Below are 55,891 nucleotides of genomic sequence, written 5' to 3'. Positions count from 1 at the left end.
CCGAGCTGGTCCTTCTTCGTCGGGATGATCGCGGTGTGCGGGATGGGCAGCCCCATCGGGCGCCGGAACAGGGCGGTCACGGCGAACCAGTCCGCCAGCGCGCCGACCATCCCGGCCTCGGCGGCGGCCGCCACATAGCCCGCCCAGCCGCCGGCACCGGCGTTGTCCGCCCACGTGGCCGCGGCGAACACCACGGCGACGGCCACGAGCAGTCCGGTCGCGAAGGTCTTCATCCGGCGCACCCCGCGCCGCCGTTCCTCGTCCACGGGGCTGTCGGCCGCGAGCCCGCCGCCCGGGAAGCCGGCACCGGCGGACGCGTCGCCGCCCCTCCGCGGCCACGGCCGCTCAGGGGCCCCGTCCGTATTCGTCGGTTCCATCCGCTCCACCCGGTCGCGCCGTCCCCTCCTGCATTGTCCCCGCCTGCCCTACTCCGGAGCGGTTCCGTAAGTTCCCGCGTCGTATCGGCCGTGTCACAGACCGGACGGCACACCGGCCCGTGCGACGTCCCGCCACCCGTGCATGGGATCATGGAGGGCCGATCGGACGGCACCGGCGCCGCCGAACGTGTGTGAGGTCCGAACCGCACGTCCCGCCCCGTCCCTCGCGGAGCTCTCAGCCCCGCCTGCCCCAGGAGTCACCCGCACATGAGCGTGCCCCCGATGCCCAGACGCACGGCGTTCGCCGTGCTCGCTGCGCTGACGGCCGTGGTGGTCCTCGTCTCGACAGCGATATACCTCTTCGTGGACCGCGGAGACGACGACGTCGACACCCCCGCGCGCCCCGGCCGCGGCTCGGTGGCCCCCGCCGCCGCGGGCACCTGGGTGGGCACCTGGAGTACCTCCGCGGCCGCGGCCGAACCGCGCACCTACGACGGTCTCGCGGACTGGTCGATACGGAACGTCGTGCGCACCAGCATCGGCGGCACAAGCGTCCGGATCCACCTGTCGAACCTCTACAGCGCCCGCCCGCTGACGGTCACCCACGCCTCGGTGGCCCTCGCCGCCGCGCCCAGCAACCCGAGCGCGGCGTTCGGCACCATGCGCCGCCTCACCTTCGGCGACCGCACCTCGGTGACCATCCCGGCCGGCCAGTCGGTGGTCAGCGACCCGGCGCGGCTGACCGTGCCCCCCGCCGCCGACCTGCTGGTCACCACGTACTCCCCCACCCCCTCCGGCTTGGTCACCTACCACCCGCACGCCCGTCAGACCTCGTACCTGGCGCACGGTGACCACACCGAGGACAGCAACGGAGTGGCCTACACCCAGCAGAGCCCGTACTGGCGGTACGTCACCGCCGTGGACGTGTGGAGCAAGGAGGCCCAGGGCGCGGTCGCCGTCCTCGGCGACTCCATCACCGACGGCATCACCTCCACCGCGGGCGCCAACCGGCGCTGGACGGACTTCCTCGCCAACCGGCTCCGCGACGAGCCCGGCGCCCCCCGCTACGGCGTGCTCAACCAGGGCATCAGCGGGAACCGGGTGCTCACCGATGGCACCCGGTTCCCGCCCAACAACCCCAGCGGGCTGTCCCGGTTCGAGCGCGACGTCCTGCGGCGTACGGGAGTGAAGGCCGTCGTCATCGAGCTGGGCGTCAACGACATCCTGCGCAACCCGCACGAGACCGACGCGGAGCAGATCGTGGCCGGGCTGCGGCGGCTGACCCAGCAGGCCCACCAGAGCGGACTGCGCGTCATCGGCGCCACCTTGACCCCGTTCCACGGCCACCGCGGCTTCACGCCCGCGCTGAACGCCGTACGGGAGCGGGTGAACCAGCAGATAAGGGCCGGGAAGGTCTTCGACGCCGTGGTGGACTTCGACGGGGCGCTGCGCGACCCGGCCGCCCCGCAGCGGCTGCGTCCGAAGTACGACTCGGGCGACCATCTGCACCCGAGTGACGCCGGCTACCGGGCGATGGCGCAGGCCCTGGACCTGGACCAGCTCAAGGGCACCGCCGCGGCCGCGCTCTAGGCCTCTGGGCGAAGGCCTCCGGGCCGCTGCGCGCGGAACCGGGGGCCGGGCCTCCGGGCCGGACTCCTGGGGCCGGGGGTTTCCGTGCCGGGCTCCTGGGGGCCGAGGGTCTCCGGGCCGGGCCCCGGGCCGGACTCCTGGGGGCCGAGGGTCTCCGGGCCGGGCCCCGGGCCGGACTCCTGGGGGCCGAGGGTCTCCGGGCCGGGCCCCGGGCCGGTCCCCGGGCCGGAGCCCCAGGGGGCCGGGCCTCCGGTGCCGGAGGCTCCTGACCGGCCCGCCGGTCACAGCTCCTTGCGCTGCGCCTTCTCCTCCTTGCGCCGCGCCTTGAGCGCCTTGCGTTCCCCCTTGCGCAGCTTCCGCTGGATGCCCACGCTGCCGCACAGCGCGAGGCCGGTGACCGTCACGCGGGGCGCGCCGGGCTGCCCGGGGCCGACCGCCCGGTGGTCGAATCCGCCCGCCACTCCGACGCCGGTGACGTGCACCTCGACCTCCGGCGGCACTGTCACCCGGACCCCGCCCATGACGGCGACGCAGCGGATGACCACGTCGCGGTCCTCGAACCGGGCCTCCCTCAGGTCGATCTCACCGCCGCCCAGGAACGTGAAGGAGGTGAAGCGGCGCGGCACCACCCAGTTGCCCTTGCGCTCGAAGCCGCCCAGCACGGCCACACCGGCCTTGGAGGTGGGGCGGTGGCCGATCCGGACGACCCAGAACGGGTCGGTCCGGGGCTCGGGGACCGCGACCCGGCCGGACGCGGGGAGGTCCCGCACCAGCGGCGCCAACTCGCCGTGCGTACGGGCCCGGTACGCGGCGTCCAGCCGCTCCTCGAACTCCTCCATGGTCAGCCGGCCCTCGGCGACGGCGTCCCGCAGGGCGTCGGCGACCCGCTCACGCTCGGCGTCGGAGGCCCGCAGGTCGGGGAGGTCGTCGGTCATGGCCGTCAGCCTAGCGAGCTTCCGCGTACATCCTCGCGATCACATCCTCGATGTCCGGCTCGCGTAGCGAGAGGTCGACCAGCGGGTAGCCGTCGGCCACCGCGGCGACGACGGGCGCCGCGCTGGCCGTGGCCGGGAACGCCAGCCACTGCCGGGGCCCTTCCACCCGCACCGTCCGCGCGCCGGGCACCTCGATGGGCGCCAGCTCGCGCTCCAGGTCCACGACGAGGGTCCGTTCGCTCCCGCCCACCGCGTGCAGCCCGTCGAGCCCGCCGTCGTAGACCAGCCGCCCGTGGTCGATGACCATCACCCGCCGGCACAACTGCTCGATGTCGGTCAGGTCGTGGGTGGTGAGCAGGACGGTCGTGCCCAGCTCGGCGTTCACCTCGCGCAGGAACGCCCGCACCCTCGCCTTGCTGACGACGTCCAGCCCGATGGTCGGCTCGTCCAGGTACAGCACCTCGGGGTCGTGCAGCAGGGCGGCGGCGATGTCGCCGCGCATCCGCTGCCCGAGCGAGAGCTGACGCACCGGCACCGGGAGCAGCTCGCCCAGGTCCAGCAGCTCCACGCACCGGTCGAGGTTCTCCCGGAACCGCGCTTCCGGGACCCGGTACATCCGCCGCACCAGCGCGTAGGAGTCGCGCAGCGGCAGGTCCCACCACAGGGTCGTGCGCTGGCCGAAGACCACGCCGATACGGTGCGCGAGCCGGGCGCGGTCGCGTGCGGGGTCGACCCCGGCCACCCGCAGCCGTCCGCCGCTGGGCACCAGAATGCCGGTCAGCATCTTGATGGTGGTGGACTTCCCGGCGCCGTTCGGGCCGATGTAGCCGACCATCTCGCCGCGCGGCACCCGGAAGCTGATGCCGTCCACGGCCCGCACCTCGCGCCGCTCACGGCGCAGCAGGCCCGCCCGGCGCCGTACCGCGAAGACCTTCTCGACCCGGTCGAGTTCGATGAATCCGGCCTCGTCCACCTTCATCTCCTCCCTCTTCATCTCCTCCCTGTCCCTCCCGCTCAGCTTCCCGTGCTCCGGTACGTGCGCAGCCCCGCCCGCCACGCCAGCCCGGCCGGCACGCAGCACGCGGCCGCGACCAGCGGCGCGGCGAGGCCGATCCAGCCCGGGAGCCCGATCGGGTTGGGGCGGTCCAGGATGTACAGCGCGGGCAGCCAGTTGACGAAGGCCAGCGGGACGAGGAAGGTGACGGCCCGCAGCAGTTCGCGAGTGAAGACGGTGGGCGGGTACTGGAGCAGGGTGGTCCCGCCGTACGTGAACGAGTTCTGCACCTCGCAGGCGTCGTTGGCCCAGAACTGGAAGGCCGCGCCCGCCACGAACACCGCCCCGAAGATCACGGCGCCGCTGAGCACCATCACGGGCAGGAGCAGCAGCCGGTCCCAGGTCCAGTCGGCGTCGAGCCGGGGCAGCGACCAGCCGAGCAGCACCAGCCCCTGGATGATCCGCCCCACTCTGCGCAGCGCGAAGCGGTCGGCGGCGACCTGCGCCAGAATCGGCACGGGCCGTACCAGCAGGATGTCCATCGTGCCGTCCCGCACCCGGCGGCCGACCCGGTCCATACTGCCGAGCATCAGGTCGGTGAGGCCGAACGCGGTGCTGCTGGTGCCGTAGAGGAAGGCCACCTCGGCCAGTCCGAACCCGCCCAGGGCGTCCACGTGAGAGAACATCAGGGCGATCACCACGAAGTCGAGAGCGGTGACGGCGAGGTTCCCCAGCGTCGTGATCACGAAGGAGGTGCGGTACGTCATCGTGGAGCGCACCCACATCCCCACGATCAGGACGTACCCGCGGACGCCGTCGTACAGCCGCGATTCAGCCACCCTGGACCACCACCTTCCGGGTCGCGCCGTACTGCAGCGCGCGCCCGGCGGCCAGCAGCACCAGCGCCCAGCAGGCCTGGAAGGCGAAGGCCCCCACCAGGGCGGGGCCGTGGCGTTCGCCCAGCAGCACATCGACGGGGACCTGCAGGATCGCGGCCCAGGGAAGCACGTCGGCCAGTTCACCGAGCAGTCCGGGGAAGACGTTGAGCGGCAGCACCATGCCCGAGAAGAACATCGCCAGGATGTGGCTGACCGTGTTGATCCCGGCCCCGTCGAGCAGCCAGAAGGCGGTCAGCGCGACCAGATAGCGCACCGCGAAGCTGACCAGCAGGCCGAGGGCGACCGCCACCGCGAAGTACAGCCACGTCAGCGGGGCGGTGGGCAGGGCGAGTTCGAAGGCCAACGCGCCGCACGCCACCGGCAGCAGGCCCCGGCCCAGCAGCTGGAACAGCGCGCGGCCCATGTCTCCGGCCAGCCACCACAGTTGGAGGTCGACGGGCCGGTAGAGGTCGACGGCGATGTCGCCGGAGCGGATGCGCTCCTGCAACTCGACCTCGAAGCCGCCGCCCATCACGGCGGTGGCGGCCAGCAGCCCCTGGCCGAGCCAGACGAAGGTCAGCGCCTGGGACAGGTCGTAGCCCCCGAGATGAGGCCTCTGGTCCCACAAGGCGATATACGTGTAGGCGACGATGAAGCCGAAGACGGTGTTGGTGAACACCCCTGCCGCCGTGGCCACCCGGTAGGTCGCGTAGCGTCTGAAGCCGCTCACCGCGACGGCCGCGTACAGCCGCATCCGACGGCCCCTCCCTGCGTCCGGACACTAAAGCTCGGGAGCTTATTCGGCGGGCGGAACAGGAGCCAGGGAATTTTCACTCGATGGTGTGACGAAAATCATCCGTCCAGCCGGTCACAGAGCTGTCACGGGTGCGCGCCACGGCCTCGGCCCGGAACGGATGATGCGACAGTGTTTTATGGGGCGTACCACGCGAATCGCCCGCCACGCCACCATTCCGCCGCGGTGCAACCTTTGACGGCGGCCGAGGAGTCTCAGGAGACATGAGCGACGAGCCCCAAAAGCAGGAACCCCCACAGCCGAAGGACGGAAGCGAGACCGCTTCCGGTTCCACATCCGGCTCTGTTTCCGGTTCCGGTTCCGGTTCCCCTTCCGGCAAGGGTTCCCGCTCCGGTCCCACCTGGGCCCCCCGGGACGATGACGCGGACGGCGCGGCCACGGACGGCGCAGCCACGGGCGGCAAGAAGGACGAGCCCGCCAAGGACGCCAAGCCGGCGAAGAAGGACGGGCCCGCCAAGAAGGACGAGCCCGTGAAGGGCGGCAAGCTCGCCAAGGAGGGCAAGCAGGCCAAGGCCGGCAAGGCCCCCGACGCCACGGCCGCCTCGCCTGCCGCCGCCACCAGCAGCGGCACGGGCACCGGCCCGGCCGTCGTGGTCCCGGTCGACGCGGCGGGCCCGGACGCCAAGGTCCCGGACGCCAAGGTCCCGGATGCGCCGGAGCCGGTGTCCTCGGCGGCAGACGCCAAGGACGCGGGCAAGGCCAAGAAGACCAAGAAGAAGCGGCCGAAGCGCAAGGGCTGGCGCCGGCTGTTCCCGACCTGGCGCATGGTGCTGGGCGGCTTCCTGCTGATCGTGCTGCTCATCATGGGCGCCCTGGTCACCGGGTACATGCTCGTCGACATTCCCCCGGCGAACGCGGCGGCCACCGCGCAGAGCAACGTCTACCTGTACTCCGACGGCACCGTGCTGGCCCGCGACGGCAAGGTCAACCGGGAGAAGGTCCAGCTCAGCCAGGTGCCCAAGAACGCCCAGCGCGCGGTGCTGGCCGCCGAGGACCGGGACTTCTACTCCGAGTCGGCGATCAACCCGACGGCGATGATCCGGGCCGGCTGGAACACCGCCACCGGCAAGGGCAAGCAGTCCGGCTCCACCATCACCCAGCAGTACGTGAAGAACTACTACCTGGACCAGGAGCAGACGCTCACCCGCAAGGCCAAGGAGTTCTTCATCGCGATCAAGCTGGATCGCGAGGTGAGCAAGGACGACATCCTCGAGGGCTATCTGAACACCAGCTACTTCGGCCGCAACGCCTACGGCATCCAGGCCGCGGCCCAGGCGTACTACAGCAAGGACGTCGACGAGATCAGCACCGCCCAGGCGGCGTATCTGGCGACCCTGCTCAACGCCCCCAGCGCGTACGACGTCGTCGCCTACCCGCAGAACAAGGCCAAGGCCGTCGCCCGCTGGAACTACGTACTCGACGGCATGGTGCAGGAAGGCTGGCTGGAGAAGGCCGAGCGGGCGAAGATGACCTTCCCCACCCCCGGCAACATCAAGCCGCAGTCGGCCATGTCGGGGCAGCGCGGCTATCTCGTCGAGGCCGTGAAGAACTACCTCACCAGCAACGACATCATCGACGAGCAGACGCTGCGGCGCGGCGGCTACCGGATCACCACCACCATCGACCGGAAGAAGCAGGGCGCCTTCGTCGACGCGGTCCAGGGCCAGCTGATGAGCAAGCTCAGCAAGGACCGCAAGGTCGACAAGTACGTGCGGGCCGGCGGCGCCTCCATCGACCCGAAGACGGGCCAGGTCGTCGCGCTCTACGGCGGCATCGACTACACCAAGCAGTACGTGAACAACGCCACCCGGCGCGACTACCAGGTCGGCTCCACGTTCAAGCCGCTGGTGTTCACCTCGGCGGTGGAGAACGGCTCCACCACCCAGAGCGGCCAGAAGATCACCCCGAACACGGTCTTCGACGGCACCAACAAGCGGTCGGTCACCGGCTGGAGCGGCGGCCCGTACGCCCCGGAGAACGAGGACGGCCACAGCTACGGCCCGATCACGGTCACGCAGGCCACCGACAAGTCCGTCAACTCCGTCTACGCCCAGATGGCCGTGGACGTCGGGCCGGACAAGGTCAAGGACACCGCCGTCGCCCTCGGCATCCCCAAGGACACCCCGGACCTCAACCCCTACCCGTCCATCGCGCTCGGTCCCGCGACCGCGAGCGTGCTGGACATGACCGAGGCGTACGCGACGCTGGCCAACCACGGCAAGCACGGCAAGTACACCCTGGTCACGAAGATCACCAAGGACGGCCAGAACATCGACCTGCCGGGCCAGGGCGAGGTGAAGCAGGCGGTGCCCCGCACCGCCGCCGACACCACGACCTCGATCCTGCAGAGCGTGGTCGAGTCCCCCGGCGGCACCGGGTTCGCCGCCCGGGCGGCCGGGCGACCGGCAGCGGGCAAGACGGGCACCGCGGAGGAGGACAAGGCCGCCTGGTTCGCGGGCTACACCCCGGATCTGGCCACCGTGGTCGCGGTGATGGGCCAGGACTCCAACACGGGTGTGCAGCAGCCCCTGTACGGCGCCACGGGGCTGCCCCGGATCAACGGCGGCGGCTACCCGGCCGAGATCTGGGCCGCGTACACCGCCGACGCGCTGAAGGGGAAGCCGGCGACGGAGTTCGATCTGGAGACGGAGGACGGCGCGCAGCCCCCGCAGCTGCCGCCGGCCGGAACCCAGCCGCCCGCCACCACGCCCCCGCCCGCCACCAATGTGCCGCCGACGACGATCCCGCCGACGACGCCCCCGACCATCCCGCCGACGGTTGTCCCGCCGACCATCCCGCCGACCGAGCCGACCTTCACCCCGCCGCCGGACTTCCCGGCGGGCGGCGGGACGGGCGGCGACCCCGGCGGCGGAGACGAGGGCGGCGTGAACGGTGACCCCGGTGGCCCGGGCGGCTTCGACGGCGGCACGATGGGGTAGCGCGCTGCGCATCGGTCCTGGGGGCGCCACAGGCGCTGCCAGGACCGGTGCGCGCCGGCCCCAAGGCCGGTGCGCGCCAGTCCCAGGACCGGTGCACGCCAGGGCCAGGACCGGTGCGTGCCAGGCCCCAGGGCGCTAGTGGGCGGAGGTCATCTTCAGGCCCACCACGGCCACCAGCAGCAGGACCACGAAGAACACGCGCGCGGCGGTGAACGGCTCCCCGAGCACCAGCATGCCGAGCACCGCCGCACCGGCCGCGCCGATGCCGACCCACACTCCGTAGGCGGTGCCGATCGGCAGGGTCTTGGCGGCGTACGACAGCAGCAGCATGCTCGCGGCGATGCCCGCGCCGGTGAGGACGCTGGGCCACAGCCGGGTGAAACCATCGGTGAACTTCATCCCGATCGACCAGCCGACCTCCAGCAGACCGGCGACGATGAGCAGGACCCAGGCCATGGCGGCACCTCCGTGTACAGGGATCTACAGGGGTGCGTCGTCTTGGCATGACCCGGTACGGCGCGTCTCGTCGGGATGTCCTCGACCGTAGCAAAGACGACGAAAGAGGGTGGTGACCCGAGTCACCACCCTCTTTTCGCGGATTTTGGCTGGTCGCCGAGCCCAGGGCGCTACAGATACAGCCCGGTGGAGTCCTCCGACCCCTCCAGCCGCTCGGCCGCGACCGCGTGCAGGTCCCGCTCGCGCATCAGCACGTACGCCACTCCGCGGACCTCGACCTCGGCACGGTCCTCGGGGTCGTACAGCACCCGGTCGCCCACCTCCACGGTCCGGACGTTCTGCCCGACCGCCACCACCTCGGCCCAGGCCAGCCGCCTGCCGACCGCCGCGGTGGCCGGGATCACGATGCCGCCGGTCGAGCGGCGCTCTCCCTCGGGGATGTCGGTACGGACCAGCACCCGGTCGTGCAGCATCCGGATGGGCAGCTTGTCATGGGAGGTGTTCGCGCTCACGCAACGACCGTACCTGGCCGGGCGGCACGCCCGCGCCACAGGGCCCGCACTGCGGCGGCGGTCACCCGTGCGCGACGTACCGCGATCACCCCCTGCGACGAACGTACGGCGGTCACCCCTTGCGGCGACGTACGGCGGTCACCCCTTGCGGCGGCGTACGGAGACCCGGAACAGGCCGACGACCCCGACCACCACGAGCGCGACCGGGACGATGCGCTCCAGACGCGGCGAACCGTCCTCCGCGACCATCTGGCCACGCGCGGTGGCCGCCATGCGACGGCAGGCCTCGCAGGCCCGCCCGGCGGTCCGATCCACGGCCGACGCCGCCTTCGCCCTGGCATCGCCGATGATCGTCTTCGGGTGGATCCGCACCCCGATCTCGTCGAGCGTCACGGCGAGCTGCTGCCGCCTGCCGGCGATGTCCGCCTCGATCTGCGCAGGGGTCCTGGCATCCGACACCGCGCTGCCTCCGTCACAAGTCTGTCGATCCCGATCGGTCCGTGGTGGACAGTCTGTCAGTTCCGTCCTCGACGTGCCCCACAGCACCCCCGTTTGCCCCTCCTGGTTAATGTCGGTACGTAGCCACCGCGATGACGCGATCACCGCATCCTCGGAAAGAGAGCCCATGAGCGAGCGACTCCAGCCCGGCGACACCGCCCCGGCGTTCACCCTGCCCGACGCGGACGGCAAGCAGATCTCACTGGCCGACCACGCCGGCCGCAAGGTGATCGTCTACTTCTACCCGGCCGCCCTCACCCCGGGCTGCACCAAGCAGGCCTGCGACTTCACCGACAACCTCGACTTCCTCGCCGGACACGGCTACGACGTCATCGGCATCTCGCCGGACAAGCCGGAGAAGCTGGCGAAGTTCCGCGAGCAGGAGGAGCTGAAGGTGACGCTGCTCGGCGACCCCGACAAGGCGGTGCTGGCGGCGTACGGCGCGTTCGGGGAGAAGAAGCTGTACGGCAAGACCGTGACGGGCGTGATCCGCTCCACGGTCATCGTGGACGAGGAGGGCAAGGTCGAGCGGGCCCTGTACAACGTCAAGGCGACCGGCCACGTGGCGAAGGTCATCAAGGACCTCGGCCTCTGATCGGCCTTCGGCCCCACACCCCCGCGAGGTCCCGCGCCCGGTGGCGCGGGACCTCGCCGCGTTCCGGGCGTGACCGTCTGACCGCAGGTTCGTTACTCAGTGCGAGGCTGCGACACGCGGCCGAGCAGGGAGGGGGACCGATGCCTGACCCTTACGAGCGGGACGAGCTGGCTACGGCCGTCGCCGGGGCGGAAGGCTGGGCGGACCTGATGCGGCGCCTCGGCGTCAAGGAAAGCGGCGGCCGACGACGCGCCCTCCAGCGCGCGGTAGCCGAGCACGGTCTCGACACCGGCCACTTCAAGCGGCGGAGTCCGTGGCGCATATACCCCGGACGCGGAGATCGCCGCGGCCGCCGCCTCCTCCACGAGCCTCTGCGAGGTCGCGATCAAGCTCGGCGCCCGACCCGCCACGGGCACGCTTTCGCATATCCGGCGCCGGATAGCCGCAGCAGGAATCGACACCCGCCACTTCCCCGGTATTGACCGCCCGCGACTCGACCTGCCGTTCACCGCGGAGGAGCTCGCGGCCGCCGCGGCCAAGGCGAGCAGCATGCGCGGGGTAGCGCGCGAACTCGGCGTCCCCGACGACGGAAGGTCCCGCGCGGCGCTTGGCCGCATGCTGCGTGAACAGCACGTCGACACGTGCCACTTCACCCACTCACGCATCGTTCTCGCAGACGGCGACCTCCGAGCGGCGATCCGCCAGGGCACGAGCTACGCCGACGTCATGCGAGGGTTGGGGCTCGCCGTGAACGACGCCAATCATCGCCGCGTCCAGAGACGTGCGAGCCAACTCGGCCTTGACACCTCGCACTTCAAACGGAAGAGCAGGCGGGCAGCCGAGTGCCCTCCCGAACGCCTCGCCAGGGCGGTGCTGCGGATACACCCCGAGGGCTCCCCCCGCGTCAACCGCGAAAGGCTCCACCGGGCTCTCCGCGGCATCGGGGTCCCATATCGGTGCGAATCATGCGGAAACGTCGGCGAGTGGCGCGGCAAGTCGATCACTCTGCAGATTGACCACATCAACGGCGACTGGCTCGACAACCGCCAGGAGAATCTGCGCTACCTCTGCCCGAACTGCCACGCGACGACGGATACGTGGTGCCGAAAACGCAGACGAGGTCGCCGGACCGGCGCGTAGCGCCCGGCTGCCTGCCGCCCCAGCGGCCAACCGATACGATGGTGCGTGGCTGACGCCTCGCGGCCGTGGTGGAACTGGCAGTCACGCTGGGTTTAGGTCCCAGTGGGGTAACACCCGTGAGGGTTCGAGTCCCTCCGGCCGCACCGCTCAGAGGCGCGACACCCCACTGGTGTCGCGCCTCTGATGTCTCCGGCCGCCTCTCAAGAGCACCGGAATCGCTGTGGTCCCGCCCCTCCGCGCAGTAGGTTCGATGGGCTGCCGGTCAACAGCGTGACTCCAGTCCTGGGAGAGGGGGAGAGCCACGGGTGCGCCGGGGAGAGAAAGTCGGCAAGTACCGGCTCACAGAGGGTCCCGTCAACGGAGGCAGAGGTGAGGTCTGGTTCGCCGTCGACGAGGAGCTGGGCCGGCCCGTCGTCCTCAAACGGGCGTTATACGGGGACGACGGCCAGGCGGCCTTCGACGAGTTGATGGCCGAGGCCCACGCGCTGGCGAGGTTCAGCCATCCGAACGTGGTCACCCTGTACGGCCCCGAGCACCACGCCGAGGGCGGCGACGTCACGCTCTGGCTGGTGATGGAGCACGTGTCCGGCGGGAGTCTGGACGGGCGGTCGAAGCTGGCTCCGAGGCTCGCGGCCCACATAGGGGCGCAGATCGCGCACGCGCTGGCCGCCCTGCACGCCGGTCCAGCACCACCAGCGACATCGAGGTGGAACTCCGGTTCAACCGGCCCGGATTCGCGGACACGGACGACAGCCGCGGCACCAGGCTCCACGGGCGCCGGGCCGTCGTCCTGCCGGACTACGACGGCGAGGGGACGTGCACCGTCCAGGTGGCAGGTCCTTCGTACACCGGCGAGGGCGGGCGGAAGGCGTTCGAGTCGGTGCAGCTCAGCGTCCGCGGGGCGCGCTCGAAGGACCGGCCGTGCGCCATGGCGACCGGCCTCACCCGCTCGGCCGCCGAGGCGCTGCCGTCCACCTGACCGCAACGGTGGCCCACCGCCTGACCGCACCGGTGGCTCTACCGCGCGAACGTGGCGGTGGGCGCCGTGCGGTACCTCAGCGGGTGACCATTTCGCGGATCACCGGGACCAGCGCGCGGAACGCCTTGCCCCGGTGGCTGATCGCGTTCTTCTCCTCCGGCGTCAGTTCGGCGCAGGTCCGCGACTCGCCCAGCGGCTGGAGGATCGGGTCGTAGCCGAAGCCGCCGGACCCCGCGGGCGTGTGCCGCAGCGTGCCCTCCAGCCGGCCTTCGACGACGCGCTCCCGGCCGTCCGGCAGCGCGAGCGCCGCGGCGCACGCGAAGTGCGCGGCCCTGTGTTCGTCGGCGATGTCCTGGAGTTGGGCCAGCAGCAGGTCCAGGTTGGCCTTGTCGTCGCCGTGCCGGCCGGCCCAGCGGGCGGAGAGGATGCCGGGCGCACCGCCCAGCACGGCCACGCACAGACCGGAGTCGTCGGCGACCGCCGGGAGTCCGGTGGCACGGGCGAGGGTGCGGGCCTTCAGCGCCGCGTTCTCGGCGAAGGTGACGCCGGTCTCCCGCACATCCGGGATCTCGGGGTAGGCGTCGGCGCCGACGAGTTCGAGGTCGAGTCCGGCGTCGGCGAGGATCGCGCGCAGCTCGGCGACCTTGTTGGCGTTGCGGGTGGCGAGGATGAGACGGGTCATGAGGCCCGATTATCCGGGACGCGCGGCCGCGTCCCGGATCCGGAGGTGGGGCAGTCGCCGCCGAAGCCCACGGGGAGCGATCAGCCCGGGGTGCAGACGTCGGTCAGCTCGCCGACCGCGTCCTTGACCGGCGAGAGGTCGGGCTTGTCGCCCTTGTCGATGGACGCCTGCGCGTTGTCCACGGCCTTCTGCAGATCGTCGACGGCCTTGCTGACGTCGGCGTTGTCGGTCCTGTCCTTGAGCTTGTCGATGTCCTTCTCGAAGTTGTCGAGGATCTTGTCGGCTTCTCCGGGGTCGACCGCGGCATCGACCAGCGAGTCCTGGAGGTTCTCGAAGTCGTTGGAGATCTCGATGGCGAGCCGGCCGCAGTCGACGGCCTTGCGTACGCTGTCGCAGCCGGTGCTGAGCGTCGCCCCCAGGACAAGCGCCGCGGCGGCGAGTGCGGTGGCGGTGGTGCGGCGGTGCCGAAGATGGCGCACGGTCATCAACTGGTTCCTCCCCATCGGATGCGGAAGACCGGGCGCGCGGTCAAGATCGCGCGCCGGCTTCCCTGCCTGCCTATAGGAACGCACGGAGCCCGTCCCAGGTTGATCGCCCCCCGCGGCGGCTAGCGCGTCGTGGCGAGCGCCTCACGCTGAAGTGCGGCGAGCCGGTCGCAGCCCGCCACGGCCAGGTCCAGCAGTCCGTCGAGCTCCTGGCGGGCGAACGGCTCGCCCTCGGCGGTGCCCTGGACCTCGACGAAGCGGCCGTCGCCGGTGCAGACGACGTTCATGTCGGTCTCGGCGCGCACGTCCTCCTCGTAGCACAGGTCCAGCAGCGGTACGCCGTCGACGATGCCCACGCTGACCGCGGCGACGGTGCCGGTGATGGGCTGCCGGCCGGCCTTGACGAGCTTCTTGCCCTGGGCCCAGGCGATGGCGTCGGCGAGGGCGACGTAGGCGCCGGTGATGGCCGCGGTGCGGGTGCCGCCGTCGGCCTGCAGGACGTCGCAGTCGAGGACGATGGTGTTCTCGCCGAGGGCCTTGAAGTCGATCACGGCGCGCAGCGAGCGGCCGATGAGCCGGGAGATCTCGTGGGTGCGGCCGCCGATCTTGCCGCGGACGGACTCGCGGTCGCCGCGGGTGTTGGTGGCGCGCGGCAGCATGGCGTACTCGGCGGTGACCCAGCCCTCGCCGCTGCCCTTGCGCCATCGCGGCACGCCTTCGGTGACGCTGGCGGTGCACAGCACGCGGGTGCCCCCGAAGGAGATGAGGACGGAGCCCTCGGCGTGCATGCTCCAGCCGCGCTCGATGGTCACCGGGCGGAGCTGTTCGGGAGTACGGCCGTCGATACGAGACATGGGATGAGCCTATCGGCTGCGCGAGGGGCGCGAAGGGCCCCGCTCCAGACCGGAGCGGGGCCCTTCGGGTGCGTCAGCGCCGTGGTGGGCGCGGTACGCGGTGGCTCACGTCATATCTTTTGTGCGTCGCTCACATCATGTCTTCGATCTCGGCGGCGATCGGGTCGGCGTCGGTGCCGATGACGACCTGGACGGCGGTGCCCATCTTCACCACGCCGTGCGCTCCGGCGGCCTTCAGCGCGGCCTCGTTGACCAGATCGGCGTCGTGGACCTCGGTGCGGAGGCGGGTGATGCAGCCCTCGATCTCGTCGATGTTGTCGATACCGCCGAGCCCCTCGACGATCTTCTCAGCCTTGCTGGCCATGGCCCACTCCTGTTGTCTCGACCCTGCGGAGATACCGACGAACGGTTTTCACACGTTAACCACGATCATCCGGGGCCGCTCTCCGAGCAGGGCCTTCCCCCGGACCGACGGCCATGTGGTCCAGGCCACATGAAACCATGGAACCGCGGATTCCTTCGACGGATACCTCCGTGCTACAACAGGTCTACACCACTAGGTGGTGTAGACCAAAAGCGGGCTGTTCCCCACCAGCGAGTGCCCGCCTCACCAGGAGGAATCCGATGAGTACGGACACCGCGACGGCGGCCCCGGAGAAGAAGGGCCGCGGCTCCAGCGTGATGGCCGTCGCCCAGCGCATCGGCCGCAGCCTGATGCTGCCCATCGCCACCCTGCCCGCCGCGGCTCTCATGGTCCGCCTCGGCCAGGATGACATGCTCGGCAAGGAGTCGCTCCCGGCGTTCCTGAACAAGATCGCCGAGTTCATGGCGGCCGGCGGCGGTGCGCTGCTGGACAACATGCCGCTGCTGTTCGCCGTCGGTATCGCCATCGGGTTCGCCAAGAAGGCGGACGGCTCGACCGCGCTCGCCGCCGTCGTCGGCTACCTCGTCTTCAGCAAGGTACTGGGCACCTTCACCGACGACAATCTGCCGAAGATCCAGCAGGTCGAGGACGGCAAGATCGTCGAGGTCTCCGCGCCGGTCAACGCCGGCGTCCTCGGTGGCGTCGTGATCGGCCTCGTCGTCGCCCTGCTCTACCAGCGGTACCACCGCAAGAAGCTCCCGGACTGGCTGGGCTTCTTCGGCGGCCGCCGCCTGGTCCCGATCCTCGCGGCCTTCGCGGGGCTGTTCATCGGCGTCATCTTCGGCTACATCTGGCCGGTCCTGGGCTCGGGTCTGCACAACTTCGGTGAATGGCTGGTCGGCTCGGGTGCCGTCGGCGCGGGCATCTTCGGTGTCGCCAACCGGGCGCTGATCCCCGTCGGCATGCACCACCTGCTCAACTCGTTCCCGTGGCTCCAGGCCGGTGAGTTCGAGGGCAAGCACGGCGACATCGCCCGCTTCCTCCAGGGCGACCCGGACGCCGGCCAGTTCATGACCGGCTTCTTCCCGATCATGATGTTCGCGCTGCCGGCCGCCTGCCTGGCCATCGTCCACTGCGCCCGCCCCGAGCGGCGCAAGGTCGTCGGCGGCATGATGTTCTCCATCGCGCTCACCGCCTTCGTCACCGGTGTGACCGAGCCGATCGAGTTCACCTTCATGTTCATCGCCCCGGTGCTCTACGCGATCCACGCCGTCCTGACGGGTGTCTCGCTGGCGCTGACCTGGGCCCTGGGCATGAAGGACGGCTTCGGTTTCTCGGCCGGCGCCATCGACTTCGTGCTCAACCTCGGTATCGCGACCAAGCCGTGGCTGCTGGTGGTCGTCGGCCTGTGTTTCGCGGCGCTGTACTACGCGATCTTCCGGTTCGCGATCGTCAAGTTCAACATTCCGACGCCGGGCCGCGAGTCCGACGAGGAGATCGCTGAGCAGGACAAGGCCCAGTACAAGGCCTGACGGCGCACAGCACATGGGAAGGGGCCCCGAACCCGTCGGTTCGGGGCCCCTTCCCGTGCGTACGGGCAACCGCCGCTACACCTCGTAGACCGCGCCCGCCTTCGCCAGCTCCACCGGGCCGTCGAAGACCTCCTGCGCGTCCCGCTGATTGACCTGCGGATCGGTCCACGGCGGGATGTGGGTCAGCAGCAGGGTGCGCACCCCCGCGGCCCGGGCGTGCTCGCCCGCCTGGCGGCCGTTGAGGTGCAGATCCGGGATGTCCTCCTTGCCGTGCGTGAACGCGGCCTCGCACAGGAACAGATCGGCGCCCGCGGCCAGCTCGGTCAGGGCCTGGCAGGGGCCGGTGTCCCCGGAGTAGACCAGGGTGCGGCCACCGTGCTCGATCCGGAAGCCGAACGCCTCCACCGGGTGGCGGACCCGGGCGGTGCGCACCGTGAACGGGCCCACGGTGAACGTAGCGGGTGTCAGGGTCCGGAAGTCGAAGACCTCGCCCATGCAGGTGTCGTCCGGTACGTCGTCGTAGGCCCGCAGCAGCCGGCGCTCGGTGCCCTCCGGCCCGTAGACCGGGATGGCATCCGCGCGGCCGCCGTCGAACCGGTAGTAGCGGGCCACGAAATAGGCGCACATGTCGATGCAGTGGTCGGGGTGCAGATGCGACAGCATGACGGCGTCGAGGTCGTACAGACCGCAGTGGCGCTGCAGCTCGCCCAGGGCGCCGTTGCCCATGTCGAGCAGCAGCCGGAAGCCGTCTGCCTCGACGAGGTAGCTCGAACAGGCCGACTCCGCGGACGGGAACGACCCCGAGCATCCGACGACGGTGAGCTTCATGGAGCAGGAACCTCCTTGGGGGTCCCTGTGCCGAGGGCCAGGGGCGGGATCCGGGGGTCATGCGGTGCCCACGAGCGTAAGGCGCGAAAGCCCAGGTCGCTCCTCCACGAGCCTGCGTTGTGGCTGGAATCACCAGGACGGCCGGACCCTCCGCAGAGGGTCCGGCCGTAAGCCTCGGGGGGTCAGCGGCGGGCGGCTACGCCCACAGCTGCCCGTGCAGCGTCTCGATGGCCTCTTCCGTGGTGGCCGCCGTGTAGACGCCGGTGGAGAGGTACTTCCAGCCGCCGTCGGCGACGACGAAGACCACGTCGGCGCGCTGCCCCGCCTTGACCGCCTTGCGCGCCACCCCGAGCGCGGCGTGCAGCGCGGCCCCCGTGGAGACCCCCGCGAAGATGCCTTCCTGGGCGAGCAGTTCACGGGTGCGTGCCACCGCGTCCTCGGAGCCCACCGAGAACCGGGTGGTGAGCACCGACTCGTCGTACAGCTCGGGGACGAAGCCCTCGTCCAGGTTGCGCAGGCCGTAGACGACGTCGTCGTAGCGCGGCTCGGCGGCGACGATCTGGATGCCGGGCACGTGCTCGCGCAGATAGCGGCCGACGCCCATCAGGGTGCCGGTGGTGCCCAGGCCCGCCACGAAATGGGTGATGGAGGGCAGGTCGGCGAGGATCTCCGGGCCGGTCGTGGCGTAGTGCGCGCCGGCATTGTCCGGGTTGCCGTACTGGTAGAGCATCACCCAGTCCGGGTGCTCGGCGGCCAGCTCCTTGGCCACCCGGACCGCCGTGTTGGAGCCGCCGGCCGCGGGCGAGGAGATGATCTCCGCGCCCCACATGGCGAGCAGCTGGCGGCGCTCCTGGCTGGTGTTCTCCGGCATGACGCACACGATGCGGTAGCCCTTGAGCTTGGCCGCCATGGCGAGCGAGATGCCGGTGTTCCCGCTGGTCGGCTCCAGGATGGTGCTGCCGGGAGCCAACCGGCCGTCCTTCTCGGCCTGTTCGATCATGTGGAGCGCAGGGCGGTCCTTGACCGAGCCGGTGGGGTTGCGGTCCTCCAGCTTCGCCCACACCGAGACCTCGGAGGAGGGTGAGAGCCGGGGCAGCCGGACGAGCGGCGTGTTGCCGACCGCGGCCAGCGGGCTGTCGTAGCGCATGTCAGCGCGCTCCTCCGGCCACGGCGGGCAGGATCGTGACGGTGTCGCCGTCGGAGAGCTCGGTGGTGATGCCGGCGAGGAAGCGCACGTCTTCGTCGTTGAGGTACACGTTCACGAAGCGGCGCAGCTCGCCGCTGCCGTCGATCAACCGCTCCTGAATGCCCTGGTGGCGCGTTTCGAGGTCGGCGAAGAGCTCGCTGAGCGTGCTGCCGCTGCCGTCGACGGCCTTCTGGCCGCCGGTGAAGGTGCGGAGGATGGTCGGGATACGGACCTCGATGGCCATGTAGGGCTCCTGGCTCCTGTCGGAATGCGGGGCTGTTGTCGGCGGGCCCGTCCGGCGGTGGACGGCGCGGCACGCGTCAGGTGTCGCTCACGTCCTGGACAACCATGCGGGCATCGTATCGATTCCCGGTCCCCGCTCCGGAAGCTTGTCCCAGGATTCGGACGTTCCGCGACCACCTGTCAGGACGCGGCCGCCGATCAGTACGCGTCGACGACCTGGACATCCTCCTCGGCGACCTGTCCGTCCACGATCCGGAACGAGCGGAACTGCACCGGGCCCTCGCCGTTCCCGCACTCGGCCGTGGAAACCAGGACGTAGTGAGCGCCGGGCTCGTTGGCGTAGCTGATGTCGGTGCGGGAGGGGTACGCCTCGGTGGCGGTGTGGGAGTGGTAGATGACGACGGGCTCCTCGTCCCGGTCGTCCATCTCCCGGTAGAGCCTGAGCAGGTCGGTCGAGTCGAACTCGTAGAACGTGGGCGACCGGGCCGCGTTGAGCATGGGGATGAAGCGCTCGGGGCGCCCGCTGCCCGCCGGTCCGGCGACCACGCCGCACGCCTCGTCGGGGTGGTCGGCGCGGGAGTGCTTGACGATCTCGTCGTACAGGGCCTGGGTGATGGTCAGCATGGCTCACACAATAGGCAGGCGGGCTCCGGATCTGGGATCCGGAGCCCGCCTGCTGAGACGCTGCGGTGAGACGCGGGGCCTACTTGGCCGCGGTCGCCTTCTCCGCCTCGGCCTGCGGCTGCGCCGCGAGCTGCGGGTTGCGGCTCTTGAGGACGAACCAGCCGACGGCCAGGGCCACGGCCCAGCCCGCGCCGACGTACAGGGACACCCGGGCGTCCTTGTCGTAGGCGATCATGCCGGTGACGAAGATCAGGAAGAGCAGCGCGACCCAGCTGAAGGCGGCGCCGCCCGGGGCCGGGAACGAGGAGCCCGGCAGCCGGCCCGCGACCACCGCGCGGCGGTAGCGGATGTGGCTGACCAGGATCATCATCCAGGTCCAGATACCGGCGGCCGTGGCGACCGAGACGACGTACTCGAACGCCTTGTCCGGGACGACGTAGTTCAGGACCACGCCGATGCCCATCAGGATGACGGAGAGCGTGATGCCGATGGCCGGGGTCTTGCGGGCGTTGAGCTTGCCGAAGACACCGGGCGCCTCGTTGTTGGCGGCCAGGTCGCGCAGCATGCGGCCGGTGGAGTACATGCCGGAGTTGCAGGACGACAGGGCCGCGGTGAGGACCACGAAGTTCACGATGCCGGCCGCGAACGGGATGCCGATCTTGTCGAAGGCATGCACGAAGGGGCTCTCACCGGCGGTGAACTCGGTCCACTTGACCACGGCCAGCAGCACGGCGAGCGCGCCGACGTAGAAGATGATGATGCGCCACGGCAGGGTGTTGATCGCCTTGGGGAGCGTCTTCTCCGGGTTCTCGGACTCACCGGCGGTGACGCCGACCAGCTCGACGGCCAGGTAGGCGAACATCACGCCCTGCAGGGTCATCAGGCTGTCGCCGATGCCGTTGGGGAAGATGCCGCCGTGCGACCAGAGGTTGGACGGCGTGGCGGTGTCACCGGCGTCGGAGAAGCCGAGGGTGAGCACGCCCAGACCGATGACGATCATGCCGATGATCGCGGTGACCTTGACCATCGAGAACCAGAACTCGACCTCACCGAAGATCTTCACCGAGATCAGGTTGACGCCGAACAGCACCACCAGGAAGACCAGGGCGCTGACCCATTGCGGGATCTCTGGGAACCAGAAGTGGACGTAGATGGCCGCCGCGGTCAGCTCCGCCATGCCGGTGACGACCCACATGAGCCAGTAGGTCCAGCCGGTGACGTAACCGAAGAAGGGGCCGAGGAACTCGCGGGCGTACTCCGCGAAGGAGCCCGAACACGGCCGGTAGAGGAGCAGCTCACCGAGCGCTCGCATGATGAAGAAGATGACGACGCCGGCGAGGGCGTACATCAGGATGATGCTGGGGCCCGCCTTGGCGATGTTCGCCCCGGCCCCCATGAAGAGGCCGACGCCGATGGCGCCACCGATGGCGATCATCTGGACCTGGCGGCTGCCCAGTCCCCGCTCGTAACCCTCTTCGGGTGTGTGTCCCGCGGCCTCATTGCCGTCGTGATGTTCTGCGACCCGCGCTGAGGTCATGGATTGGACGCCTTTCTCCATACCGACCCGGCCGCTGTGGCTCGGATCGGGTCCCGATCCCCCCGGATGTTCGATGGAGTGCTACCGGCGATCTGCCGGTTGTAGCGTCCCGCGGACAGGGGTGGCGTCCGCGGGTTGGTCGTGAAGATTTATCACGGCCGTAACAGTGATCCGCCGAGGCGATTGTGGGCGGCGCCACAGAAAGAACCGGACAAAAACCGCCTGGGGCACTAAATAAGGCGTACGCGGTAATCCGATCGTTATTCGGAATTGAGCGCCCTCTGAGCGAACGACCTTGAGGGATGTCCGAAATAGACGCCTATCGACGCATCTGCGTCACGTCATGAGCGTCTCTACGAGTGACTCCTGAAGCCCGCCCAGCCAGAAGTAGGCCAGCACCATCGGCTTGCGCGGATCGGAGTCCGGCAGCCGGAGCAGCTCGCCGCCGTCCTCGTCGTCCGTCACCTCCAGCCGGGTGCCGATCGTCAACCGCAGATCGTTGAGCGCGCCGAGCCAGCGGGTGCACTCCCGCGGGTCCAGCTCCAGCAGTACGGAGTCCGCGGCCGGCCCGGAGGCGGCGGCGTCGGAGCTGAGAGCGTCCAGCGAGCGCACCACGGCCAGGGCGTCCTCGCGCTTGCGGGTCCGCAGGTCATTCTCGGTGTAGCGGCGGAACTCGGCCGAGGCGGCTCGCGCCTCGACCTCCTCCTCCGCGCCCAGCTCGCGGTCCGGCCCCCCGTACGCGTCCGGGAACAGCCGGGCGAGCGCCGGATCGGCGGGCGGTTCACTGGGCCCCTCGGCGAAGAGCGCGGCGAGCGGGTCGCCGCCGTCCGCCGGCTCGTCGCCCGGCCCGATCAGCTCCAGCATCTGCACGACGAGGCTGCGCAGGATGGAGATCTCGACCTCGTCGAGGGCGACGGCCGCCCCGCCACCGGGCCGCGGTTCGAAGGTCCCCGACATCAGCGCTCCTGCTGGAGGGTGGCCCACAGGCCGTACCCGTGCATGGCCTGTACGTCGCGTTCCATCTCCTCGCGACTGCCGCTGGAGACGATCGCGCGGCCCTTGTGGTGGACGTCCAGCATCAATCGGTGCGCCTTGTCCTTCGGGTAGCCGAAGTAGCTCTGGAAGACGTAGGTGACGTAGCTCATGAGGTTCACCGGATCGTTGTGGACCACCGTGACCCAGGGGACGTCGGGCTCCGGCACCGCTGAGGGCGCCTCGCTCGACTCGGGACGTTCGATCTCCACCGGTGCGACACTCACGGGTTCCATGCTGCCACCCAGAGGTGACCGGTGCACAAAGGCCCCCCCGCCGTGGAGCCGCCCCCGACGGAGCCCTTGCGTCCGAATAGAAATCGTCAGTCTGACGACATTGGGTTAGCATCATGCCCATGAACACTGCGGACTTGGGGCTGCCGGTGGCCGTGCCGTCGACAGCGCTGTTCACCGACCGGTACGAGCTGACGATGCTGCAGGCCGCGCTGCGAGCCGGCACCGCCGACCGGGCCTGCGTCTTCGAGGTCTTCACCCGCCGGCTTCCCGACGGCCGCCGCTACGGCGTGGTCGCGGGCACCGGGCGGGTCCTGGACGCGGTCGAGAACTTCCGCTTCGACAGCGGCGTCCTGGACTTCCTCGCCGAGCGGCGGATCGTCGACGAACCCACGCTGGCCTGGCTCGCCGACTACCGCTTCCGCGGCGACATCTGGGGCTACCCGGAGGGCGAGGTCTACTTCCCCGGCTCCCCCGTCATGCGCGTCGAAGGCACGTTCGCCGAGGCCGTGCTGCTGGAGACGGTGATCCTGTCGATCCTCAACCACGACTCGGCCGTGGCCGCCGCCGCGTCCCGGATGTCCGTGGCCGCGGGTGACCGGCCGCTGATCGAGATGGGCGCCCGCCGCACCCACGAGCTGTCCGCCGTGGCCGCCGCCCGCGCCGCGTACGTCGGCGGCTTCACCACCACCTCCGACCTCGCCGCCGGGTTCCGCTACAACATCCCGACCGTGGGCACGAGCGCGCACGCGTTCACCCTGCTGCACGACAACGAGCGGGACGCCTTCACCGCCCAGGTCGACACGCTCGGCAGCGGGACGACGCTGCTGGTGGACACCTATGACGTCGCGGAGGCGGTCCGTACCGCCGTGGAGGTGGCCGGGCCCGGCCTGGGCGCGGTCCGCATCGACTCCGGGGACCTGCTGCTGCTCGCCCATCGGGTACGGCAGCAGCTGGACGATCTCGGCGCCAAGGAGACCAAGATCGTGGTGACCAGCGACCTCGACGAGTACGCCATCGCCTCGCTGGCCGCCGCGCCGGTGGACGCGTACGGGGTCGGCACCCAGCTCGTCACCGGCAGCGGCCACCCGACCTGCTCCATGGTCTACAAGCTGGTCGCCCGGGCCGACAGCGACGGCGGCGCCCCGCTGCGGCCGGTCGCGAAGAAGTCCATGGGAGGCAAGAGCTCCGCCGGCGGCCGCAAGTGGGCGGCGCGGCGGCTGGACGCGGACGGGGTGGCCGAGGCGGAGGTGGTCGGCTCCGGCGCGATCCCGGCGGAGCTGGCGGACCGGCAGCTCCAGGTGGAGCTGATACGGCGCGGGGAGATCGTCGCCCGCGAGCCCCTGGACGCGGCACGCGCCCGGCACGCGGCGGCCCGGGCGGGACTGCCGCTGTCCGCCACGCAGCTGTCGCGCGGGGAGCCGGTGCTGCCCACGGAGTACGTCTGAGGGCGTGCGACGCCGCGACGCTGCGGCGGGGGCCGCCGACGGAGTGCGCCCGAGGGCGTGCGGCGCCGCGGTGCCGCCGACGGAGTGCGTCTGGGCGTGCGGTTCCGCGCCCGGAGCGCTCCCGTGCGACTCCAGTGCGACTCCCGCACGGCTCCCCTACCACTCCCGTAATCACCGCCAAGTGGATACCCTCGGTTACATCCGCCGCAGATCACCATCCGCCAAGGGCCGGGCCGCGCCCCGGTACCTTTCGTCTCCAGCCGGAAGGCACGCGCCATGCACCGCGCACTGATCGTCGTCGACGTACAGAACGACTTCTGTGAGGGCGGCAGCCTCGCGGTCGCGGGCGGCTCCGACGTCGCCGCCGCCATCACCGACCTGATCGGGGAGTCCACCGCCGGTTACCGGCATGTCGTCGCGACCCGCGACCACCACATCGACCCCGGCGCCCACTTCTCCGACAATCCGGACTACGTCACCAGCTGGCCCGTGCACTGCGTGGCCGGCACCGAGGGCAGCGGCTTCCACCCGAACCTCGCCCCGGTGATCGCGTCCGGCGCGATCGACACGGTCTTCGACAAGGGCGCGCACGCGGCGGCGTACAGCGGCTTCGAGGGCACCGACGAGAACGGCACCCCGCTGGCGGACTGGCTGCGCGAGCGGGACGTGACCGAGGTGGACGTGGTCGGCATCGCCACCGACCACTGCGTACGGGCGACGGCCCTGGACGCGCGGCACGAGGGCTTCCGGACGCAGGTGCTGCTGGACCTGACGGCGGGGGTGGCGCCGGAGACGACGCAGCGGGCGCTGGAGGAGCTGCGGGCGGCGGGCGTGGAGCTGACCGGCAAGCCGGTCGTCTGAGCCGCCGGCCCCCACCCCTGCCGGTGCGCCTTCGCACCACGGCAGAGGTGAAGGCGCAGGTCAGGCGGTCAGTGGGCGGGCAGGTGCGCGGAGCAGGGCGGCGATGGGGTGCCACAGCTCGCCGCCGCACTCCGGTGCCGTACGCCACACCAGCCCGTCCGGATGGTGCAGCACCGCCGTCACCTCGTCCGGCGTCGGCGGCTTCATGTTGCCGCGCAGGTAGACCGCCCCCAGCCCCAGGTTGCGCAGCCTGGTCAGGGCGCGCTGCCGGTTGGCCGCGTGCACCAGCACCCGGACCTGCGGGACGGTCGTGCAGCTCATGCCGTCCCCCGCGCCGCCCAGTGGCGGGCGCGGGAGGGAAAGTGCGACGACCACGCTCCCGCCTGGAAGCTTGGTGAATCCGCCGTCGGACATGCGTTCATCTCCCCCGTGAGATGTCGTGTCAATAAGAAGGTCGTAGCAGCATCTAAACGCGAACGGCCGCCGCCCGCTAGAGGGCGACGGCCGGTAACGCTGTGACCTGCGACTATGAGGTCTACCTCACAGAGGGAGCCACCTGGACGGTCATCGAGGAGCCGTCGAGGGCCTCCTTGAGGATCGCGATCTTGGTGTTGGTGTCAGTGATCTTTACACCACCAGTCGGGTTCGTGTCGTACCAGTAAACGCCCTTGCGGTCGTCGAAGACCGAGGCGCCCTTCTTCGACTTGATCTTGGTGGGGACGCCCTTGCTGTGCACCGTGTAGCCGTCCGTACGGAAGCGGCTGAACGTCGAGTCGTACGCCTGGAAGCGGTTGCGCATCAGCGTGCCGTCCGCCCACTTCTCCGGCTTGGCGTGCGCGTCGACCGGCAGGATCAGACCGCTGCCCGGGTGCACGCCGACGTTGTTGTCCGGCTGCGAGGTGTCCCACTTCCAGATCAGCAGGCCGTTCTGGTACGGGAAGTGCTCGACCCACTGCGGCTTGGTGTCGGCCCAACCGAAGTTGTAGGGGCCGACCTTGAGGGTCTTGTCGTACGACACGTACTGCCGGTTCTCGGCGATGTAGTACTGCGGGTAGTCCTTGGTGAAGGAGGCGCCGATGCGCGTGAAGCCCTTCACCGCCCAGCCGTTGTCGTCGCCCTCGGCACCGTCATTGAACAGCGCCTTGCCGTCCGCCGTGACGCTGATCGCGTCGGCCGCGAAGCCCTTGCCGCTCGTGCCGCCGTCCGTCTGGTAGCGGAAGCGGACGTCGATCTTCTTGCCCGCGTAGGCGTCCAGCGGGAAGGAGAGCTTCTTGTACGCGCCCGAGGCGCCGGTCAGCGCGGGCTTGTCGCCGCCGTCGCGCGGGATGGCCTTGCCGTCCGCGGTGCCGTCCACCGGCGTCCAGTTGGCGCCGCCGTCGGTGGAGACCTCCGCGTAGAGGTAGTCGTAGTTCTCCTCGATGTCCCACCAACCCTGGAGGTCCAGCGAGGCCTTGGCCTTGCCCGTCAGGTCGACGGTGCGGGAGAGGGTGTTCTTCAGGTCGTCGCCCTGGCCGCTCCACCACTGCTTGCCGCCCTCGGCCGGCTTGACGACCTCGGTGGTGACGGACCGCGCGGGCAGCTCGACGACCAGCGCCTGCTTCCGCTTGGTGTTGTACTCGGCGACGCCCAGCTTGTGCGTGGACTTCTTCCCGGCCTTCGCCGTGTCGTAGTTGAGCCAGCCGAGCTGCAGCTTGTCCCAGGCGTTCATGTCGCCGGGCAGGTCGCCGATCGAGTCCTTGCCCCGGCCGAGCCACGAGCCGGAGGACATCAGCGACCAGAAGGCGACCGACGACTCGCCCTTGCCGGTGGTGTCGTACTCGTCCGGGAGGCCCAGGTCGTGGCCGTACTCGTGGGCGAAGACGCCGAGTCCGCCGTTCTCCGGCTGCATGGTGTAGTCGCCGACCCAGATGCCGGTGTCGCCGATCTGGGTGCCGCCGGACTGGTTGCCCGCGGGGCCGGTCTTGCCCGCGTCGGTGCCGTACGCGTACCAGCGGTGCGCCCACAGGGCGGTCTCACCCTGCGCACCGCCGCCCGCGGACTCGTCCTCGCCCGCGTGCACGATCTGGAAGTGGTCGATGTAGCCGTCCGGCTCGTTGAAGTTGCCGTCGCCGTCGTGGTCGTAGCGGTCCCACAGGTCGTACTTGGCCAGGTCCGCCTTGATCTGGGCGTCGGTACGGCCGGCGGCCTTCTGGTCCTTGGCCCACTGGTTGACGCCGTCGCGGATCAGGTCCCAGGCGTTGTGGCAGTTGGTGTCGCCGCAGTAGTTGGAGCCGTAGCGGCCCTCGTTCCAGTCGACCTTGACCCAGTCGGAGACCTCGCCGTCGACCGAGTAGCGGCCCGAGGACTGCTTCTCGTAGTACTTCTTCAGGGACTGCTTGCCCTTCTCCTTGGAGAAGTACAGGTCCTGGAAGTGCTTGCGGTCGTAGTCCTTCTGCCAGGCGGTGCTGTTGTCGGTGGCGCGGTCCGGCTCGGCGATGGTGTTGTGCGCCGGGCCCGCCGTGCCGCCGTACTTCTTCACCGGCGGCTTCGGCCCGTCCGGGCCGTCCGGGTCGTGCATCGTCGTGTCGTCGACCTTGTCGCCGAACTCCACGAGGATGGTGAAGATCTTGTCGGTCTTCTCCCGGGCGAGCTCGACGTACTTGCCCTTGCCGAGCTTGACGACCTCCGAGCCGCCGCGCCGCTCGGTGTCGGCGTCGCCGGATATGACCTGCTGGAGGGCGGCCTCGCGGCGCGCCTCCTGCTCCTTGCTGTACGGCCCCGTCAGATCGTGGTCGACGTCGCTCTTCGCGGGCGCCGGGTCATGGCGCTCCGCGGTCGGCGCAGCCTTCTGCTCGTCGGCCTGTGCCATGCCAGTGGTCGTGGCGACCGCGCCCATTGCGGCGATCACCGTGGCGATGGCGGCCGATCTGACGGCCCTCCGTTGGCTGTTCAAGACATGCCTCCCCTGTCAAACCTGGGCCGTATTTGACAGGAGTGGCGACAGAAAAGACAGATCTTGACATGAACAGACAACGGCAGTACGTTAACCGATCCTCGACACCCGGATAGCGATCAAGCGGACGGACCGATACCGCTGGACGGTACGGGCGCGCGCATCCCAGGAGTTGAAACGGGAGATGACTCCGTGCGCCCCCTGTGCAACGGTCACGCGGGGGCCGTGGCGGGGCGCGCGCTTACCCGGTGTTCCGGTCGGGCATGCAGGACCGTAGACGCTCCTTTGCCGATGCCTTGAGGACGGATCCCGCCATGCCGCGTCCGACTCGCGCTCAGTTCGCCTACGGTTCGGCCACCGTCGTCCTGTCGACCCTCGCCATGCTGCTGCTGTCGCAGTCGCGTTCGGGCCTGGGCGTCGCCGTCGTCGCCGTGGCCGGCCTGGCGCTGGGCCTGCTGGTCGCGGTCACCGCGCCGCCGCAGGGTGCGCACCGCCGCGCGGTCGGCGTGCGGTCCCGCCGCCCCGTGGCCTCCGGCGGCCCGGCGGCCCGCCGGGGCGCCGAGCGCCGGGTCGGCGAGCACTCACTGCACGGCTGACACCACCACGGTCTTGGCTGCCTTGTCGTGCAGGCTCTGCGCGAACGGCTTGTCCCACAGCTGCCACAGCGAGTTCACCAGCCAGAACAACCAGCCGATCACCACGGGCGACAGGATCCCCGGCAGGGCGTACACCGCCGCGCGCACCCAGCCCTGACCACGCGGCATGTCACCGTCCACGAGCATCGCGACCCGGATGTTCAGCGCCTTCTTGCCGAGCGTCTGGCCATCGCGCGCCAGCATGGCGCCCTCGTACACGTAGTAGAGCAGGAACGTGAGCACCGCGGAGAGCAGCAGCTTGGCGGTGTCCTGCCGGCCCGGGTGGTCCAACGTGTACTCAAGGGCGCCGGTCGCTCCCAGGGTCAGCATCCAGATGACGCTGAGGACGAGCGAGTCGATCAGCCGCGCCCAGAAACGCTGGTTCCACGTGGCCAGGGGCGGCATGCCGGGCAGCGGTAGCTGCGGACCGGACGAAGGCGCGGGGTAGGGCATGGGCGAAGGCGGCGGCTGATCGGGGCTCATGGCCCCGATTACATCAGCCGCCCTCCGCGGGTGGGTAGTTACTCGGCGGACACCACGACCGTCATGGCCGCCTTGTCGTGGATGCACTGCCGGTACGGCCGGTCCCACGTGCACCACAGGACGTTGATCAGCCAGAAGACGAAGCCGCAGATGGGCACGACCTCCGGCAGCGCGTAGACGGCCGCCCGCAGCCAGCCCGGCTGGCCGGCGGGCACCGAGCCGTCGCGCAGCATCGCGACCCGGATCCGCATCAGCCGCTTACCGACGGTCTGGCCGCTGTTGGTGAGCATCATCCCCTCGTAGAAGAAGTAGACCAGGACGGTGACCATGGAGACGGCCGTCGTCTCCCCGTTGTCGTTGACGGGGTCGAAACCACCCAGCAGCACGGCCATGACGAGGGAGACCGGGATGCCGATGAGCAGCGCGTCGATGATCCGGGCGAGCAGCCTGCGGGGCAGGGTGGCCAGCGGGGGCATGCCCGCGAGCCGCGGGTCGGGCTCACCGTAGGGACCGCCTCTGTACGGGCCGCCGCCGTAGGGACCCCCACCGTAGGGCGGGCCACCGCCGGGCGGCGGGCCACCGCCGGGCGGCGGGCCACCGGGGGGCGGTCCCCCGGGCGGGACACCTCCGCCCGGGGGTGGGCCGCCGCCGTAGGGGCCGCCGCCACCCTCCCCCGCCGGGGGTTCTGATGGCGGCCTCTTCGCGAACGGATCGTTCTCGGGCGGCTCGGTGCTCATGGCCCGAGTCGAACCCGGCACGCGCTCCGCCGCATCCGGCACGTGCCGTTCGGGCTACCTGCGGCGGCCTGTCCGGGGGGTACGGGCCACGCCCGGTGGTCGACTACCGGTCAGGGACTACCGGGCGGCGGCTACCGGTCGGCGGCCGTCGCGACGAACGTCCGGGCCGCCTTGTCGTGCCAGCACTGGCGCCACGGGCGGTCGAACAGGCACCACAGCACGTTGACGATTCCGATCACCAGGACCCCGAGCACGCCGTAGACCAGCCAGCGGCGCAGTGCGGCGCCGAACGACGGGGTGTCGTGGTCCTCGATGTCCAGCGTCCGCAGCCCGCACAGCTTCTTGCCCAGGGTGCGGCCCCATTTGGCGGTCGGCAGCGCCTCGTAGACCACGCCCACCAGCATCAGGACGCCGAGCAGGATGCCGAGGTACGCGCCGGTGGTGCCGTCCAGCAGGTAGACCGTCACGGTCTCGCCGGTCTGCTTGGCCTCGTCGATCTTCCCGTCGATGTGGTCCACCGCCTTGCCCCACAGCGGGACGGCGGCCGCGCCGACCGCGGCGAGCAGGACGACGGTGTCGATCAGCCGGGCGAGTACGCGGCGGCCGAGCGGTGCCGGCCGCCCCTGGGCCTGAGCGGCCCGCAGGAACGGGTTGTCCACCGGCGGCTTCCACGGGATGACGCCCTCGGGGCCCGGCGCGGGTGCGGGTGCCGGTGCGCTGGGCCCGGCACCGGGACCGGTGACGGGCGCGGGCCCCGGAGCACCACCGGCACCCGGGGCACCACCGAGGCCCGGAGCACCGCCGGGACCCGGCTGCTGCGGGAAGCGCTGCGCCTGATGCTGCGCCCAGCCCGGCGAGGCGGACGGGCCCTGCGGGATGCCCGCGGCGGGCGCGGGGCCGCCGCCGGGTACGGGGCCGCCCTGCGCGGGGACTCCCGGGTGCTGCTGCCCGGCCCCGGGCCCGGCCGGTGGCGGAGAGGCGGGCGGCGTGGCGGTGCCGCCGTCCTGTCCGCGCGCACCGGACCCGAGCGAGCGGAACGTCATGGTCCCCTGGTCGCGGGCCGGTGCGCCGCCCTGGGCCGGTGCGGACGGTGCGGAGGGCCCGGACCGCGCGGACGCGGAGTCGGGGGCGCCCGTACCGGACGCGCCACCCCGGTCGGGCCGGGTCGCGCGCATCGTCAGGGTGCCGTCGGAGCCGGGCGCTCCGGAGCCCTTGCCCGCGGCCGGGCCGCCGGGGCCGGTGCCGGGCTCGGCGGCCGGACGGCCGTCGGACGGTCCTCCCCCGGGCTCGGTGCGGGAGGTGCCCCCAGGAGGTGCCCCCACCTGCTCGGGGATCACGCCGGCCGGAGGCAGTGCGGGGGCGGCGTCGCCGGGACCGTCCGCGCGCCCCGGCTCACCACCCGTGCGCGCGCCCGGTACGCCCGCGCCCGATACGCCCAGCCGGGGGTCGCGCGCCGCCGGGGCGCCGCTGCCCGGAGCCGCGCCGCCGCCCGGCCCGCCCGCGCCCCAGGAGACGCGGCGGCCCGGTTCTCCCCCGCCGAACCCGGACTGCCGGGAGGCGTCCGCCTGCCAGGCGGAGGCGGGTTCGGGCCGCGAGCCGGACGACCGCTGGGGGTCGTTCTCGTCGACCGGCCGCGGTGCCACGGGGTGTGCGTCCCGTTCCGCACGCGCCTCGGGTACGGCGGGCGGCGTGTCGAGGAACATCGGCCCGGTCTCGTCCGGCAGGGCGCCCGTGATCTGGGTCTGGGCGGCGGCGTGCTCGGCGTCCGGCCGGTCCGCCGTGGTGATGCCCGGCGGCGGCGTGGGCATGGCTTCGCCCTCGGCTGGCGCGGGCCGACTGGTACCGGGAACCCATGCGGCGCCGTTCCAATAGCGGATATATCCGGGGATCGACGGATCTGGATAGAACCCTGGAATCGAGCTGCCGTCCGCGGATCCTGAGGTAGGGGCGCTCATGATCTCCGATGTCCCGTGTCTGCTGTGCTGTCGGTGGGGCGTATGCAGTCTGCCGCACAAGCGCGAGGCGGTGTATATCGCTCCACCGCCTCTCTCTATCAGACCGGCCCGGCGCAGGGGCCCGACCGCGTCCGGCACCACTCTCACGTGCGAGCCGAAAAAACTTCGGACGGATCGCGGAAAGTCGCGTAATGGGACCGGGGAAGTGCGCTCTCTCCCGGTGCGGGCCCGTGGACCGGGTGTCAACCGGGGGCTCCGCGACGCGAGAAGCCGGGCAGTGCAGAGCAGAGCGGAAAGAGAGCGCACCTGATGAACGCCGTGGTGGAACGAGAGCTGGAGATGAACCTGGTGCTGTCGCCGGAGCGCAGCATCCCCGTACCGGCCAGGCTGGCCTACCTGACGCACGACCCGTACGCCGTGCACATCACCTTCCACATCGGCTCGGACGCGCCGGTGCACTGGACCTTCGCCCGCGAACTGCTGGTGGAGGGGGTGTTCCGGCCGGCCGGTGACGGGGACGTCCGGGTCTGGCCGACGCGGCTGTGCGGGCGCAGCATCGTGGTGATGGCCCTGAGTTCGCCGGACGGTGACGCGCTGCTGGAGGCGTCGGCGTCGGCGGTCTCGGCGTGGCTGGAGCGCACGCTGCGGGCGGTGCCGCCGGGCTCCGAGGGCGACCGTCTCGACGTGGACGAGGCGCTGACGGCGCTGCTGTCGCCCACGCCGGGGGACGACGTGTGGCTGCGCCGCCCGTGGCCGTCGGACGGGTCGCCGTCCGCGGAGGGCGGGGCGTGAGGCGGTGCGGCGAGGAGCGCGGGTGGTGACCCGCGGGCGTACGGGTCACCACCCGCGTCAGAAGAGCTTGCCCGGGTTCAGCAGGCCGAGCGGGTCGAAGACCTGCTTGATGCCGCGCTGCAACTCCGTTCCCACCGGGCCGAGTTCGCGGGCGAGCCACTCCTTCTTCAGGATCCCGACGCCGTGTTCGCCGGTGATGGTGCCACCCAGCGCGAGGCCGAGCGCCATGATCTCGTCGAAGGACTCCCGGGCGCGGCGGGACTCGTCGGGGTCGGCCGCGTCGAAGCAGACCGTGGGGTGGGTGTTGCCGTCCCCGGCGTGGGCCACGACCCCGATGGTGAGGTCGTGCTTACGGGCGATGGCGGCGGTGCCGTCGATCATCTCGGCGAGCCGGGAGCGCGGCACGCACACGTCGTCGATCATCGTCGCGGACTTCACGGCCTCCAGGGCGGTGAGCGTGGCCCGCCGCGCCTGGAGCAGCAGTTCGGACTCGGCGGCGTCCTCGGCGGGGACGACCTCGGTGGCGCCCGCGGCCGTGCACAGCTCGCCGACGGCGGCGAGGTCGGCCGCGGGGTCGGGGGTGTCGAAGGCGGCGAGCAGCAGCGCCTCGGTGGTCTCCGGCAGCCCCATGTGCGTCATGTCGTTGACGGCGCGCACGCAGGTGCGGTCCATGAGTTCCAGCAGCGCGGGGGTGTGTCCGCGCTCCATGATCCGGCAGACGGCGGCGCAGGCGGCGGTGGTGGAGGGGAACTCGGCGGCGAGCACGAGCTGCTCCGGCGGGGCGGGCCGCAGGGCGAGGACGGCGCGGACGATGACGCCGAGGCTGCCCTCGGAGCCGACGAACAGCCGGGTGAGGTCGTAGCCCGCGACGCCCTTTGCGGTGCGGCGTCCGGTGGTCAGCAGCCGGCCGTCGGCGAGGACGACGTCCAGACCCAGTACGTACTCGGCGGTGACGCCGTACTTCACACAGCACAGGCCGCCCGAGGCGGTGCCGATGTTGCCGCCGATGGTGCACTGCTCCCAGCTGGAGGGGTCCGGGGGGTAGTACAGGCCCCGCTCCATGACGGCGCGGGAGAGCGTGGCGTTGACGACTCCGGGTTCGACGACCGCGATCCGGTCGACCGGGTTGATCTCCAGGATGCGGTCCATCTTGACGAGGGAGAGCACGACACAGCCGTCGGAGGCGTTGGCGGCTCCCGACAGCCCGGTCCTGGCGCCCTGCGGGACGACGGGCACGCGCAGTGCGGTCGCGGTGCGCATGACGTGCCGCACCTGTTCGACCGTGCGCGGCAGCACGACGACCGCGGGGGTGCCCGCCGCGCAGAAGCTGGCCATGTCGTTGGCGTACGAGCCCGTGATGTCGGGGTCGGTCAGCACGGCCTCCGCGGGAAGACCGGTGAGCAGCATTTCGATCAGGTCGGCCATAGGTCAAGATTCGCACCCGGCCGCCGCGCGGGGAAGATCGCCGGTGCGCGGCGCGCCGCCCCATGGCTTGGTACGCGGAGGGCTTATGGCCCGGGTACGCGGACGGCGCGCGGCGGGTGGCCGCGCGCCGTCCTCGCGGGCTGGGTCGGGAACACGGGGGGTTCCCGGCCGTCAGAGGTTGCCGCGCTTGTCCTGCTCGCGCTCGATCGCCTCGAACAGCGCCTTGAAGTTGCCCTTGCCGAAGCCGAGCGAGCCGTGCCGTTCGATCATCTCGAAGAAGACGGTGGGCCGGTCCTGGACGGGCTTGGTGAAGATCTGGAGCAGGTAGCCGTCCTCGTCGCGGTCGGCGAGGATCTTCAGCTCGCGCAGCTCGTCCAGCGGGACGCGGGTCTCGCCGACCCACTCGCCGAGGGTGTCGTAGTACGAGTCGGGGACGTCCAGGAACTGGACGCCGGCGGCCCGCATGGCGCGGACGGTCGCCACGATGTCGTTGGTGTTCAGCGCGATGTGCTGGACGCCGGGGCCGCCGTAGAACTCCAGGTACTCGTCGATCTGCGACTTCTTCTTGGCGATGGCCGGCTCGTTGAGCGGGAACTTCACCTTCCGCGTGCCGTCGGCGACGACCTTGGACATGAGCGCGGAGTACTCGGTGGCGATGTCGTCGCCGACGAACTCCTTCATGTTCGTGAAGCCCATGACCTTGTTGTAGAAGGCCACCCACTCGTCCATCTTGCCGAGCTCGACGTTGCCGACGCAGTGGTCGATGGCCTGGAAGCGGCGCGGGCCCGGCTCGACGATCGGGTCGGCGGCCACGTAGCCCGGCAGGTACGGGCCGTCGTAGCCGGAGCGCTCGACCAGGGTGTGCCGGGTCTGGCCGTAGGTGGCGATGGCGGCGAGGACGACGGTGCCGTGCTCGTCCTTGACCTCGCGCGGCTCCTCCAGTCCGGTGGCGCCGTGCTCGACCGCGTACGCGTACGCCGCGCGGACGTCCGGCACCTCGATGGCCAGGTCCACCACGCCGTCACCGTGATCGGCCACATGCTGGGCGAGGAAGCGGCCGCGCTCGGTGGCGGCCTTGATGACGGAGGTGAGCACGAAGCGGGCAGCGCCCGATTCGAGGACGTAACTGGCCGTCTCGCGGCTGCCGGTCTCCGGTCCGGAGTACGCGACCAGCTTCATGCCGAAGGCCGTGGCGTAGTAGTGCGCGGCCTGCTTGGCGTTGCCGACGGCGAAGACGACCGCGTCCATCCCCTTCACCGGGAAGGGGTCGGCCTGCCGAGCGGTGTGCGGGGTGTGATCGATGGTCTCAGTCATGGCCGCAGGTTCCCTCCGAACCACAAGGTGCGCAATAGTTGTGGTTTTCGCTGGGCATTCTGTACATGGTTACCGGCGTTTCACCGGCCTCTCTGTACATGATGACCATCAACACCGAGAGCGGAGGGTAATGCCGTGGGGATTGATTCTCTGGACGCGCGCCTGATCACCCTGCTCGCCGAGGAGCCCCGGATAGGCGTCCTGGAGGCGTCGCGGCGGCTCGGCGTCGCGCGCGGCACGGCACAGGCGCGGCTGGACCGGCTCCAGGCCAACGGGGTGATCCGCGGCTTCGGGCCGGACGTGGACCCGGCGGCGCTGGGGTATCCGGTCATGGCGTTCGCGACGCTGGAGATCAAGCAGGGCCAGGGCGGCGACGTACGGGCCCACCTGGCGACCGTCCCCGAGGTGCTGGAACTGCACACCACGACCGGCCACGGCGACATGCTCTGCCGCCTGGTCGCCCGCTCGAACGCCGATCTACAGCGGGTGATCGACCGGGTGGTGGGCTTCGAGGGGATCGTGCGGGCCTCGACGGCGATCATGATGGAGAACCCGGTGCCGCTGCGGATCATCCCGCTGGTGCAGCAGGCGGCGGACGACTAGCCCGCCGCGACCGCAGGGCTCGGCCGCCGGATTCCCAAGACTTCGTTGCAAAGAACCTGTTGCAACGAAGTCTTTGCATCCGTACGGTGGGAGCGTGACCGAGAACCCGGCGGCACCGCCGCCCCATGACGTCCGGGCCCTCGACCCACGCTCGCTGCGCGCACTCGCCCACCCCCTGCGCATCCGCCTGCTGGGGGCCCTGCGGGAGTTCGGCCCGGCCACCGCGTCCCAACTGGCTCAGCGGCTGGATGAGTCCAGCGGCGCCACCAGCTACCACCTGCGGCAGCTGGCCGCGTACGACTTCGTCGTGGAGGACCCCGACCGGGGCACTGCGCGCGAGCGCTGGTGGAAGGCCGCCCAGCAGGGCACCAGCACCGACACGGCGCAGTTCGCGCACCACCCCGACCCGGAGGTGCGTGGGGCGCTCAGTACCTTCCTGCACGAGGTCGCGACCATCCATGCCCAGGAGCTGTCCACCGCGCTCGGCACGAAGCACGAGTGGCCGCGCGAGTGGCACGGGGTCTCGGACCTCAGCGACTTCTCCCTGCGGCTGACGCCGGAGCTCACCCGTGAACTGTCCGACGAGCTGCACGCCGTCATCGAGCGCTACCGCGTCCGCACCGACGTGGACGAAGCGCGGGCGGAGCCGGTCCGGGTCCATCTGCACGCGTTCCCGCGCCCGCCGCAGACCCACGAACCGTCCGACGGAGGCTGAGATGCACAGCGACATACACCTGCGGCTGCACCACCTGCGCGCGGAGCAGCTCCAGCAGGAGGCCCGCGCCGTACGCGCCGCCCGATCGCGTCCGCGACCGGTGCGCCGTACGCGGCCGCCCGGCCTACTGCGCCGCCGGCTGGGCTGGGGACTGGTGGAGCTGGGGCTGCGGCTGGTCACCCCGCGACCGGGGGTGCCGACTCAGCAGTTGGGAAGCTAGGCGGCTCGGGGCCTAGCAGCTGGGGACCTTCTTGCCCGACGCAAGGGCCCGAAGCGAGGAGACCGCGTCCTTCAGCTTGGTGACCGGGATCAGCTGCAGCCCCTTCGGCAGGCCCTCCTGCGCCTCCGAGCACTCCCCCTTGGGCACCAGGAAGACGGTCGCGCCGTCGCGCTTCGCGGCCAGGGTCTTGAGCGGCACGCCACCCACCCGGCCGACCGTCCCGTCGGGCTCGATGGTTCCGGTGCCCGCGATGACCCGGCCGCCGGTCAGATCGCCGCCGCGGCCGTCGCCGTCCAGCTTGTCGACGATGCCGAGCGAGAACAGCAGCCCGGCGCTCGGGCCGCCCACGTCCGCGAGTCGCAGTGAGACGTCGATGCCCTCGTCGGAGCGGCGCAGATAGCGCAGCGCGGCGCTGGCCGCGTCGTCCTGCGACTCCTTCATCTCCTCGGCGTTGTGCTTCTCGATCTCCTTGGTCGTGTCGCCGACGGGGTAGACGGAGTCGCGCGGCATCACTGCCCGGTCGGTGTCGAACCAGCCGTCGATCACGTCGCCGAGCCGTACGGTGGCGTCCGGGCCGGTCGCCACGATCGTGGTCATCCGCAGCTGGCCGCTGGTCTTGCGGGTGGTGGCGCCGGAGATGGTGATCACCGGCCTGCCCTTGTCGTCGCCGAGGACGTTCACCGTGTCGCCTGGCGCGGCCACCGCGAACGGCAGGGGCGCGAAGGCGGCGACCGCGAGCAGGGACGCGACGAGAGCGGCGCAGACCGCGAGGGTCCGGGCACGGCGGGAGACTGCGGGCATGGGGCGACCTTAGTTCAACGGGGCGCGGCCCCGGACCCCGGTCCTCGCTTGCCGGGCGGCCGGGGCGCTCGTGCCGGTGGCCGGGGCGCTCGTGCGAGTGGGCGGGTACCTGTGCCGACTGCCCGGGCGGCCTGTGCCGACCGGTGGATGCCTGTGCCCGCCGGTGGATGCCTGTGCCCGTCGGTGGGAGCCTGTGCCCGCCGGTGGTGATACCTGTGCCCGCCGGTGGTGATGCCCGTGCCCGCTGGTGGGGGGGCGTCGCGCCGGGGCTGGGTCGCGACGCCCTTCGGGCACGGGAGAGGCTCCCGGGCGGGCCGGATCCTCGTCAGCGCAGTGCGTCGGCGACCTCCCGGGCCGCGTCCACCACGCGTGGCCCCACCCGCTCCGGTACCGCGTCCGCCAGCATGACGACTCCCACGCTGCCCTCTATGCCGGTCACCCCGACCAGCGGGGCGGCCGCGCCGCTCGCGCCCGCCTCCAGTTCGCCGTGCGTCAGCGCGTAGCCGGGATCGTCGACGCCACCCGTGCGGGCGGCGAGGATCGCGCGGCCCGCCGCGCCCCGGTCCAGCGGGTGCCGGAACCCGGCCCGGTACGCGACGTGGTAGTCGGTCCAGGTGGGCTCGACGACCGCGACCGCCAGGGCCTCGGTGCCGTCGACCAGAGTGAGGTGCGCGGTGGCGCCGATGTCCTCGGCGAGGGCGCGCAGCGCGGGCAGCGCGGCCTCCCGTACGAGTGGATGCACCTGCCGGCCCAGTTGCAGGACCCCGAGACCGACGCGGGCGCGGCCGCCTATGTCACGGCGTACGAGCGCGTGTTGCTCCAAGGTGGCCAGCAGCCGGTAGACCACGGTGCGGTTGACGCCGAGCTTGGTGGACAGCTCGGTGACGGTCAGCCCGTGGTCGGTGTCGGCGAGCAGCTTCAGGACGCGCAGGCCCCGGTCGAGCGTCTGGGAGGTCTCCGCGGTCACGACGCCCCCTCTCGGTATGAGGGCGGCTCTACCGCGATGCTCCATCGGTCCCGGCGACGGCGCGCGGAAGAGGCCGCCGGTCGCGGGCACGCACCGGCTGCGCTCCGCGGCGGCGCTGCCACGGGGCGTGTGCGTAGCGGAAAAGTAGCGAGCGAGTCCGCTGAGCGGAAGAGTCCGTCCAGAATCCGAGCGGAGTTGGCACCCTGTGCCAGCCGGAGGCGCCGGTTCTACGGGGAATTACGACGCATCATCCCGCCGAGGGATGGCGTGCGTGACAGCTTGATGAAAAGTGCCGAAGAGGGTTGCGGGCCGCGGCCGCACCGCGCGTGGGGGCACCCTGGGGACACCTCTGGGGGCGCCCTGCGGCACCCCCGGACAGGGGCTGGGTGAGGCCTCGCTGAGGGAGGGGCTCGAGGGAGGAGGTGGCCGGCGGATTCACCGCATCCGGGTCGCCCACTCCCGTACCTTCTTGATCCGCTCCCTGATCTGCCCGGCCGTCGCCTCCGCGCTCGGCGGTCCGCCGCACACCCGCCGCAGCTCGGTGTGGATCACCCCGTGCGGCTTGCCGCTCTGGTGGACGTACGCCCCGACCAGGCTGTTGAGCTCCTTGCGCAGCTCCAGCAGCTCCTTGTGGGTGACCACCGGCCGCCGCTCCGCCGGGAGTTCGAGCAGGTCGGCCTCGGTGTCCGGCTTCTTGCGGCTGTGCGCGATCTGCCGGGCCTGCCGCTTCTGGAGCAGCAGCTGCACCTGGTCGGGTTCGAGCAGGCCGGGGATGCCGAGGTAGTCCTGCTCTTCCTCGCTGCCCGGGTGGGCCTGCATGCCGAACTCGGCGCCGTCGAAGAGCACCCGGTCGAAGACGGCGTCGGACTGCAGGGCCTCGAAGGGCAGCATGTCCTGCTCACCGGTGTCCTCGTCCTGCTGCTTGTTCGCCTCGTCCATCTCCTTCTCGGACTCGGCGTACGGGTCCTCCTCCTCGCCGTCCTTCTTCGGCTTGTCCAGGACGTGGTCGCGCTCGACCTCCATCTCGTTGGCGAAGCCGAGCAGCATGGGGATGGTCGGGAGGAAGACGGACGCGGTCTCGCCGCGCCGCCTGGACCGCACGAAACGGCCGACGGCCTGCGCGAAGAACAGCGGGGTGGAGATCGTGGTGGCGTAGACGCCGACCGCCAGGCGCGGCACGTCCACGCCTTCCGACACCATGCGGACCGCGACCATCCAGCGGTCGTCGTTGTGGCTGAAGTCCTCGATGCGCTGGGAGGCGCCGGAGTCGTCGGACAGCACGACGGTCGCCTTGGTGCCGGTGATCTCGCGGATGAGCTTGGCGTAGGCGCGGGCTGAGTCCTGGTCGGTGGCGATCACCAGCGCGCCCGCGTCCGGGATGCCCTTGCGCACCTCGGTGAGCCGCTGGTCGGCGGCTCGCAGCACGTTCGGCATCCAGTCGCCGCGCGGGTCGAGTGCCGTACGCCACGCCTGGGAGACCGCGTCCTTGGTCATCGGCTCGCCGAGCCGGGCCTCCAGTTCGTCGCCCGCCTTGGTGCGCCAGCGCATGTTGCCGCTGTAGCTGAGGAAGATCACGGGCCGGACGACGCCGTCGCCGAGGGCGTTGCCGTATCCGTAGGTGTAGTCCGCGGCCGACCGCCGGATGCCGTCGTTGCCCTCCTCGTACGTGACGAAGGGGATCGGGTTGGTGTCGGACCGGAACGGGGTACCGGTGAGGGCCAGCCGCCGGGTCGCCGGCTCGAACGCCTCCAGGCACGCCTCGCCCCACGACTTGGAGTCGCCGGCGTGGTGGATCTCGTCCAGGATGACGAGGGTCTTGCGCTGCTCACAGCGGTTGCGGTGCAGCATGGGGCGCACGCCGACGCCCGCGTAGGTCACGGCGACCCCGTGGTACTCGCGCCCCAGCGGACCGGCGCTGTACTCCGGGTCCAGCTTGATCCCGACCCGGGCCGCCGCCTCCGCCCACTGCTTCTTCAGGTGCTCGGTGGGCGCGACGACGGTCACCTGCTGCACCACGTGGTGGTGCAGCAGCCAGGAGGCGAGCGTCAGCGCGAAGGTCGTCTTACCGGCGCCGGGCGTCGCGACGGCGAGGAAGTCGCGCGGCTGCTCCTGGATGTACTTCTCCATCGCGCCCTGCTGCCAGGCACGCAGCTTGCCGGCGGTGCCCCAGGGGGCGCGGCCGGGGAAGGCGGGAGAGAGATGGTGGCTGGAGGGGGAGGCGGTAGTAGTCACGGTCTCCGTCGGGCGGTCGGGCTGGCGGGATCGGCAACCGCGTCAGCCTACCGGGGCCGGTGGGGGCACCTTGGGGGAACGGGGTGGGTCGCCCCGAGGGTGGGATTCAACTCACATCGCGCCGTACGGCGTGTCACCCCCTGGCCCTTCGGCAAGCCGCCGCAGCAACTGCTTTCCCTGCCCGGCGGCGCGGATCACGGGGATTTCGGGCGCAGCCGGGTCGTCACGTACGCGCCGACCAGCGCCGCCACCGCCATCGTCGCGTACACCGCGGCGAACGCCGCCGGGTGGCCGCCGCCGGATGCCGCCTCCCCGCCGGACGGCGCCTGGCCGCCGCCGAAGGCGACGAAGAGGACGCCGCTCAGGCCGACCAGGATGATGTTGCCGAGCGCGTCGGAGACCTGGAGGGAGGCGGAGTTGCTGCCCGCGTCCTCGGGGGCGGACAGCTTCAGGAGCAGGACGCTGGCACTGGCGATGGCCAAGCCCATGCCGTACCCGCCGAGCACCCACGCGGCGGCGACCGTCCACACCGGGACGCCGTCCAGCAGCGCCAGCGGGGCCAGGGCGACGGCGGCCGCGATCAGCAGCAGGCCCAGGCCCATCAGGCGCTCGCGGTACGGCTCCATACGCGGGCGGCTCTGGGTGTACGAGCCCAGGGCCCAGGTCAGTCCACCGCCGGTGAGGGAGAGCCCGGCCAGGGTGGCGGAGAGTCCGCGTTCGGTGACCAGCATCAGGGGGGCGAAGCTCTCCGCGCCCAGGAACGCGCCCGCCGCGATGCCGCGCAGCAGGATCACCGACGGCAGCCCGCGGGCGGCCCGGAAGGTGCCGCGCGGCAGCAGCCGCAGGACGCACGGTACGAGCAGGGCGAGGCCGAGGGCCGCGGGGATCAGGGAGACCCATGCGAGGTCCTGGCCCGCGTACTGGAGCAGCCCGGCACCGGCCGCCACCGCGAGGGCGAGGAGGATGCGGCGGCGGTTCACGGCCGGGGTGCGCTCGCCCGGCGGGAGCCCGCGCAGGGCCGGGAGCATCACCAGGAGCGGGGGCAGCACCAGCACCGGGATGGACAGGAAGACCCAGCGCCAGCCGATCCGCTCGGTGACCGTCCCGGCGATCAGCGGGCCGACGATGACGGGCAGTACCCAGGCGGCGGAGAAGGCGGCCAGGACGGCGGGCCGCAACCGCTCCGGGTAGGCCCGGCCGACGACCACGTACAGCGCGACGATCACCAGGCCGCCGCCGACGCCCTGGACCGCGCGCCCGGCGACGAACATCCACATCTGCTGGGCGGAGCCGGAGACCACCAGCCCGGCGCCGAACCCGGCTATCCCGGTGAACAGCGGCGCGAGCGGCCCCTTGCGGTCGCACCACTCGCCGGAGAGCGCCATCGCGAACAGGCTTGCTGTGAAGTAGGCGGAGAAGGCGTAGGCATACAGGTCGACACCGTCGAGGGCGTGGGCGGCCACCGGCATCGCCGTGTTGACCGCGCTCGCCTCGAAGGCGATGAGGGAGACGACGGAGATGATGCCGAGGGTCAGCGCGCGGAAGCGACGGCCGAGCACGGTCTCGCGGTCGGCGGCGCCGGCCGACTCCGCGCCGGCGTCGGCTCGTTCGGTGTCCGTTCCGGCCGCGTCCGCGGCCGCGCGGGGGTCAACTGCGGTCATCGCATCAACGTAAAGGCCGCTCCCGCACCTGACACCTGTCGCGGGACGGAACCGCGCTCAGCCATCGGTCCTAGGCGGCACGCCTGTGGCAGAGCCGTTGCCGATCAAGGTCATTTTCGTCATGTGCACGCCTGTACGATTCCGGTCGGGCGGTCGATCCGATCTTCAAGAGTCGGCGGCCGGCCTTGCTCTCTCGTCCGGCCGTTGGCGGCCGGGCGCGCACATCAGGGGGATTCAGATTTCCATCCGTCATGTCTTCGCCACCGCCGCCCTGGTCTCCGCGGCGCTCACGCTGACCGCGTGCGGCCCCGAGGACGACTCCGCCGGCGCCTCGGACTCCTCGCCGAGCGCGAGCGCGAGCACCAAGGCGAAGCCGTCCGCCGGCAGCACCGCCGGCAACGTCGAGTACGGCTGCTACAAGCTGGCCAAGGGCCACAAGGTCATCTGGGTCGACCACGTCGAGGGCGCCATGAACAACGTCATCGCCCGGGAGGCCGTGTGGGAGTGCGGCGGGAGCGGCGAAGGGGTCATCTTCAAGAAGTCCGAAGGGGAGCCGACGACCTACTCCATGGCCTCGGGCGACACCAAGGTGGCGATCATCGACAGTGAGGGGCGGCACGACCGCACCGCGAAGGACGGCGGCATCGCCCACGTCAAGTCGTGCGCGGACCCGAACGGCGAGACCTACGACGGCGGGCAGGCGCCGAAGGTCGACAAGTCCACCTGCGGGACCAACTTCTACGACATCGCGGTGGGGCCCGACAACAAGATCACCGAGATGACGGAGCAGTACTCCGGCTGAACCCCGCGGGGCCCGGCGCGTGCCGGGCCCCGTCCCTCTCACGGGGGCACCTCCGGGACGGCGTCAGGTGGTGAGGAGTACGCCGCCGTAGCTCACTCCGGCGACCACCACCCACGCGCACAGGCCCAGTGCGGCCACCCGCCCGCCGGTACGCGCCATCGAGGGCAGGTGCACCGCGCTGCCCAGCCCGAACAGGGCGGCGGCGAGCAGCAGTTCCTGCGCTGTTCCCGCCGCGTCGAGCGCACCGGCGGACAGCAGGTCCGTACTGCGCAGGGCGACCGCCGCCAGGAAGCCGAGGACGAACAGCGGTACGAGCGGGGGGCGGCGAGCCGCGGCGTCGGCCACCACGCCCTCGGCCGCGCCGTCGCGGACCGCCGTGCGCCGGGCCCGTACCGACACCGCCACCGCGGCCACCAGCGGCGCCAGCAGCGCCACCCGCATCAGCTTGACCAGCACCGCGTCGCTCAGCGCGCCCGACCCCGCGGTCTGCGCCGTGGCCACGACCTGGCCCACGTCGTGCACGCTCGCCCCGGCCCAGCGGCCGAACTGCCCGTCGTCCAGCCCCAGCGGATGCTGGAGCAGCGGAAGTACGGCGATGGCGAGGGTGCCGCACAGCGTCACCAGCGCGACCGACGTGGCCACGTCCCGCTCCTCGCTGTCCCGTACGTCGCTGACCGCGCCGATCGCGGACGCGCCGCAGATCGCGTAACCGGTGGCGATCAGCACCGGCTGGTCGCCGCGCAGCCCCATCCGGCGGCCGAGCCACCAGGTGCCGCAGAAGGTGGCCGCGACGACGCCGAACACCATCGCCACGGTCGCCCAGCCCAGTCCGAGCACGTCGTCCAGGCTGAGCTTGAGGCCGAGCAGGACGATGCCGAGCCGCATCAGCCGCTTGCCCGCGAGGGAGAGTCCCGGGCGGCCCGTTCCGCGGATCAGGCCGCGGGCGCCGGGCAGATGCGCGGCGGTGATGCCGAGTACGACGGCCACGGTGAGCATCGGCACGCCGGGCAGCAGCCAGTGGACGCCCCACGCGGCGGCCACGCCGAGGGCGGCGAAGCCGAGACCGGGCAGCGGGCCCGCGGCCGCCCTGCCGGGCGCGGACCCGCCGGGCGGCGCGGCCTTTCCGGGTGCGGCATCGCCGGGCGGTCCAGCCTGGCCCGGTACCGCATCGCCGGGCGATCCGGCCTCCCCCGGTATCGCCTCGCCGGGCGATCCAGCCTCCCCCGGTGCGGTCTGCCCGTGCGCCGCTGGAGCGGGTATGTCCGTGGCCGTCACCGCTCGCCGTCCGGGCACTCGTACACCCGCCGCACGCTGGAGCCCAGCCGCGTGATGTCCGCGCCGTAGATGTGGATCGAGATGGCCTTGCCCTCGCAGGCGTTCCACACCCGGTGGATGTCGCCGGGGGGCGCGAACGCGCTCACCGAGCCGTGCGGGTTCACCACGTTCCCGGTCTCCACCAGGCGGGCGCGGCCGCCGTCGGAGACGAGCCGGTAGCGGGTCTCGCTCTCCTGGCCCTCGTGGACTCCGGCCACGCCCCACGAGACGTGGTCGTGGATGGACGTCCGCTGCCCCGGCAGCCAGACCAGCGCGACGATGGAGAAGCTCCCGTCGTGCTCGGCGTGCAGGATGTGCTGCCGATAGCACTCGGGGTCGCCGACCCGCTGCTCCTCGGTGAGCAGGTCGGGGGCGCCCAGGTGGGGGGCCAGCCGCTCGCCGACCTGGTATGCGGTCAGGTCCGGCGGCAGACCCAGGTCGACGGCCGCGCGCACCTCGGTCACGAGCGCGTCGAACCGGGCGGTCGTACGGGGGGCTCGGAATGCGGTCGGGGTGGTCGGGGTGGTCGAAGTGGTCATACCGGCAGCGTCCCGCCACCCGATCCATCACGTCCAACGACAGTTTCTTCGCCGAACCCCTACGTCTGCTTATGAATGAGCCCGGATGGCCGCCTACGGCGGACGGGCCGCACCCGCCGAGCGTCAGCAGCCCAAACGGTTTTCGGCCACCGCCTTGAGCTCCTCCAGCACCAGCGCCGTCGCCGGGATGCGCAGGTGCTCCCGCAGGACGTACGCCGAGACCTGGCGGCGGGACGCCGGGTCCAGCGCCCGCCCGGTGACCTTGCGGTGGCACAGGAACGACAGCACCAGGCCCGGCATCATCGCCACGCCCAGCCCTTCCGCGACCAGGCTCTGGACGACCAGGTTGTCATCGGTGGTGAAGGCGATGTCCGGCGCGAAGCCCTGTTCCGCGCACTCGTGGAGGAAGTTGGCGCGGCAGCGCAGGCAGCCCGCGATCCAGCGCTCCTCGGCGAGGTCGGCGAGCTTGACGGCGCGCCGCCGGGCCAGCGGGTGCCCGGTCGGCAGCAGCACCGTGAGCTGGTCCTCCAGCAGCGGGATCTCCGCGACCTCGTCGGGGACGTCCTCGTGCAGACCGGGGTAGGTGAAGGCCAGGGTGATGTCGCACTCGCCGCGCACCAGCCGCCCCAGCGACTCCGGCGGCTCGTCCTCCAGCAGCTCCACCCGGATCCCCGGATGTCCGGCGGCGAGCCGGCCCAGGGTCTCCGGGACGAGGGTGGCGGTGGCGCTGGGGAAGGCGCAGAGCCGGACCCGGCCGGTCCGCAGCCGGGTGATCGCGCTCATCTGCTGCTGTGCGGTGGAGATGCTCTCCAGGATGATCCCGGCGTGCCGGGCCAGCGCCTCGCCCGCCTCGGTGAGCCGCATGGCCCGCCCGACACGGGTGAACAGCGGGGTGCCCACGGAGCGTTCGAGCGCCTTCATCTGCTGCGTGATGGCGGGCTGGGTGTAGCCGAGCGAGCGGGCGGCCGCGGAGTAGGAACCGGCCTGCACCACGGCGTGGAAGGTCTTGATGTGCCGGGAGTCGAACACCGTCGAATCATAAGCAGAATTTGGGGGGCCGGAACAACGCGCTGTGCCCGGCTTCTGGGTGACACCCGCCCCATGAACACCGTATGTCAGTCCCGTGGCAGGGCCCGCGACGTCATTGTGGGCCTCGGAGCCCCCACCTTAGGCTCGACGTCGAGAGCATGGCCGTGTGCCCGAGTGGTTGAGGGGCTCGCCTGCAAAGCGAGTTACGCTGGTTCGATTCCAGTCACGGCCTCCAAAGGCGACGTCGGCGCGGAAAATCCGATCGACAGAAAAGAAATCCGCCGTCCGATGGACGCGGTCCGCTCATTATCGTGCGCGGTCATCTCATTCGATGCAACGACTGGCGCGCCGACACCAGTTGACGCGAGGTGTGAGCGATTCTTCTCCTAGGGTCAGCATGTGGCGTTTTGATCCCCCACCCGCTGGGAGAAGACTTGCAGTTTGTTGTCCGGGGTACCCGTCTGCCGCTGTCGACCGGCCAGAGCGAAATCTGGTTCAGCCAGCAAATCGACCCCGAGAGCCCGCTGTTCCGGATCGGCGAGTATCTGGAAATTCACGGTCCGATTGAGCCGCGGATATTCGAGAAGGCACTGCGGCAGGCCGTGGCGGAGGCCGAGCCGTTCCATGCGCGCTTCGGCGCGGACGGCGGTGTGCCCTGGCAGATCGTCGAACCCGTCCTGGACTGGGCGCTGCCGGTGGTCGACGTCAGCGGCGAGGACGGCGAGGACGGGCCGCGCGCGGCCGCCGAGCGGTGGATGTACGCCGACCTGCGGCGCCCGATGGACCTGGAGCGGGAGCCGCTGTTCAGCTACGCCCTGTTCAGGCTCGGCCCGGAGCGGTTCGCCTGGTACCAGGGCTACCACCACATCGTGACCGACGCCTCGGGCGGCGCCCTGGTGGCCCGGCGGGTGGCCGAGCTGTACAGCGCCGCCGTCGCGGGCCGACCCTGCCCGCCGGCCGCGTTCGGCCCGTTGGAGCTGCTGCTCGAACGCGACGCGGATTACCGGGAATCGAGGGACTTCACCACCGACCGCGATTACTGGACCGAACACTTCGCCGATTACCCGGAGCCGCCCCGGCTGGCCGGGCAGCCGGGCACTCTATTCACCAGCAGCATTCGGCAGACCGCGCATCTCAGCGAGACGGAGGCGGTCCAATTACGTGCCGTCTCGCGGCAGTTCGGCACGCACTGGTCCGCCATGATGATGGCCGTCACGGCGGCCTATCTGCACCGCATGACCGGCAAGCCGGATATCGTTCTCAGCCTGCCGGTGGCGGCCCGTACCGACGCCGCGCTGCGCGACGTCCCGGGAATGGCCGCCAATATCCTGCCGCTGCGCATTCCGGTGCGCCCGGGCACACGGGTACGGGAACTCGTGCGGCACGTCTCCAGGGAGGTGCGCGGGGCGCTGCGCCACCAGCGCTACCGCCGCATCGACCTGTCCCGGGACCTGCGGCTGGCGGACGGCGGACGCGGGCTGCTCGGCCCGCACATCAACATCATGTCGTTCGGCTACGACTTCGACTTCGCCGGGCATCCGGTCACCGCGCACAACCTCTCCAACGGGCTGGTCGAAGACCTGTCGATCATGGCGTACGACCGGTCCGACGGCACCGGCATCCGGATCGATCACAACGCCAACGCCGATCTCTACAGCGACGCCGAGCTCGCCACCCACCAGCAGCGCTATCTGCACCTCCTGCGCGCCTTCACCGACCCCTCGGACCCGGACCGCACCGTCGGCGGCATCGACCTGCTCGGCGACGAGGAGCGCGGCCGCGTCCTCGGCGCCTGGCGCGGCGGCGCCCACGCCGCGCCCGAGCCGGAGGCCACGCTGCCGGAGCTGTTCGCCGCGCAGGCCGCCCGCACCCCGGGCGCCGTCGCGGTGGTGGACCGCTCCCGTTCGCTGACCTACGCCCAGCTGAACGAGGCCGCCAACCGGCTGGCCCACCGGCTGATCGAGCGCGGCGCGGGCCCGGAGCGGTTCGTCGCGCTGGCCCTGCCCCGCACGGCCGACCTCCTCGTCGCCGTGCTCGCCGTCCTCAAGTCCGGCGCCGGATACCTGCCACTGGACCCCGAGTACCCGCCCGACCGCACGGCGCTGATGCTCGCCGAGACCGCCGTGCCGCTCGTCGTCACCACCCGCGCCATCGCCGCGACCCTCCCGGCCACCGCCGCCGAACCGCTGCCGCTGGACGACCCCGGCACCATCCGGGACCTCGCCGCGCGGCCCGCCACCGACCCCACCGACGCACAGCGCACCGCCCCGCTGCGGCCCGAGCACCCCGCGTACGTCATCTACACCTCCGGCTCCACCGGCACCCCCAAGGGCGTGGTGAACACCCACCGGAACGTAGGCCGCCTCTTCGCGGGCGCCGAGCGGCAGTTCGGCATCGGCCCGGCCGACACCTTCGCCCTGTTCCACTCGTACACCTTCGACGTCTCCGTCTGGGAGATGTGGGCGCCGCTGCTGCACGGCGGCCGGCTCGTCGTCGTCCCCCGCTCCATCAGCCGCTCCCCCGCCGAGCTGCTGCGGCTGCTGACCGAGCAGCGCGTGACGGTGCTCAACCAGACCCCGTCGGCGCTGGCCAGCCTGCTGGAGGAGTGCGAGCGCGATCCGTCCGCGGCCTCCGGGCTGTGGGTGCGCACCGCGATCCTGGCGGGTGAGGCGGTCTCCACCGCGCTCGTGGACCGCTGGTCGGTCACCGGACGGCAGCTGATCAACGCGTACGGGCCGACCGAGGCCACCGTGTACGCCACCGTCAGCGGCGGGCTGCTCGCGGGCCACACCCCGCCGATCGGCCGCCCGGTCGCCGACTCCCTGGTGTACGTGCTGGACAGCGGGCTGCGCCCGGTGCCGCCGGGGACCACCGGTGAGCTGTATCTGGCGGGTCCCGGGCTGGCGCGCGGCTATCTGCGGCGCCCCGGCCTGAGCGCGAGCCGGTTCGTCGCCGACCCGTACGGCCCGCCCGGCGGCCGGATGTACCGCACCGGAGACCTGGTGCGCTGGCGGGCCGACGGACAACTGGACTTCCTCGGACGGACCGACGACCAGGTCAAGATCCGGGGCTTCAGGGTCGAACCGGGCGAGGTCGAGGCCGTCCTGCTCGGCCACCCCGGCATCGCCCACACGGCGGTCGTCGCCCGCGCCGACCACGCCGGGCACCAGACCCTCGTCGCCTACGTCGTCCCCGCCACCGGCAGGGAACACCCGGCCGCGGCCGACGCCGGCGAGGTACGGCGGTGGCTGGCCCAGCGGCTGCCCGACCACATGGTCCCCACCGCCGTCGCCGTCCTCGACGCACTGCCGCTGACCGGCAGCGGCAAGGTGGACCGGCGCGCGCTGCCCGCCCCCGACCCGGCCTGCGCCGGCACCTCCCGCCCCCCGCGCACCCCGCGCGAGAAGGCGCTGTGCGCGCTGTTCGCCGAGGTGCTGGCGGTGCCGTCGGCCGGGGTCGACGACAGCTTCTTCGAGCTGGGCGGCCACTCGCTGCTCGCGGCCCAGTTGGTGTCCCGTATCCGTAGCACCCTGGGCGTTCCGTTGGAGGTCCGCACGCTGTACTCCGCGCCGACCGTCGCGGGGCTGGCGGAGCGGCTGGACCAGGTCCCCGCGCCGCACGCGCTGGACACGCTGCTGCCGCTGCGCGCCGAGGGCGGCCGACCGCCGCTGTTCTGCGTCCACCCGGGCGGCGGCCTGGGCTGGCGGTACGCCGGGCTGCTCCCCCACCTGCCCCCGGACCAGCCCGTCCACGCCCTCCAGGCGCGCGTGCTCAGCGCGCCCGACGACGTGCTGCCGCACAGCGTGGCGGCGATGGCGGCGGACTACCTCGCCGAGATCCGCGCCGTGCGGCCGACCGGTCCGTACCATCTGCTCGGCTGGTCGCTGGGCGGGCTGGTCGCCCATGCCATGGCCACACAGCTCCAGCGCGCGGGCGAGGAGGTCGCCTCCCTCACGGTGCTGGACGCCTACCCCGACAACTCCCGCACGTTCGGCCAGATGCCGGAGCTGAGCAAGCGCGAGTGGCTGAGGCTGCTGCTGGACGACACGGTGGGACACGGCAGCCCGGAGGTGGACGTCCGTGACGCGGACGAGCTGGTGGCGGAGCTGAGCCGGGACACCGGGCTGCCGCCGCACCTGCTGGAGGGCGAGGGCAGCTTCCCGCTGCTCGACATCTTCCGCAACGACATCGAGGTGATGCGCAAGCACACCCCTGACCGGTACCGCGGCGACATGCTGCTGTTCACCGCCGAGAACCGGATCCACGGCCACCTCCGGGACCCCGCGCACACGCCAGCCTCCTGGCGGGAGTACGTGGCAGGGGAGCTGGCGGTGCACCATGTCCCGGCGCAGCACTTCCACATGCTGCGCACGGAACACGCGGCGCGGATCGGGGCGTTGGTGGCGGCGCGGCTGGCCCACCCCGGCCCCGGGTGACCGGGCCCGGGGCGGAGCCCCGTTGATCAGCGCCGGTACTCGGCCCCCACGGCCGCCTGGGGGCGGATCGGCAGCCGGTTGACGGGGCGTCCGGTGGCCGCGCGGACGGCCGCCGCGACGGCCGCCGGAGAGGTCACCACGGGCACCGCGCTGACCGCCTTCGCGCCGAACGGGGCGACGACGTCCCGCTCCTCCACCAGCTTCACGATCCGGATGTCTGGGACGTCGACGGCGGTCGGCAGGGCATAGCTGGTCAGGTCCGGGTGCCGGACGACCCCGCGCGAGGTGCGCAGGTTCTCGGTGAGCGCCGCGCCGATGCCCTGGGTCACGCCCGCCTCGATCCGGGCGTTGAGCTGGCGCGGGTTGAGCACCCGGCCCACGTCCTGGGCCACCGTCATGTCGACCACCCGGACCAGGCCGAGTTCGATGTCGACGTCCACGACCGCCCGGACGGCGCAGAACGCCATGCCGACGAACGCGTCGCCCTGCCCGGCCTCGTCCAGCGGCTCGGTGGGGTGCGGCCGGCACTGGGCCGTCGCCCACAGCTCCTTGCCCGCGAAGGCCTCGTCCACGGTGGTGCTGAGCACCCCGTCGTACGACGTGATCTTGCCCTCGGCGATGCTCAGCAGCTCGGTGGACATGCCGAACTTGTGGGCCAGCGGCTGGAGCAGCTGGGTGCGGACCATCTTCGCGGCACGCTCGACGGCGCCGCCCGAGACCCAGGTGTGGCGGCCGCGCGCGGCGGGCCCGGCCGGGGGCTGGTCGGTGTCGACGGAGGCGACGTGCACCTCCTCGATGCCGAGGACCTCCTGCACGATCTGCCGGGCGAGGGTGGAGAAGCCCTGGCCGGTCTCCACCGCGGCGCAGATGACGGTGGCCACCGAGCCGCTGACCTTGACCGTGGCGGTGGAGACCTCGTCGGCGCCCTCCGCGCCGAGCATGTGCACCATGCCGAGCGCGTAGCCGACGCCGCGCCGCACCGCGTCCGGGTCGCCCGCGCCCTCGGGGCCGCCGGGCAGCAGCCAGTCCTCGCCGGGCTCGTCCTTGGGCAGGGCGGGCAGCGGTTCGTCCCGTACCGCGCGCAGCAGTTCGGCGACGGGCGCGGGGCAGGTGACGGTCTGGCCGGTGGGCAGCAGGTCGCCGGTGGCCATGGCGTTGCGCATCCGCAGTTCGGCCGGGTCCAGGCCGAGCTTGGCGGCGAGCTTGTCCATCTGGCCCTCGTAGGCGGCGCACACCTGCATCGCGCCCTCGCCGCGCACATGGCCCGACGGCGGGTTGTTGGTGCGTACCGCCCAGCCCTCGATGAACGCGTGCGGGACGACGTACGGGCCGCAGGCGAAGGAGACGGCGGCGGCCAGCGCGTCCGCGGAGGAGTCGGCGTAGGCACCGGCATCCAGCAGGATCTGCGCCTCGACCTTGACCAGCTTGCCCTCGGCGTCGGCGTGGTGCCGGTAGCGCAGCAGGGTGGGGTGGCGGTGCGGGTGGCCGAGGAAGGACTCCTCGCGGGTCGCGGCGAGCTTCACCGGGCGGCCGGTCCTCAGCGCGAGCAGCCCCAGCGGCAGCTGTGTCCCCGGGTCCTCGCGGTCCCCCATCGCGCCGGGTACGCCGGTGACGACGACCTTGACCCGGTCCGGCTCCAGGCCGTAGCAGGCGGCGGCCAGGTCGCGGTCGGTGTGCGGGTCGGTGGAGGCGGTGTAGAGCTCCACGCCGCCGTCGGGCCGGGGCACGGCGAGGCCGGCCTCGGCGCCGATGGGTGCCGGGTCCTGTCGCCCGATGCGGTACAGCCCCTCGACGACGACGTCGCCGGTCGCCTCGGGGTCGCCGAAGCGCAGCGGGATGTGCCGGACCAGGTTGCCGTCGGGGTGCAGCGGCTCGGCGGCGAACGCCTGCTCGGGGTCGGTGACCGGCTCCAGCACCTCGTACTCGACGGCGATGGCGGCGGCGGCCAGCCGGGCGGTGTCCGGATGGTCGGCGGCGACGGCGGCGATCGGCTCGCCGTGGTGCCGGACCAGGTCCTTGGCGAAGACGGGACGGTCGGCGATCCGGCGGCCGTGCGCGGCGTCGCCGGGTACGTCGGCGTGGGTCACCACGGCCCGTACGCCGGGCATCGCGGCGGCCTGAGCGGTGTCGATGGAGAGGATGCGGGCGTGCGGGTGCGGGGAGCGGAGCACGGCGGCCCACAGCAGCCCCTCGGCCCAGAGGTCGGCCGCGTACGGAAAGGTGCCGGACGCCTTGGCGGCGGTGTCCGTGGCGGCCAGGGACACGCCGAGGCCCATGGTGGACGGCGCAGGCGGGGCGGTGGTGGCGCTGGTGGCGGCGGCGATGGCCGTGGCGGCGCCGACGCCGTCCGCGATTCCGGTCATGCGATCGACCCTCCCGTGCCGTTGCTGCCGTTGTGGCCGTTGCTGCCGTTGTGGCCGTTGCCGCCGTATGCGCCGCCGCTCGCGTCGTCGCCGTATGCGCCGCCGGGACCGGGGTGGCCGCCGTGGCCGTTGAAGCCGGCGCCGTCGTACGGGCCCGCCTGCTGCGGGATGACCGCCGCGGACGGGTCGGGGGCCGGGGCGCGGTCCGGCGTGCGGCCGTCCGGGCCGGGCTCCGCCGCCGCGGGCTCCGCCCCGGGTTCGGTCGCGGCCTGCGCCGCCGCCTCCCGTTCCGCGATGACGTCGCGGACCGCGTCGAGGACACCCCGGTAGCCGGAGCAGCGGCACAGGTTGCCGCAGATCGCCTTCCGGGTCTCCGACTCGCTTGGGGCGTGGTTGCCTTCGAGCAGGTCGTGCACGGTCATCGCGAGGCCGGGTACGCAGAAGCCGCACTGGACGGCGCCGGACGCGGCCAGGGCGCGCTGGACGTCGGAGGGCTGCCCGTCGGCGGCCGCCAGTCCCTCGACCGTACGGACCTCGCAGCCCGCGGCGGTGGCGGCGGGCACGAGGCAGGAGGCGACGAGCCGCCCGTCGACCTGCACGGAGCAGGCGCCGCACTCACCCTGGGAGCAGCCGTCCTTGGCCCCGGCGAGCCCGAGCCGCTCGCGCAGCACGTACAGCAGCGACTCGCCGATCCATGCGTCGGTGACGGGCCGGTCGGTGCCGTTGACGGTCAACACGTACGAGGCGTGCGGGTGCTCGCTGTGGACCGGTCCGGGGGCGGCCTCGTCCCCGTCCGGCCCTCCGTCGGCGGCCTCGCCGCGCCGTGCGCCCGGGTCCCCGGCGGCATCCTGGCCGCCGTCGTCGGCCGGGCGGGCGCCGCCCTCGGCGTCCGCCGGCTCGGCCGCGTCCGTGGTGCCCCGATCCGCCGCGCCGTCCTGACCCGCGCCGTCCGCGCGACCGGGCGCGCCGTCGGCCGGAGAGCCGGAGCGTCCTGCGGTGTCCCGGCCGATGCCGGGGCCGTCCGCCGGGGGCGTCGCCTCGGCGTCCGGAGGAGTGCCCGGGTCCCCGGCGCGATCCCCGCCGGTGCCGTCCGCACGGCGCGCGCCGCTCGCGGCGGGCACCGGCCCGGCCGCGTCCGCGGTGTCCGGGCCCCGTGAGCCGCGCCCGCGCGCGGACCCGCCGGACGCCGGTGCCCCCGGCTCCGGCTGGGACGTACCCCCAGCGGGCACACCGTCTCCGTACTCGGCCGCGCCGTCGCCCTGGTCGGCACCGCCCGCGGCCGTCGCCGGCCCGGCGGCGTCCGCGGTGTCCCGGCCGCGCGAGCGGGCAGAGCCGCGCCCGCGCGCGGGCCCGCTCCCCATGGCGCCCCCGGACTGTGTCCGGGAACCCCCAGGGTGCGCGCCGTCGGCCGGAGCGGCGTGGTCGGTGACGTCCACCGGATGGGCGCCATCGGCCGCGGGGGCCTGCCCGGCGGTGTCCGTGACGGCTTGGTCCATGGCTGCTTGATCCATGGCGGCCTGGTCCATGGCGGCCTGGTTCCGCGAGCCGCCGCGGGCGCGTCCGCGCCCCGTCCTGCCCGCCGCCGATCCCCCGGTCCGGGAGGCGCGCCCAGCGTCCGGAGCGGGCCGGGCTGTGCCGTCCGCGTCTTCGCGGGCCGCACCGGCACCCGCGGCGCCGGGGCCGTCCGCGCTGCCGGAGCCGTCCGTCCCTTCCGTGTGTGCGGCGCCGTCCGCGTACGGCCCGGCTTCCGCGCCGGGCATCGCGTCGCGCGCCCGCGCGGGGCCGTCGCCGCCGTCCTGCGGTGCGTCCCCGTGTCCGGCGGTGTCCTGGCCCGTGCCGGGGCCGGGGCCGTCCGCCGGGTAGGCGCCGCCCGCCGCCGGGACCGGTCCCGGCGTGTGCGTGGCGTTCCGGCCCCGCGAGCCGCCCGCGCCGCGACCGCCGGGGGTGCCTCCTGGGGGCGCCTCCTGGGGGTACCGCCCGGGGGCACCTCCCAGCGGCCGCGCTGGGGGAGGAGTCTGGGGGAGGCCGCGCTGGGGGAGGAGTCCGGAGGAGCCGTCGGCCGCGGCGGCGTGGTCGGTGGCCTCGCTTCCGGTGCCGGTGCCCGTGCCGTCGCCGTGGGCGGCGTCCGCGTGGGGGCCGACCGGTCGGCGCGGGCCGGGGACCGTGGCCCGGCCCGGGTCCGCGCCGTCCATGGCGTACGGAGCCGGAGCGCCCGTCGGCGCACCGGTCGCTCCCCGCGCACCGGGGCGGTCCGGGCCCGCCGTGCCGTCGGTGTGGTCCCGGCCGTCCGGGTGGCGGTGGACGTCCGTGTGGTCCGCCGTGTCCGGCTCGCCCGCTCCGGCGGGAGCGGTGCCGGTGCCGAGGGCGCCGGGGCCCGCCGCCGGACTCCCCTCCGCGTAGCGGCCGTCCGGGTAGCCCTCGTCGGCGTAGCCGGCGTCGTCCGCGTAGCCGCCGTGCGCCTGGCCGGGGACGGCGTGCGGCAGAGCGGCGCCGGAGGCCGGGCCCGCGGCGGCGGTGTGCTGGTCCTGGTAGGGGTCGGCGGGGCGGCCATCCGCCGCGAACCCGCCGTCGTAGCGGTCACCCTGGCCGCCGGTGGTGCCGGGCAGGCGGAAACCGGGCGGCGGGGTGGCCGGGCCGGGGTGCTCGGCGACCACGTATTCGCCGGACTCCTCCAGACCGTCGTCCCCTGCGGCCGGGATGGACCACTGGCCGGTCTGTCCCGGGCCACCGCCCGGAGCGGTCCCGAACGGCACCGACCACTGGCCGGTCCGGTGCGGGTCGTGGGGGCCGTGCGGATCGCGCGCGCCATGCGGACGGTGCGCCGCGTGCGAGCCCTGCGCGTCGTGCGTGTCGTGTGCGTCGTGGCCGCCCCGGGTGGAGTGCGCGTCACCCGGCGCGTGCCCGGTGTTCCGGGGTGCGCGGCCGCGCGGCGCGGTGAGCTGGTCGCCCAGCGCGTACGTACCCGTGCCGCCCTGCCCGGTCCCGTCCCCGGTGGCACCGGCGGAATCGGTGTGATCGGCATGACCGGTATGACTGGCGGAACCGGCGGCGGTACCGCCGTCCGGGAGGGGCCACTGGCCGGTCCCGGACGCGCCGGGCACGGGCCACTGGCCGGTGGCGGGGGCGCCGCCGACCGCGTACTCACCGGTCTCGTCCGGGCCGTCGTCACCGGCGGCGGGGATCGACCACTGCCCGGTCTGCACGGTGCCGCCGTCGGCGGGCATCGGCCACTGCGCGGTCGTGTGCGGTCCGGGGAGGCCGCCGGTCGCGTACTCCCCCGTGTCGTCGGCCCGCTCCTGACCGACGCCGGGCACCGGCCA

The 55,891-nt window shown here is 72.2% G+C and carries 50 protein-coding genes, 2 tRNA genes, 1 pseudogene and 1 riboswitch (2 of these 54 only partly in view); of the genes and pseudogenes, 18 read left to right on the top strand and 35 right to left on the bottom strand.

Going from position 1 to position 55,891, the window contains the following annotated elements; translation table 11 throughout:
- A protein-coding gene (locus tag ACQUSR_RS21440; protein ID WP_431044207.1) for a DUF445 domain-containing protein crosses the window boundary here: on the bottom strand, window positions 1–386 show its 5' portion. The gene continues 979 nt to the left of window position 1, outside the view; only the first 386 of its 1,365 coding nucleotides appear in the window; the start codon lies at window positions 384–386; its stop codon lies off the left edge, out of view.
- Between the two features lie 273 nt (window positions 387–659).
- On the opposite strand from ACQUSR_RS21440, the gene ACQUSR_RS21435 reads away from it, so the two are divergent.
- Window positions 660–1,967 carry an SGNH/GDSL hydrolase family protein gene (locus ACQUSR_RS21435; RefSeq protein ID WP_431044206.1) on the top strand — a complete coding sequence of 436 codons (1,308 nt, stop codon included), beginning with the start codon at window positions 660–662 and terminating at the stop codon, window positions 1,965–1,967.
- Window positions 1,968–2,248: 281 nt separating this feature from the next.
- Here the strand turns inward: ACQUSR_RS21435 and ACQUSR_RS21430 are convergent, their stop codons facing one another.
- Genes ACQUSR_RS21430 through ACQUSR_RS21415 form a run of 4 tightly spaced genes read right to left on the bottom strand, consistent with a single transcriptional unit; the run spans window position 2,249 to window position 5,528 of the window.
- The gene (locus tag ACQUSR_RS21430) at window positions 2,249–2,902 is read right to left on the bottom strand and encodes a DUF1707 SHOCT-like domain-containing protein (RefSeq protein WP_431044205.1); all 654 of its coding nucleotides are present in this window, start codon (window positions 2,900–2,902) and stop codon (window positions 2,249–2,251) included.
- Between the two features lie 10 nt (window positions 2,903–2,912).
- On the bottom strand, window positions 2,913–3,896 hold the full coding sequence (locus ACQUSR_RS21425) for an ABC transporter ATP-binding protein (protein ID WP_431044204.1): 984 nt from the start codon (window positions 3,894–3,896) through the stop codon (window positions 2,913–2,915).
- 20 nt (window positions 3,897–3,916) lie between these two features.
- A complete protein-coding gene (locus ACQUSR_RS21420) occupies window positions 3,917–4,681 on the bottom strand; it encodes an ABC transporter permease (protein ID WP_431047754.1) in 765 nt (254 codons plus the stop codon).
- 46 nt (window positions 4,682–4,727) lie between these two features.
- Window positions 4,728–5,528, bottom strand: a complete 801-nt coding sequence (locus ACQUSR_RS21415) for an ABC transporter permease (RefSeq protein WP_431044203.1) — start codon at window positions 5,526–5,528, stop codon at window positions 4,728–4,730.
- Window positions 5,529–5,791: 263 nt separating this feature from the next.
- On the opposite strand from ACQUSR_RS21415, the gene ACQUSR_RS21410 reads away from it, so the two are divergent.
- Window positions 5,792–8,527, top strand: coding sequence for a transglycosylase domain-containing protein (locus ACQUSR_RS21410; RefSeq protein WP_431044202.1), 2,736 nt, complete (start codon window positions 5,792–5,794; stop codon window positions 8,525–8,527).
- A 135-nt stretch (window positions 8,528–8,662) separates the two neighbouring features.
- On the opposite strand, the gene ACQUSR_RS21405 is transcribed toward ACQUSR_RS21410, so the two are convergent.
- The 3 genes from ACQUSR_RS21405 to ACQUSR_RS21395 form a co-directional block, all read right to left on the bottom strand.
- Window positions 8,663–8,983 (bottom strand): DMT family transporter, encoded by a 321-nt coding sequence (locus tag ACQUSR_RS21405; RefSeq protein WP_431044201.1) that lies wholly within the window; start codon window positions 8,981–8,983, stop codon window positions 8,663–8,665.
- A 31-nt stretch (window positions 8,984–9,014) separates the two neighbouring features.
- Window positions 9,015–9,084, bottom strand: a riboswitch (guanidine-III (ykkC-III) riboswitch).
- 69 nt (window positions 9,085–9,153) lie between these two features.
- Window positions 9,154–9,495, bottom strand: coding sequence for a GroES family chaperonin (locus ACQUSR_RS21400; protein ID WP_431044200.1), 342 nt, complete (start codon window positions 9,493–9,495; stop codon window positions 9,154–9,156).
- Window positions 9,496–9,633: 138 nt separating this feature from the next.
- Window positions 9,634–9,954, bottom strand: coding sequence for a DUF3618 domain-containing protein (locus ACQUSR_RS21395; RefSeq protein ID WP_431044199.1), 321 nt, complete (start codon window positions 9,952–9,954; stop codon window positions 9,634–9,636).
- Window positions 9,955–10,120: 166 nt separating this feature from the next.
- Between ACQUSR_RS21395 and bcp the strand changes: the two genes are divergently transcribed.
- The 5 genes and pseudogenes from bcp to ACQUSR_RS21370 all read left to right on the top strand — a co-directional run bounded on the left by bcp (window position 10,121) and on the right by ACQUSR_RS21370 (window position 12,707).
- On the top strand, window positions 10,121–10,588 hold the full coding sequence (gene bcp / locus ACQUSR_RS21390) for a thioredoxin-dependent thiol peroxidase (protein WP_431044198.1): 468 nt from the start codon (window positions 10,121–10,123) through the stop codon (window positions 10,586–10,588).
- Between the two features lie 549 nt (window positions 10,589–11,137).
- On the top strand, window positions 11,138–11,728 hold the full coding sequence (locus tag ACQUSR_RS21385; RefSeq protein ID WP_431044197.1) for an HNH endonuclease signature motif containing protein: 591 nt from the start codon (window positions 11,138–11,140) through the stop codon (window positions 11,726–11,728).
- A gap of 59 nt (window positions 11,729–11,787) precedes the next feature.
- A tRNA-Leu gene (locus ACQUSR_RS21380) sits at window positions 11,788–11,871 on the top strand.
- Between the two features lie 162 nt (window positions 11,872–12,033).
- Window positions 12,034–12,429: pseudogene (locus tag ACQUSR_RS21375) on the top strand (protein kinase domain-containing protein); the annotation flags it as partial.
- Window positions 12,430–12,434: 5 nt separating this feature from the next.
- Window positions 12,435–12,707 (top strand): hypothetical protein, encoded by a 273-nt coding sequence (locus tag ACQUSR_RS21370; RefSeq protein ID WP_431044196.1) that lies wholly within the window; start codon window positions 12,435–12,437, stop codon window positions 12,705–12,707.
- 76 nt (window positions 12,708–12,783) lie between these two features.
- Here ACQUSR_RS21370 and rdgB read toward each other — a convergent pair whose 3' ends face one another.
- From rdgB to ACQUSR_RS21350, 4 genes are all read right to left on the bottom strand, one after another.
- The gene (rdgB, locus tag ACQUSR_RS21365) at window positions 12,784–13,389 is read right to left on the bottom strand and encodes an RdgB/HAM1 family non-canonical purine NTP pyrophosphatase (protein ID WP_431044195.1); all 606 of its coding nucleotides are present in this window, start codon (window positions 13,387–13,389) and stop codon (window positions 12,784–12,786) included.
- 80 nt (window positions 13,390–13,469) lie between these two features.
- On the bottom strand, window positions 13,470–13,874 hold the full coding sequence (locus ACQUSR_RS21360; RefSeq protein WP_431044194.1) for a hypothetical protein: 405 nt from the start codon (window positions 13,872–13,874) through the stop codon (window positions 13,470–13,472).
- Between the two features lie 122 nt (window positions 13,875–13,996).
- Complete coding sequence (rph, locus tag ACQUSR_RS21355) at window positions 13,997–14,728, bottom strand: ribonuclease PH (protein ID WP_431044193.1); 732 nt, start codon at window positions 14,726–14,728, stop codon at window positions 13,997–13,999.
- Window positions 14,729–14,858: 130 nt separating this feature from the next.
- Window positions 14,859–15,092 carry a glucose PTS transporter subunit EIIB gene (locus ACQUSR_RS21350; RefSeq protein WP_431044192.1) on the bottom strand — a complete coding sequence of 78 codons (234 nt, stop codon included), beginning with the start codon at window positions 15,090–15,092 and terminating at the stop codon, window positions 14,859–14,861.
- A gap of 260 nt (window positions 15,093–15,352) precedes the next feature.
- On the opposite strand from ACQUSR_RS21350, the gene ACQUSR_RS21345 reads away from it, so the two are divergent.
- Window positions 15,353–16,624 carry a PTS transporter subunit EIIC gene (locus ACQUSR_RS21345; protein ID WP_431044191.1) on the top strand — a complete coding sequence of 424 codons (1,272 nt, stop codon included), beginning with the start codon at window positions 15,353–15,355 and terminating at the stop codon, window positions 16,622–16,624.
- A 75-nt stretch (window positions 16,625–16,699) separates the two neighbouring features.
- On the opposite strand, the gene ACQUSR_RS21340 is transcribed toward ACQUSR_RS21345, so the two are convergent.
- From ACQUSR_RS21340 to clpS, 7 genes are all read right to left on the bottom strand, one after another.
- Entirely contained in the window at window positions 16,700–17,452 is a 753-nt protein-coding gene (locus tag ACQUSR_RS21340) for an MBL fold metallo-hydrolase (RefSeq protein ID WP_431044190.1), read from the bottom strand.
- A gap of 196 nt (window positions 17,453–17,648) precedes the next feature.
- Window positions 17,649–18,599: a PLP-dependent cysteine synthase family protein gene (locus tag ACQUSR_RS21335; RefSeq protein WP_431044189.1), complete on the bottom strand. Its 951-nt coding sequence runs from the start codon at window positions 18,597–18,599 to the stop codon at window positions 17,649–17,651.
- 1 nt (window position 18,600) lies between these two features.
- Window positions 18,601–18,882, bottom strand: coding sequence for a MoaD/ThiS family protein (locus tag ACQUSR_RS21330; protein WP_431044188.1), 282 nt, complete (start codon window positions 18,880–18,882; stop codon window positions 18,601–18,603).
- A gap of 197 nt (window positions 18,883–19,079) precedes the next feature.
- On the bottom strand, window positions 19,080–19,505 hold the full coding sequence (locus ACQUSR_RS21325; RefSeq protein WP_431044187.1) for a Mov34/MPN/PAD-1 family protein: 426 nt from the start codon (window positions 19,503–19,505) through the stop codon (window positions 19,080–19,082).
- A 79-nt stretch (window positions 19,506–19,584) separates the two neighbouring features.
- Window positions 19,585–21,042, bottom strand: a complete 1,458-nt coding sequence (locus ACQUSR_RS21320; protein ID WP_431044185.1) for an amino acid permease — start codon at window positions 21,040–21,042, stop codon at window positions 19,585–19,587.
- A gap of 336 nt (window positions 21,043–21,378) precedes the next feature.
- Window positions 21,379–21,999: a DUF2017 domain-containing protein gene (locus ACQUSR_RS21315; protein WP_431044184.1), complete on the bottom strand. Its 621-nt coding sequence runs from the start codon at window positions 21,997–21,999 to the stop codon at window positions 21,379–21,381.
- A complete protein-coding gene (gene clpS, locus ACQUSR_RS21310) occupies window positions 21,999–22,310 on the bottom strand; it encodes an ATP-dependent Clp protease adapter ClpS (protein WP_431044183.1) in 312 nt (103 codons plus the stop codon). Before clpS ends, ACQUSR_RS21315 begins: the two co-directional genes overlap by 1 nt.
- Window positions 22,311–22,429: 119 nt before the next feature.
- On the opposite strand from clpS, the gene ACQUSR_RS21305 reads away from it, so the two are divergent.
- Both ACQUSR_RS21305 and ACQUSR_RS21300 read left to right on the top strand, forming a co-directional pair.
- Window positions 22,430–23,755, top strand: coding sequence for a nicotinate phosphoribosyltransferase (locus ACQUSR_RS21305; RefSeq protein ID WP_431044182.1), 1,326 nt, complete (start codon window positions 22,430–22,432; stop codon window positions 23,753–23,755).
- Between the two features lie 276 nt (window positions 23,756–24,031).
- Complete coding sequence (locus ACQUSR_RS21300; RefSeq protein ID WP_431044181.1) at window positions 24,032–24,616, top strand: nicotinamidase; 585 nt, start codon at window positions 24,032–24,034, stop codon at window positions 24,614–24,616.
- Window positions 24,617–24,676: 60 nt separating this feature from the next.
- Here the strand turns inward: ACQUSR_RS21300 and ACQUSR_RS21295 are convergent, their stop codons facing one another.
- Both ACQUSR_RS21295 and ACQUSR_RS21290 read right to left on the bottom strand, forming a co-directional pair.
- Window positions 24,677–25,030 (bottom strand): hypothetical protein, encoded by a 354-nt coding sequence (locus ACQUSR_RS21295; protein ID WP_431044180.1) that lies wholly within the window; start codon window positions 25,028–25,030, stop codon window positions 24,677–24,679.
- Window positions 25,031–25,151: 121 nt separating this feature from the next.
- Window positions 25,152–27,548, bottom strand: coding sequence for an immune inhibitor A domain-containing protein (locus ACQUSR_RS21290; RefSeq protein ID WP_431044179.1), 2,397 nt, complete (start codon window positions 27,546–27,548; stop codon window positions 25,152–25,154).
- A 314-nt stretch (window positions 27,549–27,862) separates the two neighbouring features.
- Here ACQUSR_RS21290 and ACQUSR_RS21285 point away from each other — a divergent pair, with 314 nt between their 5' ends.
- Window positions 27,863–28,144 (top strand): hypothetical protein, encoded by a 282-nt coding sequence (locus tag ACQUSR_RS21285; protein WP_431044178.1) that lies wholly within the window; start codon window positions 27,863–27,865, stop codon window positions 28,142–28,144.
- Here the strand turns inward: ACQUSR_RS21285 and ACQUSR_RS21280 are convergent.
- The 3 genes from ACQUSR_RS21280 to ACQUSR_RS21270 form a co-directional block, all read right to left on the bottom strand.
- Window positions 28,130–28,666: an RDD family protein gene (locus ACQUSR_RS21280; protein ID WP_431044177.1), complete on the bottom strand. Its 537-nt coding sequence runs from the start codon at window positions 28,664–28,666 to the stop codon at window positions 28,130–28,132. The two genes, ACQUSR_RS21285 and ACQUSR_RS21280, sit on opposite strands and share 15 nt — an antisense overlap.
- Window positions 28,667–28,704: 38 nt before the next feature.
- A complete protein-coding gene (locus ACQUSR_RS21275) occupies window positions 28,705–29,403 on the bottom strand; it encodes an RDD family protein (protein ID WP_431044176.1) in 699 nt (232 codons plus the stop codon).
- Between the two features lie 131 nt (window positions 29,404–29,534).
- Window positions 29,535–31,358, bottom strand: coding sequence for an RDD family protein (locus ACQUSR_RS21270; protein ID WP_431044175.1), 1,824 nt, complete (start codon window positions 31,356–31,358; stop codon window positions 29,535–29,537).
- Between the two features lie 309 nt (window positions 31,359–31,667).
- Between ACQUSR_RS21270 and ACQUSR_RS21265 the strand changes: the two genes are divergently transcribed.
- Window positions 31,668–32,150, top strand: a complete 483-nt coding sequence (locus tag ACQUSR_RS21265) for an SsgA family sporulation/cell division regulator (RefSeq protein ID WP_431044174.1) — start codon at window positions 31,668–31,670, stop codon at window positions 32,148–32,150.
- A gap of 57 nt (window positions 32,151–32,207) precedes the next feature.
- Here ACQUSR_RS21265 and ACQUSR_RS21260 read toward each other — a convergent pair whose 3' ends face one another.
- Both ACQUSR_RS21260 and hppD read right to left on the bottom strand, forming a co-directional pair.
- Window positions 32,208–33,575, bottom strand: coding sequence for an FAD-binding oxidoreductase (locus ACQUSR_RS21260; protein ID WP_431044173.1), 1,368 nt, complete (start codon window positions 33,573–33,575; stop codon window positions 32,208–32,210).
- A 171-nt stretch (window positions 33,576–33,746) separates the two neighbouring features.
- Entirely contained in the window at window positions 33,747–34,889 is a 1,143-nt protein-coding gene (gene hppD, locus ACQUSR_RS21255) for a 4-hydroxyphenylpyruvate dioxygenase (RefSeq protein ID WP_431044172.1), read from the bottom strand.
- 135 nt (window positions 34,890–35,024) lie between these two features.
- On the opposite strand from hppD, the gene ACQUSR_RS21250 reads away from it, so the two are divergent.
- The 3 genes from ACQUSR_RS21250 to ACQUSR_RS21240 all read left to right on the top strand — a co-directional run bounded on the left by ACQUSR_RS21250 (window position 35,025) and on the right by ACQUSR_RS21240 (window position 36,427).
- A complete protein-coding gene (locus ACQUSR_RS21250) occupies window positions 35,025–35,492 on the top strand; it encodes an Lrp/AsnC family transcriptional regulator (protein WP_304461991.1) in 468 nt (155 codons plus the stop codon).
- 94 nt (window positions 35,493–35,586) lie between these two features.
- On the top strand, window positions 35,587–36,207 hold the full coding sequence (locus ACQUSR_RS21245; RefSeq protein ID WP_431044171.1) for a helix-turn-helix domain-containing protein: 621 nt from the start codon (window positions 35,587–35,589) through the stop codon (window positions 36,205–36,207).
- 1 nt (window position 36,208) lies between these two features.
- Window positions 36,209–36,427, top strand: coding sequence for a hypothetical protein (locus ACQUSR_RS21240; RefSeq protein WP_431044169.1), 219 nt, complete (start codon window positions 36,209–36,211; stop codon window positions 36,425–36,427).
- Between the two features lie 12 nt (window positions 36,428–36,439).
- On the opposite strand, the gene ACQUSR_RS21235 is transcribed toward ACQUSR_RS21240, so the two are convergent.
- From ACQUSR_RS21235 to ACQUSR_RS21220, 4 genes are all read right to left on the bottom strand, one after another.
- Window positions 36,440–37,228 carry a YlbL family protein gene (locus tag ACQUSR_RS21235; RefSeq protein ID WP_431044168.1) on the bottom strand — a complete coding sequence of 263 codons (789 nt, stop codon included), beginning with the start codon at window positions 37,226–37,228 and terminating at the stop codon, window positions 36,440–36,442.
- Window positions 37,229–37,553: 325 nt separating this feature from the next.
- Window positions 37,554–38,195, bottom strand: coding sequence for an IclR family transcriptional regulator (locus ACQUSR_RS21230; protein WP_304461994.1), 642 nt, complete (start codon window positions 38,193–38,195; stop codon window positions 37,554–37,556).
- Between the two features lie 435 nt (window positions 38,196–38,630).
- Window positions 38,631–40,427, bottom strand: coding sequence for a DEAD/DEAH box helicase (locus tag ACQUSR_RS21225; RefSeq protein WP_431044166.1), 1,797 nt, complete (start codon window positions 40,425–40,427; stop codon window positions 38,631–38,633).
- Window positions 40,428–40,621: 194 nt separating this feature from the next.
- Window positions 40,622–42,088, bottom strand: coding sequence for an MFS transporter (locus ACQUSR_RS21220; RefSeq protein WP_431044165.1), 1,467 nt, complete (start codon window positions 42,086–42,088; stop codon window positions 40,622–40,624).
- Between the two features lie 121 nt (window positions 42,089–42,209).
- Between ACQUSR_RS21220 and ACQUSR_RS21215 the strand changes: the two genes are divergently transcribed.
- Window positions 42,210–42,890 carry a hypothetical protein gene (locus ACQUSR_RS21215; RefSeq protein WP_431044164.1) on the top strand — a complete coding sequence of 227 codons (681 nt, stop codon included), beginning with the start codon at window positions 42,210–42,212 and terminating at the stop codon, window positions 42,888–42,890.
- Window positions 42,891–42,953: 63 nt separating this feature from the next.
- Here the strand turns inward: ACQUSR_RS21215 and ACQUSR_RS21210 are convergent, their stop codons facing one another.
- The 3 genes from ACQUSR_RS21210 to ACQUSR_RS21200 form a co-directional block, all read right to left on the bottom strand.
- Window positions 42,954–43,961 (bottom strand): YeiH family protein, encoded by a 1,008-nt coding sequence (locus tag ACQUSR_RS21210; protein WP_431047752.1) that lies wholly within the window; start codon window positions 43,959–43,961, stop codon window positions 42,954–42,956.
- A gap of 200 nt (window positions 43,962–44,161) precedes the next feature.
- Window positions 44,162–44,743, bottom strand: coding sequence for a cysteine dioxygenase (locus ACQUSR_RS21205; protein ID WP_431044163.1), 582 nt, complete (start codon window positions 44,741–44,743; stop codon window positions 44,162–44,164).
- Between the two features lie 123 nt (window positions 44,744–44,866).
- On the bottom strand, window positions 44,867–45,772 hold the full coding sequence (locus ACQUSR_RS21200; RefSeq protein ID WP_431044162.1) for a LysR family transcriptional regulator: 906 nt from the start codon (window positions 45,770–45,772) through the stop codon (window positions 44,867–44,869).
- Between the two features lie 160 nt (window positions 45,773–45,932).
- Here ACQUSR_RS21200 and ACQUSR_RS21195 point away from each other — a divergent pair.
- A tRNA-Cys gene (locus ACQUSR_RS21195) sits at window positions 45,933–46,007 on the top strand.
- A 199-nt stretch (window positions 46,008–46,206) separates the two neighbouring features.
- A complete protein-coding gene (locus ACQUSR_RS21190; protein ID WP_431044161.1) occupies window positions 46,207–50,208 on the top strand; it encodes an amino acid adenylation domain-containing protein in 4,002 nt (1,333 codons plus the stop codon).
- 26 nt (window positions 50,209–50,234) lie between these two features.
- On the opposite strand, the gene ACQUSR_RS21185 is transcribed toward ACQUSR_RS21190, so the two are convergent.
- Window positions 50,235–52,571 (bottom strand): xanthine dehydrogenase family protein molybdopterin-binding subunit, encoded by a 2,337-nt coding sequence (locus ACQUSR_RS21185; protein WP_431044160.1) that lies wholly within the window; start codon window positions 52,569–52,571, stop codon window positions 50,235–50,237.
- Window positions 52,568–55,891, bottom strand: partial view of a 2Fe-2S iron-sulfur cluster-binding protein gene (locus ACQUSR_RS21180; RefSeq protein ID WP_431044159.1) — the 3' portion only. 438 nt of this gene lie beyond the right edge of the window; 3,324 of the gene's 3,762 nt are visible here — the last part of the coding sequence; its start codon lies beyond the right edge, outside the window — the gene reads right to left on this strand; it ends in the stop codon at window positions 52,568–52,570. The genes ACQUSR_RS21185 and ACQUSR_RS21180 overlap by 4 nt, the downstream gene beginning before the upstream one ends.

Origin of the sequence: Streptomyces sp. P1-3 (genome assembly GCF_050613155.1) — a bacterium.
Classification (GTDB): Bacteria; Actinomycetota; Actinomycetes; order Streptomycetales; family Streptomycetaceae; genus Streptomyces.
This window is presented reverse-complemented; position numbering and strand designations above follow the sequence as displayed.

Excerpts from the sequence above, each read along its gene's own strand:
- ACQUSR_RS21220 (WP_431044165.1), bottom strand. The coding sequence starts at position 42,088 with ATGACCGCAGTTGACCCCCGCGCGGCCGCGGACGCGGCCGGAACGGAC.
- ACQUSR_RS21285 (WP_431044178.1), top strand. The coding sequence starts at position 27,863 with ATGCCGCGTCCGACTCGCGCTCAGTTCGCCTACGGTTCGGCCACCGTC.
- bcp (WP_431044198.1), top strand. The coding sequence starts at position 10,121 with ATGAGCGAGCGACTCCAGCCCGGCGACACCGCCCCGGCGTTCACCCTG.
- ACQUSR_RS21260 (WP_431044173.1), bottom strand. The coding sequence starts at position 33,575 with ATGGCCGACCTGATCGAAATGCTGCTCACCGGTCTTCCCGCGGAGGCC.
- ACQUSR_RS21410 (WP_431044202.1), top strand. The coding sequence starts at position 5,792 with ATGAGCGACGAGCCCCAAAAGCAGGAACCCCCACAGCCGAAGGACGGA.
- ACQUSR_RS21280 (WP_431044177.1), bottom strand. The coding sequence starts at position 28,666 with ATGAGCCCCGATCAGCCGCCGCCTTCGCCCATGCCCTACCCCGCGCCT.
- ACQUSR_RS21385 (WP_431044197.1), top strand. The coding sequence starts at position 11,138 with ATGCGCGGGGTAGCGCGCGAACTCGGCGTCCCCGACGACGGAAGGTCC.
- ACQUSR_RS21270 (WP_431044175.1), bottom strand. The coding sequence starts at position 31,358 with ATGAGCGCCCCTACCTCAGGATCCGCGGACGGCAGCTCGATTCCAGGG.
- ACQUSR_RS21295 (WP_431044180.1), bottom strand. The coding sequence starts at position 25,030 with ATGTCCGACGGCGGATTCACCAAGCTTCCAGGCGGGAGCGTGGTCGTC.
- ACQUSR_RS21335 (WP_431044189.1), bottom strand. The coding sequence starts at position 18,599 with ATGCGCTACGACAGCCCGCTGGCCGCGGTCGGCAACACGCCGCTCGTC.
- ACQUSR_RS21350 (WP_431044192.1), bottom strand. The coding sequence starts at position 15,092 with ATGGCCAGCAAGGCTGAGAAGATCGTCGAGGGGCTCGGCGGTATCGAC.
- ACQUSR_RS21360 (WP_431044194.1), bottom strand. The coding sequence starts at position 13,874 with ATGACCGTGCGCCATCTTCGGCACCGCCGCACCACCGCCACCGCACTC.
- ACQUSR_RS21320 (WP_431044185.1), bottom strand. The coding sequence starts at position 21,042 with ATGACCTCAGCGCGGGTCGCAGAACATCACGACGGCAATGAGGCCGCG.
- ACQUSR_RS21345 (WP_431044191.1), top strand. The coding sequence starts at position 15,353 with ATGAGTACGGACACCGCGACGGCGGCCCCGGAGAAGAAGGGCCGCGGC.
- ACQUSR_RS21315 (WP_431044184.1), bottom strand. The coding sequence starts at position 21,999 with ATGTCGGGGACCTTCGAACCGCGGCCCGGTGGCGGGGCGGCCGTCGCC.
- ACQUSR_RS21185 (WP_431044160.1), bottom strand. The coding sequence starts at position 52,571 with ATGACCGGAATCGCGGACGGCGTCGGCGCCGCCACGGCCATCGCCGCC.
- ACQUSR_RS21340 (WP_431044190.1), bottom strand. The coding sequence starts at position 17,452 with ATGAAGCTCACCGTCGTCGGATGCTCGGGGTCGTTCCCGTCCGCGGAG.
- ACQUSR_RS21275 (WP_431044176.1), bottom strand. The coding sequence starts at position 29,403 with ATGAGCACCGAGCCGCCCGAGAACGATCCGTTCGCGAAGAGGCCGCCA.
- ACQUSR_RS21305 (WP_431044182.1), top strand. The coding sequence starts at position 22,430 with ATGAACACTGCGGACTTGGGGCTGCCGGTGGCCGTGCCGTCGACAGCG.
- ACQUSR_RS21235 (WP_431044168.1), bottom strand. The coding sequence starts at position 37,228 with ATGCCCGCAGTCTCCCGCCGTGCCCGGACCCTCGCGGTCTGCGCCGCT.
- ACQUSR_RS21435 (WP_431044206.1), top strand. The coding sequence starts at position 660 with ATGCCCAGACGCACGGCGTTCGCCGTGCTCGCTGCGCTGACGGCCGTG.
- ACQUSR_RS21205 (WP_431044163.1), bottom strand. The coding sequence starts at position 44,743 with ATGACCACTTCGACCACCCCGACCACCCCGACCGCATTCCGAGCCCCC.
- ACQUSR_RS21300 (WP_431044181.1), top strand. The coding sequence starts at position 24,032 with ATGCACCGCGCACTGATCGTCGTCGACGTACAGAACGACTTCTGTGAG.
- clpS (WP_431044183.1), bottom strand. The coding sequence starts at position 22,310 with ATGGAACCCGTGAGTGTCGCACCGGTGGAGATCGAACGTCCCGAGTCG.
- rph (WP_431044193.1), bottom strand. The coding sequence starts at position 14,728 with ATGTCTCGTATCGACGGCCGTACTCCCGAACAGCTCCGCCCGGTGACC.
- hppD (WP_431044172.1), bottom strand. The coding sequence starts at position 34,889 with ATGACTGAGACCATCGATCACACCCCGCACACCGCTCGGCAGGCCGAC.
- ACQUSR_RS21330 (WP_431044188.1), bottom strand. The coding sequence starts at position 18,882 with ATGGCCATCGAGGTCCGTATCCCGACCATCCTCCGCACCTTCACCGGC.
- ACQUSR_RS21325 (WP_431044187.1), bottom strand. The coding sequence starts at position 19,505 with ATGCTGACCATCACCCAGGCCCTGTACGACGAGATCGTCAAGCACTCC.
- rdgB (WP_431044195.1), bottom strand. The coding sequence starts at position 13,389 with ATGACCCGTCTCATCCTCGCCACCCGCAACGCCAACAAGGTCGCCGAG.
- ACQUSR_RS21420 (WP_431047754.1), bottom strand. The coding sequence starts at position 4,681 with ATGTGGGTGCGCTCCACGATGACGTACCGCACCTCCTTCGTGATCACG.
- ACQUSR_RS21405 (WP_431044201.1), bottom strand. The coding sequence starts at position 8,983 with ATGGCCTGGGTCCTGCTCATCGTCGCCGGTCTGCTGGAGGTCGGCTGG.
- ACQUSR_RS21215 (WP_431044164.1), top strand. The coding sequence starts at position 42,210 with ATGTGCACGCCTGTACGATTCCGGTCGGGCGGTCGATCCGATCTTCAA.
- ACQUSR_RS21430 (WP_431044205.1), bottom strand. The coding sequence starts at position 2,902 with ATGACCGACGACCTCCCCGACCTGCGGGCCTCCGACGCCGAGCGTGAG.
- ACQUSR_RS21265 (WP_431044174.1), top strand. The coding sequence starts at position 31,668 with ATGAACGCCGTGGTGGAACGAGAGCTGGAGATGAACCTGGTGCTGTCG.
- ACQUSR_RS21240 (WP_431044169.1), top strand. The coding sequence starts at position 36,209 with ATGCACAGCGACATACACCTGCGGCTGCACCACCTGCGCGCGGAGCAG.
- ACQUSR_RS21415 (WP_431044203.1), bottom strand. The coding sequence starts at position 5,528 with ATGCGGCTGTACGCGGCCGTCGCGGTGAGCGGCTTCAGACGCTACGCG.
- ACQUSR_RS21425 (WP_431044204.1), bottom strand. The coding sequence starts at position 3,896 with ATGAAGAGGGAGGAGATGAAGGTGGACGAGGCCGGATTCATCGAACTC.